58 protein-coding genes and 1 riboswitch (1 of these 59 running past the window's edge) are annotated in these 57671 nt (G+C 37.5%); of the genes, 22 read left to right on the forward strand and 36 right to left on the reverse strand.

Annotated elements, in window-relative coordinates:
* The 9 genes from tuf to fkpA form a co-directional block, all read right to left on the reverse strand.
* The coding region (gene tuf / locus P375_RS01065; protein WP_039133330.1) for an elongation factor Tu at window positions 1-932 on the reverse strand (932 nt) is incomplete at its 3' end.
* 58 nt (window positions 933-990) lie between these two features.
* Window positions 991-3096 (reverse strand): elongation factor G, encoded by a 2106-nt coding sequence (gene fusA, locus P375_RS01070; protein WP_039133333.1) that lies wholly within the window; start codon window positions 3094-3096, stop codon window positions 991-993.
* Window positions 3097-3172: 76 nt separating this feature from the next.
* Entirely contained in the window at window positions 3173-3643 is a 471-nt protein-coding gene (gene rpsG / locus P375_RS01075; RefSeq protein ID WP_039133337.1) for a 30S ribosomal protein S7, read from the reverse strand.
* Window positions 3644-3754: 111 nt separating this feature from the next.
* The gene (gene rpsL, locus P375_RS01080; RefSeq protein WP_013745731.1) at window positions 3755-4129 is read right to left on the reverse strand and encodes a 30S ribosomal protein S12; all 375 of its coding nucleotides are present in this window, start codon (window positions 4127-4129) and stop codon (window positions 3755-3757) included.
* Window positions 4130-4255: 126 nt separating this feature from the next.
* Window positions 4256-4543, reverse strand: coding sequence for a DsrH/TusB family sulfur relay protein (locus tag P375_RS01085; RefSeq protein WP_039133340.1), 288 nt, complete (start codon window positions 4541-4543; stop codon window positions 4256-4258).
* A gap of 8 nt (window positions 4544-4551) precedes the next feature.
* Window positions 4552-4911, reverse strand: a complete 360-nt coding sequence (tusC, locus tag P375_RS01090) for a sulfurtransferase complex subunit TusC (RefSeq protein ID WP_039133343.1) — start codon at window positions 4909-4911, stop codon at window positions 4552-4554.
* Window positions 4912-4923: 12 nt separating this feature from the next.
* Entirely contained in the window at window positions 4924-5304 is a 381-nt protein-coding gene (gene tusD, locus P375_RS01095; protein WP_039133346.1) for a sulfurtransferase complex subunit TusD, read from the reverse strand.
* On the reverse strand, window positions 5304-5993 hold the full coding sequence (locus P375_RS01100; protein ID WP_039133349.1) for a helix-turn-helix transcriptional regulator: 690 nt from the start codon (window positions 5991-5993) through the stop codon (window positions 5304-5306). Before P375_RS01100 ends, tusD begins: the two co-directional genes overlap by 1 nt.
* Before the next feature lie 107 nt (window positions 5994-6100).
* On the reverse strand, window positions 6101-6829 hold the full coding sequence (gene fkpA, locus P375_RS01105; RefSeq protein WP_039133352.1) for an FKBP-type peptidyl-prolyl cis-trans isomerase: 729 nt from the start codon (window positions 6827-6829) through the stop codon (window positions 6101-6103).
* A 198-nt stretch (window positions 6830-7027) separates the two neighbouring features.
* Here fkpA and P375_RS01110 point away from each other — a divergent pair, with 198 nt between their 5' ends.
* Window positions 7028-7249, forward strand: coding sequence for a SlyX family protein (locus P375_RS01110; RefSeq protein WP_039133355.1), 222 nt, complete (start codon window positions 7028-7030; stop codon window positions 7247-7249).
* A gap of 64 nt (window positions 7250-7313) precedes the next feature.
* Here P375_RS01110 and uspA read toward each other — a convergent pair whose 3' ends face one another.
* Complete coding sequence (uspA, locus tag P375_RS01115; RefSeq protein ID WP_039087649.1) at window positions 7314-7742, reverse strand: universal stress protein UspA; 429 nt, start codon at window positions 7740-7742, stop codon at window positions 7314-7316.
* A gap of 134 nt (window positions 7743-7876) precedes the next feature.
* Between uspA and mazG the strand changes: the two genes are divergently transcribed.
* Window positions 7877-8677 (forward strand): nucleoside triphosphate pyrophosphohydrolase, encoded by an 801-nt coding sequence (gene mazG / locus P375_RS01120; RefSeq protein WP_039133359.1) that lies wholly within the window; start codon window positions 7877-7879, stop codon window positions 8675-8677.
* Window positions 8678-8683: 6 nt separating this feature from the next.
* Window positions 8684-10525 carry an ABC transporter ATP-binding protein gene (locus P375_RS01125; protein ID WP_039133362.1) on the forward strand — a complete coding sequence of 614 codons (1842 nt, stop codon included), beginning with the start codon at window positions 8684-8686 and terminating at the stop codon, window positions 10523-10525.
* 87 nt (window positions 10526-10612) lie between these two features.
* Here P375_RS01125 and P375_RS01130 read toward each other — a convergent pair whose 3' ends face one another.
* From P375_RS01130 to P375_RS01150, 5 genes are all read right to left on the reverse strand, one after another.
* Window positions 10613-12238: a phosphoethanolamine transferase gene (locus P375_RS01130; RefSeq protein WP_039133364.1), complete on the reverse strand. Its 1626-nt coding sequence runs from the start codon at window positions 12236-12238 to the stop codon at window positions 10613-10615.
* 129 nt (window positions 12239-12367) lie between these two features.
* Complete coding sequence (locus P375_RS01135; protein ID WP_039133366.1) at window positions 12368-13816, reverse strand: sulfatase-like hydrolase/transferase; 1449 nt, start codon at window positions 13814-13816, stop codon at window positions 12368-12370.
* Entirely contained in the window at window positions 13809-15503 is a 1695-nt protein-coding gene (locus P375_RS01140) for a solute:sodium symporter family transporter (protein WP_039133370.1), read from the reverse strand. The genes P375_RS01135 and P375_RS01140 overlap by 8 nt, the downstream gene beginning before the upstream one ends.
* A 170-nt stretch (window positions 15504-15673) precedes the next feature.
* Window positions 15674-16873, reverse strand: a complete 1200-nt coding sequence (locus tag P375_RS01145) for an anaerobic sulfatase maturase (RefSeq protein ID WP_039133374.1) — start codon at window positions 16871-16873, stop codon at window positions 15674-15676.
* Window positions 16874-16904: 31 nt separating this feature from the next.
* Window positions 16905-17702, reverse strand: coding sequence for a sulfite exporter TauE/SafE family protein (locus tag P375_RS01150; RefSeq protein ID WP_039133377.1), 798 nt, complete (start codon window positions 17700-17702; stop codon window positions 16905-16907).
* Between the two features lie 226 nt (window positions 17703-17928).
* On the opposite strand from P375_RS01150, the gene P375_RS01155 reads away from it, so the two are divergent.
* Together P375_RS01155 and P375_RS01160 are read left to right on the forward strand one after the other, a co-directional pair.
* The gene (locus tag P375_RS01155; protein ID WP_245176406.1) at window positions 17929-18942 is read left to right on the forward strand and encodes an ROK family protein; all 1014 of its coding nucleotides are present in this window, start codon (window positions 17929-17931) and stop codon (window positions 18940-18942) included.
* Window positions 18917-19474 (forward strand): Crp/Fnr family transcriptional regulator, encoded by a 558-nt coding sequence (locus P375_RS01160; RefSeq protein ID WP_013745747.1) that lies wholly within the window; start codon window positions 18917-18919, stop codon window positions 19472-19474. The genes P375_RS01155 and P375_RS01160 overlap by 26 nt, the downstream gene beginning before the upstream one ends.
* 40 nt (window positions 19475-19514) lie before the next feature.
* Here the strand turns inward: P375_RS01160 and P375_RS01165 are convergent, their stop codons facing one another.
* Window positions 19515-20030, reverse strand: coding sequence for a hemerythrin domain-containing protein (locus P375_RS01165; RefSeq protein WP_039133382.1), 516 nt, complete (start codon window positions 20028-20030; stop codon window positions 19515-19517).
* Window positions 20031-20267: 237 nt separating this feature from the next.
* Between P375_RS01165 and P375_RS01170 the strand changes: the two genes are divergently transcribed.
* Window positions 20268-21593, forward strand: a complete 1326-nt coding sequence (locus P375_RS01170) for a hemolysin family protein (RefSeq protein ID WP_039133386.1) — start codon at window positions 20268-20270, stop codon at window positions 21591-21593.
* 27 nt (window positions 21594-21620) lie between these two features.
* On the opposite strand, the gene P375_RS01175 is transcribed toward P375_RS01170, so the two are convergent.
* From P375_RS01175 to P375_RS01195, 5 genes are all read right to left on the reverse strand, one after another.
* Window positions 21621-22016, reverse strand: coding sequence for a VOC family protein (locus P375_RS01175; protein WP_039133388.1), 396 nt, complete (start codon window positions 22014-22016; stop codon window positions 21621-21623).
* A 64-nt stretch (window positions 22017-22080) separates the two neighbouring features.
* The gene (locus P375_RS01180) at window positions 22081-24513 is read right to left on the reverse strand and encodes a molybdopterin guanine dinucleotide-containing S/N-oxide reductase (RefSeq protein WP_039133391.1); all 2433 of its coding nucleotides are present in this window, start codon (window positions 24511-24513) and stop codon (window positions 22081-22083) included.
* A gap of 69 nt (window positions 24514-24582) precedes the next feature.
* A riboswitch (molybdenum cofactor riboswitch) is annotated at window positions 24583-24715 on the reverse strand.
* A gap of 34 nt (window positions 24716-24749) precedes the next feature.
* Entirely contained in the window at window positions 24750-25871 is a 1122-nt protein-coding gene (locus tag P375_RS01185) for a NapC/NirT family cytochrome c (RefSeq protein ID WP_432430737.1), read from the reverse strand.
* A 324-nt stretch (window positions 25872-26195) separates the two neighbouring features.
* Window positions 26196-26690, reverse strand: a complete 495-nt coding sequence (gene rraA, locus P375_RS01190; protein ID WP_039133396.1) for a ribonuclease E activity regulator RraA — start codon at window positions 26688-26690, stop codon at window positions 26196-26198.
* Between the two features lie 31 nt (window positions 26691-26721).
* Window positions 26722-27627, reverse strand: coding sequence for a 1,4-dihydroxy-2-naphthoate polyprenyltransferase (locus P375_RS01195; RefSeq protein WP_039133398.1), 906 nt, complete (start codon window positions 27625-27627; stop codon window positions 26722-26724).
* Between the two features lie 107 nt (window positions 27628-27734).
* On the opposite strand from P375_RS01195, the gene tsaA reads away from it, so the two are divergent.
* Window positions 27735-28442 (forward strand): tRNA (N6-threonylcarbamoyladenosine(37)-N6)-methyltransferase TrmO, encoded by a 708-nt coding sequence (tsaA, locus tag P375_RS01200; protein WP_039133400.1) that lies wholly within the window; start codon window positions 27735-27737, stop codon window positions 28440-28442.
* 41 nt (window positions 28443-28483) lie between these two features.
* On the opposite strand, the gene P375_RS01205 is transcribed toward tsaA, so the two are convergent.
* The 6 genes from P375_RS01205 to coaBC are packed head-to-tail and all read right to left on the reverse strand — an operon-like array spanning window position 28484 to window position 32479.
* Window positions 28484-29239: a class I SAM-dependent methyltransferase gene (locus P375_RS01205; RefSeq protein WP_039133402.1), complete on the reverse strand. Its 756-nt coding sequence runs from the start codon at window positions 29237-29239 to the stop codon at window positions 28484-28486.
* A gap of 20 nt (window positions 29240-29259) precedes the next feature.
* Complete coding sequence (gene crp / locus P375_RS01210; RefSeq protein WP_156106928.1) at window positions 29260-29916, reverse strand: cAMP-activated global transcriptional regulator CRP; 657 nt, start codon at window positions 29914-29916, stop codon at window positions 29260-29262.
* A gap of 60 nt (window positions 29917-29976) precedes the next feature.
* Entirely contained in the window at window positions 29977-30204 is a 228-nt protein-coding gene (locus P375_RS01215) for a YheU family protein (RefSeq protein ID WP_039133405.1), read from the reverse strand.
* Window positions 30205-30206: 2 nt separating this feature from the next.
* Window positions 30207-30836 (reverse strand): nucleoid occlusion factor SlmA, encoded by a 630-nt coding sequence (gene slmA / locus P375_RS01220; RefSeq protein WP_039133408.1) that lies wholly within the window; start codon window positions 30834-30836, stop codon window positions 30207-30209.
* Window positions 30811-31263: a dUTP diphosphatase gene (gene dut, locus P375_RS01225; protein WP_039133411.1), complete on the reverse strand. Its 453-nt coding sequence runs from the start codon at window positions 31261-31263 to the stop codon at window positions 30811-30813. Before dut ends, slmA begins: the two co-directional genes overlap by 26 nt.
* Window positions 31250-32479 carry a bifunctional phosphopantothenoylcysteine decarboxylase/phosphopantothenate--cysteine ligase CoaBC gene (gene coaBC / locus P375_RS01230; RefSeq protein ID WP_039133414.1) on the reverse strand — a complete coding sequence of 410 codons (1230 nt, stop codon included), beginning with the start codon at window positions 32477-32479 and terminating at the stop codon, window positions 31250-31252. Before coaBC ends, dut begins: the two co-directional genes overlap by 14 nt.
* Before the next feature lie 200 nt (window positions 32480-32679).
* Here coaBC and radC point away from each other — a divergent pair, with 200 nt between their 5' ends.
* Entirely contained in the window at window positions 32680-33345 is a 666-nt protein-coding gene (gene radC, locus P375_RS01235) for a RadC family protein (protein WP_039133416.1), read from the forward strand.
* 87 nt (window positions 33346-33432) lie between these two features.
* Here radC and htpG read toward each other — a convergent pair whose 3' ends face one another.
* From htpG to P375_RS01250, 3 genes are all read right to left on the reverse strand, one after another.
* Window positions 33433-35319: a molecular chaperone HtpG gene (gene htpG / locus P375_RS01240; RefSeq protein WP_039133420.1), complete on the reverse strand. Its 1887-nt coding sequence runs from the start codon at window positions 35317-35319 to the stop codon at window positions 33433-33435.
* Between the two features lie 157 nt (window positions 35320-35476).
* On the reverse strand, window positions 35477-36073 hold the full coding sequence (locus P375_RS01245; protein WP_245176407.1) for an opacity family porin: 597 nt from the start codon (window positions 36071-36073) through the stop codon (window positions 35477-35479).
* A gap of 76 nt (window positions 36074-36149) precedes the next feature.
* Window positions 36150-36662, reverse strand: coding sequence for a SprT family zinc-dependent metalloprotease (locus P375_RS01250; RefSeq protein WP_039133425.1), 513 nt, complete (start codon window positions 36660-36662; stop codon window positions 36150-36152).
* Between the two features lie 186 nt (window positions 36663-36848).
* Here P375_RS01250 and clpB point away from each other — a divergent pair, with 186 nt between their 5' ends.
* The 6 genes from clpB to P375_RS01280 all read left to right on the forward strand — a co-directional run bounded on the left by clpB (window position 36849) and on the right by P375_RS01280 (window position 46390).
* Entirely contained in the window at window positions 36849-39422 is a 2574-nt protein-coding gene (gene clpB, locus P375_RS01255) for an ATP-dependent chaperone ClpB (RefSeq protein ID WP_039133428.1), read from the forward strand.
* A gap of 286 nt (window positions 39423-39708) precedes the next feature.
* Window positions 39709-40332 (forward strand): restriction endonuclease subunit S, encoded by a 624-nt coding sequence (locus P375_RS01260; protein ID WP_209434794.1) that lies wholly within the window; start codon window positions 39709-39711, stop codon window positions 40330-40332.
* Window positions 40323-41255 carry a site-specific integrase gene (locus P375_RS01265; RefSeq protein WP_039133430.1) on the forward strand — a complete coding sequence of 311 codons (933 nt, stop codon included), beginning with the start codon at window positions 40323-40325 and terminating at the stop codon, window positions 41253-41255. Before P375_RS01260 ends, P375_RS01265 begins: the two co-directional genes overlap by 10 nt.
* Window positions 41256-41401: 146 nt before the next feature.
* Window positions 41402-43696 carry a Tex family protein gene (locus P375_RS01270; protein ID WP_039133432.1) on the forward strand — a complete coding sequence of 765 codons (2295 nt, stop codon included), beginning with the start codon at window positions 41402-41404 and terminating at the stop codon, window positions 43694-43696.
* 243 nt (window positions 43697-43939) lie between these two features.
* Window positions 43940-45001 (forward strand): YedE family putative selenium transporter, encoded by a 1062-nt coding sequence (gene yedE / locus P375_RS01275; protein WP_039133434.1) that lies wholly within the window; start codon window positions 43940-43942, stop codon window positions 44999-45001.
* A gap of 177 nt (window positions 45002-45178) precedes the next feature.
* Entirely contained in the window at window positions 45179-46390 is a 1212-nt protein-coding gene (locus tag P375_RS01280; protein ID WP_039133436.1) for an MFS transporter, read from the forward strand.
* A gap of 78 nt (window positions 46391-46468) precedes the next feature.
* Here the strand turns inward: P375_RS01280 and P375_RS01285 are convergent, their stop codons facing one another.
* Both P375_RS01285 and asd read right to left on the reverse strand, forming a co-directional pair.
* Complete coding sequence (locus P375_RS01285; protein WP_039133438.1) at window positions 46469-47101, reverse strand: FKBP-type peptidyl-prolyl cis-trans isomerase; 633 nt, start codon at window positions 47099-47101, stop codon at window positions 46469-46471.
* Window positions 47102-47130: 29 nt separating this feature from the next.
* On the reverse strand, window positions 47131-48015 hold the full coding sequence (asd, locus tag P375_RS01290) for an archaetidylserine decarboxylase (RefSeq protein ID WP_039133441.1): 885 nt from the start codon (window positions 48013-48015) through the stop codon (window positions 47131-47133).
* A gap of 203 nt (window positions 48016-48218) precedes the next feature.
* Between asd and yceD the strand changes: the two genes are divergently transcribed.
* The 8 genes from yceD to rarD all read left to right on the forward strand — a co-directional run bounded on the left by yceD (window position 48219) and on the right by rarD (window position 54541).
* Entirely contained in the window at window positions 48219-48746 is a 528-nt protein-coding gene (gene yceD, locus P375_RS01295) for a 23S rRNA accumulation protein YceD (protein WP_039133444.1), read from the forward strand.
* 15 nt (window positions 48747-48761) lie between these two features.
* On the forward strand, window positions 48762-48926 hold the full coding sequence (gene rpmF, locus P375_RS01300) for a 50S ribosomal protein L32 (RefSeq protein WP_013745784.1): 165 nt from the start codon (window positions 48762-48764) through the stop codon (window positions 48924-48926).
* Window positions 48927-48971: 45 nt separating this feature from the next.
* Entirely contained in the window at window positions 48972-49964 is a 993-nt protein-coding gene (plsX, locus tag P375_RS01305) for a phosphate acyltransferase PlsX (RefSeq protein ID WP_039133630.1), read from the forward strand.
* Between the two features lie 316 nt (window positions 49965-50280).
* Window positions 50281-51231: a beta-ketoacyl-ACP synthase III gene (locus P375_RS01310; RefSeq protein ID WP_039133447.1), complete on the forward strand. Its 951-nt coding sequence runs from the start codon at window positions 50281-50283 to the stop codon at window positions 51229-51231.
* A 28-nt stretch (window positions 51232-51259) separates the two neighbouring features.
* The gene (gene fabD / locus P375_RS01315) at window positions 51260-52201 is read left to right on the forward strand and encodes an ACP S-malonyltransferase (RefSeq protein ID WP_039133450.1); all 942 of its coding nucleotides are present in this window, start codon (window positions 51260-51262) and stop codon (window positions 52199-52201) included.
* A 15-nt stretch (window positions 52202-52216) separates the two neighbouring features.
* Window positions 52217-52945 (forward strand): 3-oxoacyl-ACP reductase FabG, encoded by a 729-nt coding sequence (fabG, locus tag P375_RS01320; protein WP_156106929.1) that lies wholly within the window; start codon window positions 52217-52219, stop codon window positions 52943-52945.
* A gap of 252 nt (window positions 52946-53197) precedes the next feature.
* The gene (gene acpP / locus P375_RS01325; protein WP_013745789.1) at window positions 53198-53428 is read left to right on the forward strand and encodes an acyl carrier protein; all 231 of its coding nucleotides are present in this window, start codon (window positions 53198-53200) and stop codon (window positions 53426-53428) included.
* A gap of 210 nt (window positions 53429-53638) precedes the next feature.
* Window positions 53639-54541 (forward strand): EamA family transporter RarD, encoded by a 903-nt coding sequence (rarD, locus tag P375_RS01330; protein ID WP_039133456.1) that lies wholly within the window; start codon window positions 53639-53641, stop codon window positions 54539-54541.
* Window positions 54542-54543: 2 nt separating this feature from the next.
* Here rarD and P375_RS12515 read toward each other — a convergent pair whose 3' ends face one another.
* The 4 genes from P375_RS12515 to rpmA all read right to left on the reverse strand — a co-directional run.
* A complete protein-coding gene (locus P375_RS12515; RefSeq protein WP_021461129.1) occupies window positions 54544-54684 on the reverse strand; it encodes a hypothetical protein in 141 nt (46 codons plus the stop codon).
* 88 nt (window positions 54685-54772) lie between these two features.
* Complete coding sequence (gene pckA / locus P375_RS01335; protein ID WP_039133458.1) at window positions 54773-56386, reverse strand: phosphoenolpyruvate carboxykinase (ATP); 1614 nt, start codon at window positions 56384-56386, stop codon at window positions 54773-54775.
* Window positions 56387-56498: 112 nt separating this feature from the next.
* A complete protein-coding gene (gene mutM / locus P375_RS01340; protein ID WP_039133633.1) occupies window positions 56499-57356 on the reverse strand; it encodes a bifunctional DNA-formamidopyrimidine glycosylase/DNA-(apurinic or apyrimidinic site) lyase in 858 nt (285 codons plus the stop codon).
* A gap of 91 nt (window positions 57357-57447) precedes the next feature.
* Window positions 57448-57671: the 3' portion of a 50S ribosomal protein L27 gene (rpmA, locus tag P375_RS01345; RefSeq protein WP_013745795.1), read on the reverse strand. The gene runs 34 nt beyond the window's last position; 224 of the gene's 258 nt are visible here — the last part of the coding sequence; the start codon falls outside the window, past its right edge; it ends in the stop codon at window positions 57448-57450.

A 57671-nucleotide genomic window follows, 5' to 3' on the forward strand; every position in this document is an offset into this window, starting at 1 on the left:
ACGTAAACTTCTGATTCAAAATCTGTGTGTGGAGTGATTGAACCCGGTTTTGCTAATACTTGACCACGTTCGATTTCTTCACGTTTTGTACCACGTAATAATGCACCGATGTTTTCACCTGCACGACCTTCGTCAAGTAATTTACGGAACATTTCTACACCAGTTACAGTCGTTTTCGTAGTTTCTTTGATACCTACGATTTCTACTTCTTCACCTGTACGAATAACACCGCGTTCTACACGTCCTGTTACTACAGTACCACGACCTGAAATTGAGAATACGTCTTCAATTGGTAACAAGAACGGTTGGTCTACTGCACGTTCCGGTTCAGGAATGTATGTATCCAAGTAGTTTGCTAATTCAAGAATTTTTTCTTCCCACGCGGCATCACCTTCTAAGGCTTTTAATGCTGAACCACGTACGATTGGAGTATCATCACCTGGGAAATCATATTGTGATAGAAGTTCACGAACTTCCATTTCTACTAATTCTAATAACTCTTCGTCATCTACCATATCGCATTTGTTTAAGAATACGATGATGTATGGTACACCTACTTGGCGTCCTAATAAGATGTGTTCACGAGTTTGTGGCATTGGACCGTCTGTCGCTGCTACTACTAGAATCGCTCCGTCCATTTGCGCCGCACCGGTAATCATATTTTTTACATAGTCGGCGTGTCCCGGACAGTCAACGTGTGCATAGTGACGAGTTGGAGTATCGTATTCAACGTGTGAGGTGTTGATGGTGATACCACGCGCTTTTTCTTCTGGCGCATTATCGATTTGGTCAAATGCACGAGCTGCACCACCGTAGTGTTTTGCTAATACGGTTGTGATGGCTGCGGTTAAAGTTGTTTTACCATGGTCAACGTGGCCGATTGTACCCACGTTTACGTGCGGTTTTGTACGTTCAAATTTTTCTTTAGACACGATAATTTCCTTTTTAAATTAAAATCTGCACCCCATTAATAGGTTGCAGTTGTTACAATTATTTTGCTTTGCGAGCTTCAATTACTGCAGTTGCTACGCTAGCTGGTGCTTCAGCATATTTCAATGGTTCCATTGAGTAAGAAGCACGACCTTGAGTTTGTGAACGAAGATCTGTTGCATAACCAAACATTTCTGATAATGGTACTTCTGCATTAATCTTAGTAACAAATTCATTACTTTCTTGACCATTTACAAGAGCACGGCGACGGCTTAAGTCACCAATAACATCCCCTACATATTCCGCAGGAGTTTCTACTTCTACTTTCATAATTGGCTCAAGTAATACTGGATTTGCTTTAGCAAACGCTGCTTTAAACGCAATTGATGCTGCTAATTTAAATGCCAATTCTGATGAGTCCACATCATGGTAAGAACCGAAGTGTAAACGCACACCGATATCAACTACTGGATATCCTGCTAACGGACCAGCTTTAAGTTGTTCCTGAATACCTTTATCAACAGCTGGAATATATTCACCAGGAATAACACCACCTTTGATTTCGTTAACAAATTCGTATCCTGGCCCTTCTGGATCCAATGGATACAAGTCGATAACAACATGACCATATTGACCTCGACCACCAGATTGTTTTGCGTGTTTACCTTCAACATCGTTGACACGAGTACGAATAGTTTCACGATAAGCAACTTGTGGTTTACCGATATTTGCTTCCACTTTGAATTCACGACGCATACGGTCAACAATAATATCCAAGTGTAATTCACCCATACCGGAAATAATAGTTTGACCCGACTCTTCATCTGTATGAACACGGAATGATGGGTCTTCTTGTGCTAAACGACCTAACGCCAAGCCCATTTTCTCTTGGTCAGCTTTAGTTTTTGGTTCTACTGCAACAGAAATAACTGGCTCTGGGAATTCCATACGTTCAAGGATAATCGGATTATCTGGATCACATAATGTATCACCAGTTGTAACTTCCTTCAGACCAATTGCGGCTGCAATATCACCTGCACGGACTTCTTTGATTTCTTCACGTTTATTAGCGTGCATTTGAACAATACGACCAAAACGTTCACGCTTTTGTTTTACTGAGTTCATCACAGTATCGCCTGAATTTACTACACCTGAGTAAACACGGAAGAATGTTAAGTTACCTACAAATGGATCTGTTGCAATCTTGAATGCTAGTGCTGAAAATGGTTCATCATCACTCGCATGACGCTCACCTTCGGTATCATCAAGATTAATACCTTTAATTGCTGGTACATCAGTAGGAGCTGGTAAATAATCAATAACAGCATCCAACATTGCTTGTACACCTTTGTTCTTAAATGCAGAACCGCAAGTGATAAGAATGATTTCATTCGCTAATACACGTTGACGTAATGCTGCCCTAACTTCTTCTTCAGTTAGCTCTTCACCGCCAAGGTATTTTTCCATTAATTCTTCAGAAGCTTCTGCTGCTGATTCAATCAAGTTTTGGTGCCATTCATCCGCTAAGTCTTTTAAATCAGCTGGAATATCTTCATAGGTGAAAGTCATACCCTGATCAGCTTCATTCCAGTTGATCGCTTTCATTTTAAGAAGGTCAATAACACCTTTAAAGTTATCTTCCGCACCAATTGGTAATTGGATTGGCACAGCAGTTCCACCTAAACGGGTTTTGATTTGTTCAACAACACGTAAGAAGTTTGCACCTGTACGGTCCATTTTATTTACGAACGCAATACGAGGAACGCCGTACTTATTTGCTTGACGCCATACGGTTTCTGATTGAGGTTGAACACCACCTACCGCACAGTAAACCATTACCGCACCGTCAAGAACACGCATTGAACGTTCTACTTCGATAGTAAAGTCCACGTGTCCCGGAGTATCGATAATATTGATACGGTGTTGTGGGAATTGTTTTGACATACCTTGCCAGAAGCAAGTTGTTGCCGCAGAAGTAATTGTAATACCACGTTCTTGTTCTTGCTCCATCCAGTCCATGGTAGCCGCACCATCGTGCACCTCACCGATCTTATGACTTACACCGGTATAGAAAAGAATACGTTCTGTGGTAGTTGTTTTACCTGCGTCGATGTGAGCACTAATACCGATATTACGATAGCGCTCAATAGGAGTAGTACGTGCCACGATTATTTCCTCTCGCTAGGCTTAAAAAAAGTTAAACCAGCAAGCCTTAACAAGGCTTGCCGCATAATAAATGAAATTACCAACGGTAATGTGCAAATGCTTTATTGGCTTCTGCCATTCGATGAACGTCTTCACGTTTCTTCACTGCAGCGCCTTTATTTTCAACTGCATCTGACAACTCGTTAGCAAGGCGTAATGCCATAGATTTGTCACCACGTTTACGAGCTGCTTCTACAATCCAACGCATACCTAATGCATTACGACGAACCGGACGAACTTCTACTGGTACCTGATAAGTAGAACCACCAACACGGCGAGATTTAACCTCTACAGTAGGACGAACATTTTCCAATGCTGCTTCAAACGCTTCTAAATGTTCTTTACCAGTTCTTTGTGCTAATGTATCTAGAGCAGTATAAACAATTTTTTCAGCGATAGATTTTTTACCATCTACCATTAAAACATTAATAAATTTTGCAAGTAATTCTGATCCGAACTTTGGATCTGGAAGAATCTTGCGTTGACCAATCACACGACGACGTGGCATGGTTTTTTCTCCGTATATTAAATCTTCAGGTTATCCAAAACTCTATTTCTGGAGTCTTGTATGCTATCTATGTTCTAAATTAAACGTTTGGCCTTACTTAACGGAGAACCATTAAGCTTTAGGGCGTTTCACGCCGTATTTAGAACGACCTTGTTTACGATCTTTTACGCCTGCACAGTCTAATGCGCCGCGTACGGTGTGGTAACGCACACCTGGTAAGTCTTTAACACGACCGCCACGAATTAATACAACGGAGTGTTCTTGTAAGTTATGACCTTCACCACCAATGTAGGAAGTTACTTCATAACCATTAGTTAAACGAATACGGCATACTTTACGTAATGCTGAATTCGGTTTTTTAGGTGTAGTTGTGTACACACGAGTACACACGCCACGTTTCTGCGGGCAAGCCTCTAATGCAGGAACGTTGCTTTTTACAACCTTTTTCACACGCGGTTTGCGTACTAATTGGTTGATAGTTGCCATTAAAAAGCTCCAGTTTAAATAAAATTATTCACTATTGAATGTTAAATTAACCCCATTCCATAGAAGAATGGACGATGAATTCTATTCTTTAACGATAACTATGTCAAGATTTTGTACAATTAGAATTTAGAGATTAATTTGAGGGTAATAATCCTCAGTGATCTGCACAGTTTGAGATAAATCGATACATTTTGCATTTGTAGCTATTTTACTCAAAACAGAGGAAATACCTCGCGCCATTACATCATTTTCCAATAAGAAATACTGTGTTAATTGATTAAATAATATTGGATACTTCAATGGTAACAATACGCCATCCTGCCATAATAAAATCACATCACATGGGGTTAATTGTTGGAAAATTTGCTGTAACCATTGAATATCATATTCGCGATTGGCAAAGGTATAAAGCATAGCATTCCTTAAAATGTTAAAATTTTTTCTGCTTGATACAGTCGTTTAAAAAAATTTTCATTATCTAATACGACAACAGGTAAAGATAACGCTTCTTTTGAACATTGATAATGTTGCAAATCTTCTTCACAGACAAAGCATTGTTCAATTTCATATAACATTAATAATTTACTCATTGCTGCCGTGTCTTTTTGTAAAATAGCATCCGCTTGTTGCTGTTTTAATAAAGATAATATGCCATCACGCCAAAAAAACACTCCGATTTCTTTTTCATCACAATAAGCAGACATTGCCAATAGAGCATCAAGACCTTCTCTTACTTTACTGCTTCCATAAGGAGGATGGGTAAAAATAAATGCAACTTTCATATGTTAATTTTTTTAAAAAGTAATAACTCGATCAACGGTTAAAACTGCTTGGCTGAATTCCCCCAATCCGGTAAGAACAAACCCTTCTGCCAAATTATTTTGTGTTCCATCTGACGAACAGGCTTCATCAACAATACCTCGACGTTGTGATGCGGCGATACATAGATTTAATGCAAATTGATGTTTTTTCGATAACTGTTGCCACTGCTTGACTAAATTTATTTCGTCATTAGCTGGGTAAACAAACAAATTACCATTTGTTACTCCCGATTGAGAAAAAAAAACCTGATCAATAATATGTCCGGCATTAAGTAATGCTTGTGCAAACTGATAGGCAAGATAACTTGCTTGTGAACCATAAACTGGTTGTGTAACAGAGAGTAGATAACGCATTATTTTAATTCATCCTGCTTAATCTGACGAATGTATAAATAAACTGTATGGCGAGAAATTTCTAACCTTTCCGCCACCTGATTAATAGCGTCTTTTATATCAAAAATCCCTTTCTCAAATAATGAATGAACGATCTGTTTATTTTTATTATTGTTCGACACATTACGATCATTAGTAACATCTTCAATTGTCTGTTCAACCGTTTGCGCTACTAACTCTTCCACTGATGAAGCAAAATTAACTTCCGAAGAACTTTCTTCCTGTTCGTGTGTCGGCATAAATCCTTGTACAAATTCCGCTACCGGTACGCTCAAATTAATATTAATACACAATAAACCGATAATACGTTGCTGAGGGTTTCGAATAGCAATACTAATTGATTTCATCAAACCATTAGTTTTAGCTCGCGTAAAATAAGGTTTAGAGACACTATCCGTTTTCATTTGATGTAATGATCGCAGTGCCAAATCAGTTAACGGAGAACCAACTTTACGATTAGTATTGTGTCCATTAGCGATACAAATGGCCGAATGTTTCAAATTCTCTAAAGAGTGAAGCACTATCTCACAATGTCCGCCGATTAATGCCGCAATGCCTTCCACTACAGGAATATAAGATTGAATAATATTATGATCTTCTTTACTAAATGGTTGTTGTTCCTGTAAAAAAATATCATCATCTAAATTCATTGCTATTGCCTTCCATTCTGTACATTAATACTTCTGATCGCTGATTCTTAAACTAAGAACGGACATTACTGTCCGTTTCTTATTTACTTTGTTTTTAATCACTAAAATTACTTACTATTTGATTTCACATCTAATAATTCAATATCAAAAATCAATGTTGAATTTGGTGGAATCTGACCGGTTTGCTGATCACCATAAGCTAAATTCGGTGGCAATACCAATTGAATTTTACCGCCTTTTTTGATTAAACCAATTCCTTCAACCCAACCTGGAATAAGCTGTCCCAACTGGAACTCAATTGGTTGGTTACGTTTATATGAACTATCAAATTCAGTACCATCAATCAATTTTCCACGATAATTCACTTTCACGGTATCATTTTCCGTTGGTGAAACACCTTCACCCATTTTTTCTATACGATAAAGAATCCCGCTTTTAGTTTGTTTTACTCCATTTTCTTTCGCATATTTTTCGCGATAAACTTTGCCCTTTTCTTCATTCTCTTTTGCAACTTTTTCAAGCTCTACCTGAGTAGCTTTTGTTAATTGCGCATCCAATTCCTGTAACTGCTTTTGTAGAACTTCATCTGAAAGCGTTGTTTTTCCCATTAATGTATCGCGTACACCATCCAAAATTTTATTATTATCATATTCAATCAAAGATTTTTGCCCATCTAAAGATTGTTGAATATTTTTACCTAAAAATACGCCTATAGCATAAGAAGATTGTTCAATAAACTTTTTATCTTTTAATTGAGAATCTTCTGCAAAACTATGGCTGCTTATTGCTAACAACACAAAACCAGAAAGAAAAGCAAGTTTTTGAATAGATCGCATAATTATTTGTTCTCCATAAGAAAATAATAGATTTTTACTTCCATAAAAATTTTATTGAATAGATTAAAATGATTTAAGAAAATATACAATATATATTTAAAATTTAAACAAAATTATTAATTTTCCCTATACTTTATTCAGAATTTGGCATAACTATTCAATTCAACAATACAAAGTAGGTTACTCAAGAGGCAATTAATGAACCAATTTGATGATTTAATAGAAAGAATGGATGAACTAGAAACAAAAGTCGCTTTTCAAGAAAACACTATTGAACAACTTAACCAAGCATTGATTGAACAACAATTCATCATCGATAAAATGCAATTACAGCTTCGTTATCTCGCACAAAAACTAAAAGATGTGCAACCATCCAATATCGCAACTCAGACAGAAGAAACACCACCACCACACTATTAACTATCAAAAAGATAAAAAACCTCTGCAATCAACAGACGCAGAGGTTTTTTCAAGCTATAATTCACTATTCGTCATCTTTCAAAGGAACAACCAACATATCAACATTGATATTGTTCATTACTTGACGAGTTGAGGACATTAATTTACTCCAGAAATCCTGGTGATGTCCGACAATAAGAATATCAACATCATATTTGCTTACGGCATCAGCCAACACTGTACCAAGATCGCCATTACCACATAATGTTTCGGTAACCGGATAACCTGCTTGTTTTGCCAATTCAACAAGGGCATCGTGAGTCTCATCGGAAATACGATCTTGCATAGAAGACATATTTACATCGATTAACCCGGTATAGAGGTCGGAAAAATTAACATCTACGTGAATAATAGAAAGTTTAGCTCCATTGTTTTTAGCTACTTGAACAGCTTTAGCTAGTAAAACATTACTTTCTTCAGAAAGGTCTACTGCGACAAGAACGTGCTTATACATAATGATTCCTCCATTTATAATCAGCTAATCGAATAAGCTATGATGTTATACTAACATTAAAATTAAGTGAAAAATTTGCGGTTGATCACGCTATTAAAAATTCAATACAAATTAATTCTAAAATGGAGTATTAAATGACAACAAAATTAGAAAAATTTGCCAAGATTATCGCTAAATTACGCGATCCGAACGGAGGTTGCCCTTGGGATCTAGAACAAACCTATCAAACAATGCCTCCTCACATCCTTGAAGAGGCATATGAGGTTGTCGAAGCCATTAATCAAGATGATCGAAAAGAATTAAAAGAAGAACTTGGCGATTTATTGATGCAAGTCGTATTTTTAAGCCAATTAGCTCAAGAAGAGGGAACATTTACGCTCAATGATGTGATTGACGGCATTACCGATAAAATTATCCGGCGTCATCCACACGTTTTCGGTGAAATAAAAGCAGATAATAGCGAGGAAGTGCTGAAAAATTGGGAGAATATCAAACAGCAGGAACGTTATAAAAAAGCACAATATTCCATTTTGGATAATGTACCGATAGCTCTCCCTTCTTTGCTACGTGCTGCTAAATTACAAAAGCGTTGTGCAAAAGTAGGTTTTGATTGGTCAGAATTGGAACCAACAATACAAAAAGTTGAAGAAGAGTTACAGGAAGTTAGAGATGAGATCTTAAAACAACCTCAAAATCCTCAGGCAATAGAAGAGGAGATAGGTGATCTACTCTTTGCTACCGTCAATGTTGCTAGACATTTAAAACTTAATCCAGAAGAGGCTTTACGCAAAGCAAATTTGAAATTTGAACGCCGTTTCCGTCAAGTTGAACAACGTATTCTTGACTCTGGTCGCCAACTGGAACAAGTATCTTTAGCAGAAATGGATTTAATTTGGGATCAAATAAAACGACAAGAAAAACAAGAGGATCATTAACGTACTATGTTATTAAATCGTATTTATAGCTGGTTTGAACATCGGCTTAATCCTTATCCGGATGAAATGCCTGAAGTACCGAAACACGGATTAATTAAATTTATTTGGTCCTGTACCGAAGGAATGCGCGGTTGGATTTTATTACTCACCATTATGGTCATCGGTATCGGTGCAATGGAAGCCATTTTATTTCAGTTTATGGGGGTATTAGTGGATTGGTTATCACAATATTCACCACAACAATTATGGCACCAAAAACAGTGGCAATTAATCGCAATGGCGGCTTTAATGCTGTTCAGTATTCTTTGGTCATTCATTGCCGCCAATATCCATCTGCAAACTTTACAAGGCGTTTTTCCAATGCGGTTACGTTGGAATTTTCACCGTTTAATGCTAGGACAAAGTTTAGGTTTTTATCAGGATGAATTTGCTGGACGTGTTTCAGCGAAAGTAATGCAAACAGCACTGGCTGTACGAGATACGGTTTTGACGATTTCTGATGTGATGACCTATGTTATCGTCTATTTCATTACTTCCGGTGCAGTACTAATCGCATTGGACGGTTGGTTTGTACTACCATTTATTATCTGGTTAGTACTGTTTATCATAATTCTGAAAATTTTTATCCCAAAATTGGCATACACAGCAGAACGTCAAGCCGATGCCCGTTCTTTAATGACCGGTCGTATAACTGATGCTTACGCCAATATTACTACTGTCAAACTCTTTTCTCACGGTTTACGAGAAGCTAGTTATGCTAAACGCTCAATGCAAGAATTTATGGTAACTGTTCACGCACAAATGCGATTAGCAACCTCTTTAGAAACGCTCACCTATTTAACCAATATTCTATTAACTCTCAGCACTGGTTTTTTAGGTTTATGGCTATGGAGCAGAGGCAGCACTGGGGTCGGTGCTATTGCTACTGCTATCGCAATGGCATTGAGAGTGAACAATCTTTCTCGTTGGATTATGTGGGAAGCAGCTCGTCTTTTTGAAAACATCGGTACTGTGAATGACGGTATGCACACACTATCCAAACCGCATACGATAGTTGATAAAATCAATGCGACTGATCTAGTCGTACATAAAGGAGAAATTAAATTTGAACACATTAACTTCTCTTATGAAGCAGATAAACCGTTGCTAACAGATTTTAATCTCACCATTAAACCGGGAGAAAAAGTAGGTTTAATTGGTCGTTCCGGTGCTGGTAAATCCACTATCGTAAACTTGTTATTACGTTTTTATGAAGCAGGTCAAGGCAATATCACTATTGATGGGCAGAATATTTGCAATGTCCGCCAAGAAAGTTTACGTAGTCAGATCGGCTTAGTAACACAAGACACCTCATTGTTACACCGTTCCGTGCGTGAAAATATTATCTATGGAAGACCTGATGCCAGTGAAGAAGAAATGATCTCAGCGGCGGAACGTGCCGAAGCAGCTGGGTTTATTCCAATTTTAAGTGATGCACAAGGTCGCCACGGTTATGACGCTCACGTTGGTGAACGAGGTGTTAAGCTTTCCGGAGGGCAACGTCAACGCATTGCCATCGCTCGTGTAATGTTAAAAGATGCACCAATTTTATTATTGGATGAAGCAACTAGCGCATTGGATTCCGAAGTTGAAGCCGCCATTCAAGAAAGTTTAGATAAAATGATGGAAAATAAAACCGTTATTGCTATTGCACACCGTCTTTCCACGATTGCAGCAATGGATCGTCTCATTGTGTTGGATAAAGGTCATATTGTTGAACAGGGAACTCACAGTGAGTTATTGGCTCAAAATGGACTTTACGCTAAATTATGGAAACATCAAAGTGGTGGTTTTCTTAGCGAAAATTAACTCATTTTCAATCAGCAAAAATAAACAGAGGGCTTTGTATCGCCCTCTGTTTTCTCTTACTCTATTATTCACATCCATCTATTGAAGTTACTGTTTTTTACACTGTGTAATAATATCCAATTCCTTTTTATATACCGAAGTATTCGGGTTCATATCCATTAAACCAAATAAGGTACTGTATAAATTATCGTGTGAATAAGATCGTTGCTGAGCATTTTGCTCTAAACAATCAAAATCAATATTTTCATTCTGTCTAAAGCGATCTGAGAACCACATTATCATTGGAATTCGGGTTTGCTGTTCTGGTGCAATAGCATAAGGAGTGCCGTGTAAATAAACACCATTTTCACCTAATGATTCTCCGTGATCTGATAAATAATAAACAGCAGCTTCCAGTTCTGGATGAGATTCCATTTTCTTAATTACATTATCTAAAAACTGATCAATATATAAAATGCCATTATTATAAGTATTCACTAATTGTTCATTGCTACACTTCTGAATTTCATTAGTATCGCAAGTCGGTGTAAAACGGCGGTACTGTTCGGAATAACGCTCATAATAAGTTGGTCCGTGACTACCAATTGTATGCAAAACTAGCACTGTGTCTTTATGCGTTTTTTTAATTACATCATCAATATACGATAATAAAATATTGTCCAAACATTCACCATCCTTACAATACTGAGGATCATTGGTTGCCGTAATATCTTTATTCAGAACACGTTCACATACTCCCTTACAACCGCTGTCATTATCTAACCAGATCACTTCTACACCAGCACGCTGCAACACATCCAAAATATTATCTTGATGAGATGCCTTAACTGCATCATAACCATCTCTTCCCATACCCGAAAACATACAAGGCACTGAAAGTGCAGTCGCTGTACCACAACTGGAAACATTTTTAAAATTAATTATCTGTTTTCCTCGAGCTGCCAACAATGGTGTAGTTTGTGGTTGATAGCCATTTAACCCCCAATTTTGTGCTCGAGTAGTTTCACCAACAACCAATACCGTAAAGTGACGATAGTCATCCGGTTTTTCCTGTGCTGCATCCAAACCTAATTGTGTATACGGCATATTAGCTTCACGAATTCGTTTAATCTCATTAATACCAGCACTAATAAAATTAGAAGGTACAATTAATGCCGGCACACTCTTGTTATTTCGCACAAATCCGGCGTAATCCTGATAGAAGACTTTTGCAATACCAACAATCACAACCACCGAAAGCAGAATTAAACCAATGCGATAAGCAATTTCTTTATACCAAACACGATAATCAACTTTCACCAATAAATATAATAATGCCGGCACAACGCCAAAGCCGATAATCCAAGCAATATAAGGCAATGTCATCATTCGAGAACTTTCGGCAAAGTTGGTCTGCAAAACATTTTCCAACATATCGGTTGTAAAATAGACATCTAGAAAAACTTCGCTATAACCAATCGCTGCACTGATGATCAACAACGCTGGTATAAGCACTTTATGCAATAATGGTAGTGCCAAAATTTGAAATACCGCATTCAACACAAAAAAGACAAAGAAAGGTACAGTTAATAAGAAGTAATCCCCTGCCGCACCGGTAAAAGGATGGATTGAAAGCACTTTTGCATAAAATGCATAATTTAAGATCAGTGTAAAATAGAGTGCAACCAAAGCCATTAAGGTGGACGATCGCATTGACAATGCTATTTTCTGCATAAAATAAAAATTCCCTAATCTAAATAAATCTGCCACGCTTTGACAATGGTTTTAATCCAATAGTTCTATTGCATAATAAAAAACTGCACACGATGGTGCAGTTTTTTCTAACTATAACTAAAAGAGAGCTTAAATTTCCTGAATAATGCGATAAACCCAATTTTCTAGTGGATCGTTGATTTTTTTCATCTCAAGCCACATTTCTTCCAGCATCTCTTTCTTCACTGAAGTATAACGCTTGTCATAAAAGAGATTTTCCATTTCCTCAGGATCTCTGACGATATCATATAGTTCACAAACATCGCTGGCATTAAAAACTAATTTATAATCTTTACGCCGCCACATTCGCTGTTCAAAATAAACAAAATGTCCGGCTAACTGTGCTAATAAGCCTTTCCGATTATTATTTTTATGTTGCCTTATTATTGGTAATAAACTGGCACCTTCAAATTCGGTAGGTATAGGCTGATTGGCAACATCATATACCGTCGAAGTTAAATCATGCAGGTAGACTAAATTATCATCTCGTTGATTAATTCGATCGGATAATGGGTCTTTAATAATTAAAGGAATATTATAAGTACTATCAAACATAAACTCCCCTTTCTCAATCATTCGATGATGTCCCATTGCATCACCATGGTCTGCCGTTATTACAATAAAGCTTTCTTCATATAATCCTTTTTCTTTTAAAAATTTAAACAATTCGCCTATTGCATCATCAATCAATGTAATATAACCCCAGAATTTTGTGATGACCTCTTTCCAATGTGCTTCACTTGCTTCCCACATTCCCCACATTTTAGAAATAGTTCTATAATGCCCAGGCTTCCCTTCTAGCGGCTTAAAAAAACTTTTATCCAATATCACATCTTTTGGATCATACATAGAATAATAGGGTTCAGGAACAATGCAAGGCGTGTGAGGCCCCCAGAAATTTATCCAAGTAAAGAATGGCTTTCCCTCATCCAAAGACTCTTGAATATAACGCTTTGTTTCATCAAGCAGAAAATATGGAATAGTTTGTTCTTTAGAACCCGATAATAAACCACATAATTCTTGAACTCGTAAATGTGGATTATCACCAAAATAGGCCCGACTAACTTCTGGAATATCAAATCCTTTTTCCATTAGCCATGATTGATAACGATTAGAATGAGTAGGTGGCTGATCAAAAACAAGATTTTTGTAAACTCGACTACCTGGGTATCCATAACCATCAAAATTATGCCCTTTAATACCATAATCAGCAGGTACTGATTTTGTGCCTACATGCCATTTCCCAACCACATAACTATTGTACCCTTCAAGATGAGTAATATTAGGTTGATTAACATCCACTTCACCGCTACCACCTTTTTCACCATTTCTAATAATGCCGTGAGAAGAAGGCATTAATCCTGTGAATAAAGAGGTTCTTGCTGGTCCACATACAGATGCAGGCGTAAAAGCATTATCAAAACAAATTCCCTCTTTCGCCAATTTATCTATATTAGGCGTTTTAACAATGCTATGCCCATAAGGACCTAGCATATCCTTTCTTACTTGATCTAATAAAATATAAATTATATTACGCATATTTAGCCTTCTGTTTATTTTTTCCTACCACCATAAATAAGACAACTTGAAGAATCAAATATCCTCCAATAATCCATAATGGTTTACCATTCATAGAAGCTAGTCCAATAGGAGATAATAGTGCATAAAGTGTTATCAATCCTAAAATAAGCGATGCCACGGTAACATTGACATATTCCCAATTACTTAGGTCAACATTACTTTTATTTTCAGAATTATCTTGATAAGGTGTTTTTCTTCTTAAGAATATACCTAAAAACAACATCACAGCAACATCAAAGACAAATAGTGCAGCCATCACATAGACGAAATTAATTTTTACATTAAATACCCATACGATTAAGAAATATAAAATAACATGGAGAAGCAACGCAATTCTTGCTGCCAAGCCTGAAACAGTTTTATTAAATAATCCTACTGCAAATAAAGCAACAATAGGAATATTCACAAAACCAGCAAAACGTTTAGTAATTAAGAAAATACCATCTGTGCCAAACATTAATAATGGACCAATAATAATTGTAATAATCGCCATAAATGCTGAAACTTTTTTCGCATATGTAATCAATTCTGAATCACTAAATGTTTTTTTGCTAATTGAAGGTAATAAATCCTTACAATAAATTGTTGCTGCTGAATTTAAGAATGAATTAAATGTACTTAAAATAGCACCGAATAATGCTGCAACAAAGAAACCTTGTAATACAGTTGGCAATACTCGGTTGACTAATTCCGGGTAAGATAAATCAATTGGATTCAAACCTTCACCAATAATGTGGAAACTAAGCAGTCCTGGTAAATTTAAAATTATTGGTAACAGTAATAAAAATAAGGCTGCAATTAATATTCCTTTCTGCCCTGCTTTTAAATCTTTAGCCCCTAATGCTCTTTGTACTATTGCTTGATTGGTTGTCCAATAAAAGAAGTGAACTAACATAATACCGGTAAAAATTGTCGGCCAAGGTACGGCATCTGTCGCACTGCCTATTGCATTAAACTTCTCTACATGAGTGGTGCCAATAATATGCACCCCTTCCATAAAACTACCATTTCCTAAATAAATCAAGGCAAAAATAGGAACCAAAATAGCACCAATCACAAGAATAATAGCATTAATTGTGTCTGAAACTGCCACAGCTTTTAATCCACCAAATATCGCATATGCAGCTCCAACAACCCCAATAGCAATTATGGTATAAACAATAGATTCTCCATAACTAATATTAAAAGCCGCTTCCAAATTAAATATTTTATTAAATGCAATGGCTCCAGTATAAAGAGCTGTTGGAATAACAATAAAAAGATAGAAAACTAAAAAAAGACCAGACATAATTAAACGTGTCTGTCTATCAAAACGGTTTTCAAAAAACTCCGGAATAGTAGTATATCCGTTTCTAATATACTTCGGTAACAAATATACTGCTAAAAAGCATAATGGAATTACTGTAGGTACTGTCCAAGCTATAATTGAGAAATTACCAATATAGGAATTGGCATTCACACCTATAATTTGTTCTGTAGATAATGAAGTTAATATCATAGAACAGCCAATGATAAAGCCACTTAATCTCCTTCCAGCAAGGAAATAACCTTTAGAGGTTGACAAATCATCGTGTCTAGTTTTTAACCAAGAAATAAGTGCCACTCCCCCTGTCACTAATAAAAAACTCAATATTGTTAATAACATATTGCCTCCTATCCTTTCCAAAATATACATATTCATATACAAGAATAGAAGTTTTTATTTTTATTAGTTATGATAATAATCATAGTTAATATGTGAGAAAGATCACAAATTCTAAAAGTAAATTTTATAAGTAATATATTTATGTAACAATTTTCTGTTTTTTATTTCGGTTAACGAGATAACATACTCATTATCTCTCTTGTACTTCTACCTTGTCGAATAATATCCCGAATACGTGACATTATTGGAGCACTATGACGGAAAAAGAAGTGGTATGAAGGACATAAATAATTTTGTTTAAATTGTTCTCCTTTCAAAGAAACAATACGATGTTTCGGACATCCACCATAACAAAAATGCCGCACCTCACATTTCTGACATTGTTTTGTTAACGTTTCCAATTTAGCGTTACCAAATCTTATCTGTTTAGGTGAATTAACGATATGAGTTAATGATTGATGATTCACATTGCCTATTTTATAGGCGGGGTAAACAAAATGATCACAACTATAAACATCACCATTTGACTCTAATATCATCGCTCTACCACAGGTTTCCTGATGAACACAACTTCTTGATGGAAATCCTAACCATTGACCTAATAAATCATCAAACATATTAATAAAAATATGACCTATATCCTCTTTGATCCATTCATTAAATACATCCAATAAAAATTGCCCATATCCTTCTGCAGGAACAGAAAATGGTGTCATTCGATAGTTTTTACCTGGATTAAAATCTTGTCGTTGTGCTGAATAATTAGCAACTTCCACAATAGGAATAAATTGCATAAAAGTCGAGCCCAATGCTTTTAATGCTTGATAGGTTTCCTTTCCTTTATTCCAATTCCGATCATTTACAACAGTTAACGTATTAAAATCAACTTGATATGCTTTTAATAATTCAATAGCGTGCTTTACGCGAGCAAAAGTAGGTTGCCCATTGATAGAAATGCGATATTTATTATGCACCTCCTCTAGTCCATCAACCGAGATCCCAATTAAAAATTTATTATCTTTAAAGAATTCGCACCATTGCCGATTTAAAGCCATCCCGTTAGTTTGAAAACTATTGCTAATTTGTTTAGTTCCAGCAAATTTTGATTGTAGGCTAACCACTTTCCTAAAAAAATCTAATCCCAATAAAGTTGGCTCACCGCCTTGCCACATAAAATCAATTCGTTCACCTGGAAATGAATCAATATAATTTTTAATGTAATTTTCCAATGTCTGTTCCGTCATTGAATTGATATGACGCGTAAACACCTGTTCTTTTTGTAAATAAAAGCAATATTCACATTTAATATTGCAATGAAAACTACTGGGTTTCGCCATCATATGGAAATAAATTTTTTTCTGTTTCGACATAAAATTAAAGCTCTCAAATAACATAATAAATTTAAATGAGTTGTAACAATAACATATATGATGCGATAAGAAGTAGAGTTAAACCTAATAACTTTTGGGATAATTCAGGCTTCAATTTACCTCGAATTTTCATAGAGAAGAAACTCATTACAAATGAGCTAAGCACAACAATTACAACAATACTAAAATTCACATAACCAACTTGCCATGAATGAGGGATAATAATACCTGGCGATTTAGATAAATAGCCATACAAATTACCAATACCTCCAATTACCATCATATAATTTGTATATACTGCGATTTGTCTAATATTGATACTTGGCAATTGAGCAATCAAAGGCGACATAATAGATCCACCGCCAATACCTGTGATACCTGCTATTCCCCCACCTAAAAAGCAAGCTAAAATACCTGGCAATGTATCGTTACTTTGCTCACGTTTTTTTCTGTCTCCTTTTATATCCAACAGGGTTTTAAGTGCTAATAACACTAAAGTTACAACAAAAATAGTCACAATGACGAAATCTGACACATCAAAACTAAGGTAGAAGCCAAGCTGCACCCCTACAATCATAGCCAATGACCAAAAAATCATCTTTTTTTTATCAATCTGAATTTTTTGTTTAATAAAATAGATTAAATTGATCACTGAAGTTCCCATTACAATCGTTAAAGAAGTCGCCGCAACCATCTGCAAAGGCATCTCTGGGAACATCGTATGCAACACTGGTACCATCAAAACGCCGCCGCCAATTCCAAATAAGGCAGACATCAGATTAGACAAAAATCCACATACGACTAATGTAATAATAATCGGTAAAGTCATATTCCATCCTAATAATTTTTCTTTATTATGAATGAGCTTTACACAATAACTTTATGATCATCATCATATTGATAAGTTATAAATATATAACCATTCACAATATAATACCCTATAAAAATTTGTGAAGTATCTCACAATAAGTTTATGATAATTATCATAATTATTTGGCTCCATTGCTTTTTATACTCAAATCATTATTAACTTTCTCACATAGTAGAAAAACTTTATGAAACAGAATCATCTTATGGAATATTATGTTGGTATTGATATTGGAGGCACTAATACTAAAATCGGTATTGTGGATAATCATTGTAATATCCTCATTGAACGCGCTATCAAAACACTATCCATACAAGGTGCACAACAAACATTTGCTCGTATTTGGCAGACAGTACAAGATATGGCAAATGCATTGAATATCTCTACTGATCAGCTACTCGGTATAGGTTTAGGCATTCCCGGTTTAGTCGTAAATCAGGCAATTATCTCGCGCGCCTCAAACTTCTCTTGGGGAGATAACTTTAACGCTAAACAATTAATGGAAGATATTTCTCAAAAATTCGTGAAAGTCGAAAAAGACGTGAATAATATCGCTTTAGGAGAATTATTATTCGGTAGTGGTCGGGGCTTTAATAATATTATTGTCATATCTATTGGTACGGGGTTGTCCGCCGGTATCATTATTGATCAAAAAATCTTATCTGGAGTAAATGGTTGTGCCGGTGAGTTTGGTCATATTGTGGTTAATGAAAAAGGATTAAAATGTGGTTGTGGTTTAACCGGATGTCTTGAAACTTATGCCTCTGCCACTGGAATTCTTAGAGAAACTAAAAGACTGATACTTGAAAAGAAAGTAGGAATGTTGAGTGAACAATTCTATCATCACTTATCTGACTTAGAAGTCAGCCATATATTTGATTTTTACAATAAAAATGATGAAATTGCGATTGAAGTAATAGAGAATTTCTGCAAATATTTAGCCTATGGATTGGGAGTATTGTTAAATACAGTTGATCCAGAACTCGTGATTTTAGCTGGAGGCGTTTCTAAATCAGCAGATTTGATCATACAAAAAGTAAAAATATATCTAACTCGTTATGCATTATCTGCATCTTTAGAGAAAATCCAAATGAAACGCTGTCAATTACTTGATTCTGCCGGCATAAAAGGCGCTGCATCACTCGTTATTAATGACTATAGGCATAGAACACACAATGAATCAAATATTATCTCCTTATGACTTGAAGTGTTGTCAATGTACCCCTTTACATACAGTACCAAAAGGCACAGTACTTTATCTTCAAGGCGATTCATCACACGAATTTTATTTTGTTGAAAAAGGGTTAGTTGGTCTATATCACATGCTAGAGAACGGCAAAGAAAGCTTAGTTAGAATTTATAAACAAGGCGATTATTTCGGTTTTAGAACGCTCTTTGGCGATGGTACATACCACTGTAGTGCAAGGATCTTAAAAAAATCTGAAATTATTAGGATTACACCTCAAGATTTAGATAACTTTTTTTTAGAAAATCCCCATACTGTCCATATGCTATTTCAAATACTGGCAAATGAACTAAGAGATGCTGAGAGTAGGCTAGCAAAAAGTGCTTATCTAAAAAGTTTAGATAGAATTATTGATAGCATCTGTTTTCTTAATGAAAACTTCCCTGAATATAATTGGACAAACCGTGAAATTGCAGAGTACACAGGTTGTGAAACCGAAACTGCAATCCGAATTACTAAAGAATTACGGCGTAAAAATCTACTCTAAATCATAAAAAACCTGTTTCTTTATAGAAACAGGTTTCTTTTTATTTTTCACTACATACTCTTGGGAAGAAAATCTCATTTTCGAAATAAATATGCTCGTGAAGATCGGCAATAAATTTCTCAATACCGCTGTAAAGCGCTTGCCAAGTGCCACAAGCTCCCTTAGGAAGCGTTAAATTACGCGTTAAAGTTAATAATGTTCTCACATCTTCTTCCGCTTCATCGTGTTCCGCCAACATTACTTGAATCGGCATTCTTGCCATTGCATATTGACCGGCTTTAATCATTTGGAACAGAATCTGCTCCTCTTTCCGCATATGCATATCAAGATCTTGATAAATTTTATCTAAAATAGACGAACTGCCTGCCGGGCAATTCGGACTGTCGGCGTGAACCTGTTCAACGGTTTGCGCCAATTTAATTAACTCCGGCAACTGTTGACGATGACGTTGGTGATAACCGTTTTCCACAAAAGAAATCACTTCGTGATAATCTGCCGTACGCCATTTTTGCACATCTGAATCAGAAAAATAATTTTGTTGAGACGCTGCTGTCATAAATCTCTCCTCAGAGGTTATAAGGGCAATATCTGACTAAAATAGTAAGGTTTACTGCTCACAAAAACAATTACCCAATATGGTGTATTTCTTTTACTGCTTAAAATAACCACTTTGCTTAACGATATTCTTTATTCTTTTGATAAATAAAATTGATGAAATTAGCCGATCTCTATCTTTTTCTAGTACAATAGCTTGGTTTTGGTAAGTAAATATTTAAATGTTGATAGGTGTTTTGTGACTATTTTTCAAAATCTTATTGTTATTGTTGCTTTAATTGCCGCTTCAAGTTTTCTTTCCATTTCAGAAATTTCGATTGCAGGTGCACGCAAAATCAAATTAAAGCTTATTGCGGAAAGTGGCGATGAACGAGCAAATAAAGTATTGTTTTTACAAGAAAATTCAGCTGATTTTTTTGCCGCCTCACAAATTGGTTTAAATGCGGTTGCTATTTTAGGAGGTATCTTAGGGGAGTCTGCATTTCGCCCCTATTTTGTCAGCTTAGTTGAAGAGTTTTATCAGGGAGAATGGGCGGAAACAATCGGATTTACCTTATCATTTTCATTGGTAACTTCTCTCTTTATCATCTTTGCCGATTTAATGCCTAAACGTATGGCAATGATTGCACCAGAAAAAATTGCAGTAACATTGATTCACCCAATCAATATTTTTATTCTGATCTGTAAGCCTTTTACTTGGATCATCAATTCTATTGCTAATACTATTTTTCGTCTTTTCAAAATGAATATTAACCGTGAAGATAACATCACTTTCGATGATATTTCTGCGGTTGTAGATGCAGGAGCACAGGCAGGAGTATTACAACAGCAGGAACATCATTTCATTGAAAATGTGTTTGAGTTGGAAGAGCGTACCGTGCCGTCCAGTATGACCACTCGAGAAAATGTGGTCTATTTCACCTTAAAAGAATCTGAACAAAGTATTCGTCAAAAAATTGCTGATTATCCATATTCCAAATTTTTGGTTTGTAACGAAAATATTGATCAAGTCATTGGTTATGTCGATACCAAAGATATTTTGGTAAAAATTTTAAATAATCAATCAATGATCCAACTTAATGAATCAACTATTCGCAATGTTTTGATTATTCCAGATACCTTAACTTTATCAGAACTATTAGACCGTTTCCGTGCAACTAAAGAGAAATTTGCTGTAGTAATGAACGAATATGCATTAGTCGTCGGGGTTATTACATTATCAGATATTATGATGACGGTAATGGGAGACTGGGTTGCTCCTATTGAGCAGGATCAACAAATCATTAAACGTGATGAAAACTCGTGGTTAATTGAAGGATCAACGCCAATTGAGAATGTAAAACACGCTTTATCCATTAATATCGATTTTCCTGAATGGGAAAATTACGAAACCATCGCTGGATTTATGATGTATCGTTTAAGAAAAATTCCTCGTCCGGCGGATGCAGTCGAATTTGAAGGATTTAAATTTGAAGTTGTCGATATTGACCACTATAAAATAGACCAGTTACTAGTAACTCGTATCACACATCCACCATTGAAGATTAAAGAAGTTAGCGAATAATCTCAAAATGCCTACTTTCCGTAGGCATTATTTCTCTATATTCTCTTGATAATTTGACAACTCAATTAAATTACCATCAGGATCACGCAAATAAACAGAATGAATTTTTCCAACCGCACCTGTACGCTCCACAATACCAGCTTCGATGCTTAAATTCTGCTCTTTTAAATAACTCAGCACTTGTTCTAACGGTTCAGATACAATAAAACAAAGATCCGCACTTCCAGCTTGCACGAGCTTAGCCTTTGGCTCAAATTCTTTTCCTAATTGATGTAAATTAATTTTTTGTTGTCCAAATTGTAATGCTACCCTTCCTCCTAAAAATATCTGCTTTTTCATTCCCAATTTTTGATAAAACGCCACTGAGATATCAATATCTTTAACAGTTAATACCAAATGATCCAAATGAGTTATTTTGAGCATATATTCTCCTAATATCTATATAAATAATCCGCACATTTTTGTGCGGATTATTTACTTCTAGGTCTTAACCAACCATTTTAGGCTGTTGAAACACCGTAACCGCAGGGGCTTCACCGATGAATTTTTCTACCTGAACAATACAAGTATTTGGCGAGTTACCCTGAGCGAGTTTTGACGTACCTTCATCACGAGTTAGCACATTCGGACAACCGTTTTTACATAATGGTTTATCAGATTGTCCAAGGTCTGCTGGATCGTACCAAGCCCCTTCGTGCAAGGCTACTGTGCCTTTGATAATTCCATCAGTAACCACTGCCCCAGCAAGCACTTGTCCACGTGAATTGAAAATTCGCACAATATCACCATCAACAATACCACGTGCCGCCGCATCATCTTTGTGAATTAATACGGGTTCACGATCATTAACGGCATATTTTTGACGCAATGAAGTGTGTGCAAGCTGGCTGTGCAAGCGGTAATATGGGTGTGGCGTAACTAAAGCTAAAGGTGCTTCTGCGGTGGTGTTGCCAGCAAATTCTGCCGGTTCCATCCAGCTTGGATAGCCTTTGCAATCATCATAATTCATTTTGGCTACCACATCAGAATAAATTTCAATTTTACCTGATGGTGTACCCAATGGATTCAACAATGGATCATTGCGGAACTCTTCATAACGCACCCATTTTTTCGCTTTTTCATTGGCTTTGAAAGTAATCGGTTTATTTTCTTGCCAGAATTTCTCAAATTTAGGCATTAATACACGGTTTTTGCGTGCCGCATCAAATGCGGTTTGGTAGAAACCTTTTAGCCAATCCATCTCTGATTTATTTTCGGTGAAGATGTCATAATCACTTTTTGCTTCAAATTGCGGTGGCACAACTTGTTTCATTGGGTAGATATTCATCATTGAATAATCGCCTGACATTGTTAAGTCGTTACGCTCATAACTTGTGGTTACAGGCAATACAATATCTGCCATTCGTGCCGTTGGCGTCCAGTTTACTTCATTCACAATAAAGGTATCTGGCTTATGGAAGGCTTTCACTAAGGTATTGGTATCTTGATGATGCACAAATGGATTACCACCTGCCCAATAAACTAATTTAATATCAGGATAGGTAATTTCCGTGCCATTATATTGAATCGTTTTGCCGGGGTTAAGTAAAGCATCTGCAACCCGTGCCACAGGAAATGCCATTTTTGAGGTTTCATCAAGCCACGTTTTTTCCCCTGCTTGTACGGCTGGATTTGCGGTGATCGAACCTAAAATTCCGCCTGTTGCGGTTGGTACGCCACCATTGGCATAGTGATAACTAAAGCCGAAACCACCGCCTGGTAAACCAATTTGCCCGAGCATAGAAGCTAGCGTTACCATCATCCAGTGGCTTTGCTCACCATGGCGTTGACGTTGCATTCCCCAACCGCCCATTAACATTGTGCGTTTAGTCACAAAATCATTGGCAAGTTGTTTAATCATCTCCACTGGTACGCCAGTTAATTTACTCGCCCAGGTGGCATCTTTTGGCTGCCCATCTGTTTTGCCTAATAAATATTCTTCAAATTTATCATAGCCTGAAGTGTATTTTTTCAAGAAGGTTTTGTCGTGCTTGTCTTCAGTCACCAAGGTATGTGCAATCCCTAGCATTAGTGGCACGTCAGTTGCCGTATTAATCGGGATCCAGTCTGCGCCTAAAAATTCGCAACTTTCGCTACGCACAGGATCAATGCAAATAATGCGTTTGCCGCTCTCTTTTAATTTTTTGAAATAGGCTAAGCCTTCTTGATCCGTAGATGTCCACGCAATGCGTAAGGTTGTGAGTGGATTTGCCGACCATAACACCACAATCTCAGAACTTTCTAAAATGGTTTCCCAGCTGGTTTGTTGCTCATAAACTTCAATTGTGCCTAAAATGTGCGGCATAATCACTTGTGCTGCCCCAGTTGAATAATCCCCTTTTGAGCCAACAAAACCACCCGTTACATTAAGGTAACGATGTAGCAAGGTGCGTGCTGCGTGTAGTGAGCCTGAGCTATACCAACCATAAGATCCAGCATAAATCCCTGTTGCACCGTAGCTATCTCTCACCCGTTTCATCTCTTTTGCCACAAGATCAAACGCCTGTTCCCAAGATACGCGTACCCATTCATCACGTCCACGCAAGGTGGTATCTTTGTTGCCTTCTAAATAGCCCTTACGCACCATTGGATATTTAACACGGGTTTCGCTATAAAGCTGATCGGCAACCACAGATTGCAATTCATTGGTTAGCGGTGCAGGAATCGCAGGGCCTGACTTCACCACTTTCCCCTCTTCCACAACCACGCCTAAAGGCCCCCAGTGTGCCGCTGTTACTACTGTAGATTGTTCTGCAGCCAATGCTGAATTGGAAAAAAGTGTCCCTACTGTACTACCGGTTAATGATACTCCAGCCATCCCTAAAGAAGAATTTTTAATAAAATCACGACGGCTTACATTGATTTTGTTTTGTTTTCTCATATTGAACCTCGTCAAATGATTTTTCACGTTCCATATACAATAAAAATTTTAACTTGGAAATATAACGTGAATATTAAAGTTGCGACACCTTTCTAAAACGAGTGGCATAATCATTTCTAACCATACCATTGTGCAATCAAGTTGCAGGCATTGCTTCCATATCTTTCGACTTAGGATCACAAGCTCGGAGTCAAACCTGTGCTAAATAATTTTAGCCATATTCCAAATGGAAACTGTTAATGTGATGCGCCCACTTTATCCTTACTATTACGTTGTAAATAAATCGTGAGTGTGCGGACATCATCTGCTGACATTGATGTGCGATTTTTCATTGAATTCACCACACCAATCCATTGATTTGCGGTGTAATGATCTGCTCCAATTGCAGCGTGACAACCACTACAATAGGTTTCATTTAGATTTTTACCAAATTGATTAAGTGCGGTTAAATTTGCCGTTAAAATAGATTTCGGTGCATTAATTTGCAAACGGACTTCCTTCCAATCTGAAGCGGTAACTTCATCATAAACGGTCCGTAATACCTGCATTTTATCTTGAGGCACATCTTCCAATAACGCCACCATAATGCGTTTACCTAAATCCATATAAAGAATGCTTTCTGCCCCGGCTTGTTGCCAGCCTGTGAGCGTTACTGAAACTTGATCAGCCGTGGCTTTCCAATCGGTTAATTCCGCATAAGGCATTAGGCGAATACTGCCTCCGTCAACAATATTAGCATTACTCATCGCAAGGCTATATAAAGTTTTATCCTGCGGACTAAATTCACCACCGTGTTTACTTAATTCACCACTGGCTTCTTGATTATCAATTTCCATCTCAGGCATAAAATGTACTATCCCTTTATGGCAATCAATGCACGTTTGGTTGGTTTCCTGTGCTATTTTATGCATTTTCTGTGCTGCTTCTGATTGCTCTGAAAGCTCCATTGCTTCCATACTATGACAGCTTTTACAGGTTGCCGAATCACTAGCTTTCATATCTTCCCAAACCGATTTAGCCATCGCGAGGCGGTGTGCTTCATAGGATTCCTGGTCTGGTAATTTATCGACCACAAGGGTATTCCACACATCTTTTAATGCCATCACCTTAGTTTTCACATAATGAAATGCGGAATCTTGCGGAATATGACAATCTGAACATTCCGCCCTAATACCTTTACGGTTGGAAAAATGTACACTGCCCTCCCATTCTTCCTTTGGAATTTCCATAGAATGGCAACTCACACAAAATTCTGTTGTGCTTGTTTGTTTCATCACATATTGTGTAACAGCTAAAATTACACCACCTAATATCACACCTATTAAACCGACGAAAAAAAGTTTTTTATTGAGTTTCACTTCAATCTCCCACATTTAATTAAATACTTATTATAAATATGGGTAATTATATTTATCATTATGATCAACTCAATAAAGTAAAATATGCCCTTCTAACAAATAATATAAGATATTGATTCAACTCAAAATTAATGAAATGAAATGTAGACTGGTTAAAGAAAGACTTTTGTCGTGTTGAAAGTAGAAATCTACAACTTGTTGTTTAAAGTTTTAGTTATATTTGGTCATAAAAAATCTGCACCTCTATTGTTGGATAATAAGTCCAACTTTAGGGGTGCAGATCATAGATAAGGCTTTTTTGACAAAATAAAAATCGAAATTGGATTATTCTGCTTCAGAAAGATCTAATTGCTCCGGAGAAAGAATAATTCCGGTTAAATCCGCATATACAAAATCTTCCGGTAAGAAAGAAACGCCACCAAAGTTAACAGGAACATCCACTTCACCACTAGTCTGTTCATCTGCAGAAACCGGAATAGGAGCCAATGCCTGAATACCGATATTGATGTTTTCCAACTGGTCAATTTGACGTACTGCACCATAAACAATAATACCTTCCCAGCCGTTATCTGCGGCTAATTGAGCCAATTCAGCATCAATCAACGCTCGACGTACCGCACCACCACCATCGATTAATAACACTCGTCCCTGCCCTTCTTCTTCCAACATCTCAGAGATTAAACCATTACTTTCAAAGCATTTAATGGTTGTAATTTTTCCTGAAAAAGCTGAAACGCCTCCAAAGCTAGAAAAAATCGGGTCTACAACATCAACTTGATCCAAGTAAATATCGCAAAGTTCTGATGTGTCAATTCTCATCGCATTTTCCTTTTTTCAAAATGAACCGGGATTATCCCAAACAAAGTCCTAAACTAAAAATAATATTAAATAATAGTGCTAATTTAGCCATTTGTGCAAGCATTGGACGTAATTGCAGAGCATCTTGATGATTCATCACAAAAACAGCGTGTTTAGCTAATAGTGGGAACACTAAAATAAAAATAAAACTATACCAGTGTTGAAAATGATAAAGTGCAAACAGCAATGCAAACAATGCAGCCAAAAAAATCAGACTAATATGATAATAACGCCCCGCAACAGCACCGATTCTCACAATTAGGGTATTTTTCCCAGATTTTCTATCTTGCTCAATATCTCGTAAGTTATTGATATTTAAAACAGCAACAGCTAAAAGTCCAGACATCATTGCCGGCAATATCATTGCCCAATTTAAAAGATGTGATTGCAAATAAAAAGTACCGCACACACCGAGCAATCCAAAGAAGATGAAGACAGATACATCACCTAATCCCATATAACCATAAGGTTTTTTACCAACGGTGTAAGTAATGGAAGCAATAATCGCCAAAATACCCAACACTATAAATGCCAACACATCATTCCACGTTTGGCAAGCTACTGCAATCAATGCCACACCGGAAATCATACTGGCAAATGTGACTAGAATTAATCCTAACCGCAATTGGGAAAATGTAATTGCTCCTTGTTGAATCCCACGTAATGGTCCAATTCGTTCTATGGTATCTGAACCTTTTATATGATCGCCATAATCATTGGCAAAATTGGACACAATCTGCAATAAAGTTGCAGTAATCAATGCCAATAAAGCAATAGTAGCATCAAATTGATGATAGTAATATGCCAATGCCGATCCAGTAACAATTGAAGCGATTGCCAATGGCAACGTTTTCGGTCTTGCGGTTTCAAACCACATTTTGCATTTATTTGATTCCATTATTTCTCTAAATTTATTTTATAATCATCTCTTATTTCTTAAACAAGTTGATAATTTTACCTGAATTCCTTTAATTGTAACTACTTATTTATTGGCATAACACAAATATGAGTATTACCTTACAACCAATTGCTACTATTTATACGCCCTATAGTGAAAAATTTTCTGTTCCAAGACAACCTGAACTAGCACCACACGGTAAAGGTATTTTGCAATTACTTCCTCCTTATAATGTGCCGGAAGCTGTTCGTGGCATTGAGCAATTTTCACATTTATGGTTGATTTTCCAATTTGATCGCATTACCACTGATAAATGGTCACCAACTGTACGTCCACCTCGCTTAGGTGGTAATGAACGCATTGGTGTTTTTGCTTCTCGATCAACACATCGCCCAAATTCGCTTGGTTTATCCAAAGTAAAATTGGAGCGAGTTGAGATTCACGCACAACACATTTTATTACATTTAGGCAGTGTTGATTTAGTTAATGGCACACCGATTTTTGATATTAAGCCTTATATTGCCTATGCTGATAGCCAACCTGATGCTGATTCTGGCTTTGCCCAACAAAAGCCAACTCCCCAATTACAAGTTGAATTTACTTCTTTAGCTCAACAGCAATTAACTGTATTTAGTGTCATTTACCCCGATTTATTGCCATTAATCCAAGAGGTTTTACAACAAGATCCACGTCCGGCATATCAACGCAAACAACTTTCCGAACGGATATATGGAATGACGCTTTGGGACATTAATGTGCAATGGCGAATGAAAAGTAAAAATCTGGTTGAAGTGTTAAACTTAAATAAAAAATAACTACATAAAAATGGGGAGATTTTGATCTACCCATTACTTTGTTATTTTTGACTACAAACTGCAATAAAGTGCATTTTGTTTTGTGGATCATTAAAAAAACTGAACATTTTCTTAAAAGTTTCTCGATTTTCAGAACGCAACGCATTCCGCACAAGTTTTAATGTTCCCAGTACACCTTCGTCATAGAGCATTCCTTTAGGTGATAACAATGTCATCTCGCCAGAATAGGTATCAACATTACTGAAACCTACCTGTTTAAACAAATCTTTCCACCCTTCTTTGGTTAATGGTGTGATACTAATATTAATCACCTCACGTAAAGTTGCTAAAATTTGCTCTTCATTATGTTCCAACAACATTACATCGTGAGTTAATAAAAAACCACCCGGTTTTAATACTCGGAAATATTCCGTTACCGCTTTACGTTTTGCTTCTAACGGCAACATTGTTAACATTGCTTCATTAATTACAATATCGAATGAATTATCTGCAAACGGCAATTTCATTGCATTGGCACGCTGTACGTGAATTAAATCATCCAATTTTGCTTCACTAATATTCTTCTGTGCCTTTGCTAACGCCTGCTCATCCAAATCCACACCTTCAATATGACAACCGAACCGCTCAGCTATACCTATTGCTGTCGTCCCCATATTGCAGGCGACCTCCAACACTTTTTTATCTTTATTGAAATCACCGTTTGCAATTAGCCAATCTGTCCCTTTTTTACCACCCGGACGTAAACGCGTTTTGCCTAAACGAGCTAAAAAATTATGCCCAATTTCATCTTTTTTCATTTTCTTTCGCCTTATAAAACTTATCTAGTTCCATAAACAACAATAGTTTTACCATGTGCAGAAATCAAGCCTTGGTCTTCCAGCATTTTTAAAATTCTACCTACCGTTTCACGAGAACAACCAACCATTTGTCCAATTTCCTGGCGAGTAATTTTAATCTGCATCCCTTCCGGATGTGTCATTGCATCCGGCATTCTCGCTAAATGCAATAATGTTTGTGCGATACGACCAGTAACATCAAGAAAAGCCAAATTACTCACCTGCTTTGAAGTGTTTTGCAAGCGACGTGCTAATTGCGAGGTCAAATACATCAAAATTTCAGGATTAACCTGAATCAGTTGACGAAACTTTTTATAAGAAATTTCAGCCACTTCGCAGGTTGTTTTCGCTTTAACCCACGCACTGCGCACTTTTACATCTTCAAATAGACCAAGCTCACCAAAAAAATCTCCTTGGCTCAAATAAGACAAAATCATCTCTTTGCCTTCATCATCTTTGACTGAAACCGCAATAGAACCTTTAATTAAATAATAGAGCGTTTCAGCTTTTTCACCAGCATTAATTAAGGTGCTTTTCGCTGGATATTTATGAATATGACAATGTGATAAAAACCACTCCAACGTAGGATCCGTTGTTGTTTCTTCTTGTTGTACTTCTATTTCTTCTTTCATATCCATACTGCCACCAACACCTATACAAATTACTAAAATGACAAAATTATAATGTTATAGCATATTTCATTTATGCTGTGTTAAAAATTCCCGTTTCAATTTCAAATCAAGCGTTTGATGCAGTTCAGACCAAACAATCACCACTTCCCCCGACTTAATCTGTTTTAGCAAACGAGCTTCTTTTTCTGCTAGCGTCAACTCTCTTGCGCCATAATCCGTACCTTCACGTAAAATAAAACTCTGCGTAATATTATGCAGTGCCGTTTCACTTAATTGTTGCCAAGGAATAATCATAATTAATCAAAAATCGATTCAACTAACTTCCACTGCGTTTCAAAATCCTGACTTGACAAATGCCTAAAGTTAGAACGCACATAACGCATAAATTGCCCCTCACATAATAATACCAAATAACCGGCAATAGCACGTTCATCCATTTTAAAACCTCTGCCCTCACGCAATTTTCGCATTTGTAATACATTAACTAATTGCAATTCTAAACGATCAAAAAAAGTCGCCACTCGCATTTGCAACGATTTATCTTCAAACATCAATGCATGCCCAGTTAAAATCCGAGTTAATCCCGGATTTTTCTGAGCAAAGGTCAACACCATTTGCAAAATATCGTGTACTCGTAATTTAGTATCCGTCTGCATTTTCATTGATTGTGTAATTCTCTGTAACAGTACTGTTTCAATCTGTTCAATCAATGCTTCAAAAATTTTTGTTTTGCTCGGAAAATAACGATATAACGCCGCTTCCGATACACCAACCGCTTCTGCTAATTTTGCCGTAGTAATCCGTTCCATTCCTTGATCTGAATGCAGTAAATGCGTCACAATCGCTAATACTTGCTGGCGACGTGCTTCTATAGAACGTTTTTCAACCTTTTTCTTCGGTTTATTTTCCTGTATGACCAAATCCACCGCTGCCTCTTTCTGTCTGCTCAAAATCAATCACAATGTTAAATTCAGCTTGTACAACAGGCACAAACACAAGCTGTGCAATACGATCTCCAACTTCTATCGTAAAAGGTTGTTGACTCCGATTCCACGCAGAGATCATTAACGGCCCTTGGTAATCTGAGTCAATTAACCCAACCAAATTCCCCAATACAATGCCGTGCTTATGTCCTAATCCGGAACGAGGTAAAATCACCGCCGCTAAATTTGGATCTCCGATATAAATGGACAATCCGGTCGGAATTAACTGTGTTTCACCAGGTTGTAACACAATTTTTTCTTGAGCCAAAGCTCGTAAATCAAGACCAGCAGCTCCTTCAGTAGCATAAGTCGGTAACGGAAATTCATTGCCCAAACGGCTATCAAGAATCTTAACATCAATTTTCTTCATTATTTTTCTTCTCTGCTTGATAAAGTTGCATAATATGTTGTACTAGCTGTTGTGCCAATTCGCTTTTATGGGCTAGCGACAACGATAAACTACCTTGTCGCCAGAAAAGTTGCAATGCATTATTATCACTGCTAAAACCTTGCCCAGCGATTGAAACATCATTAGCACAAATTAAATCTAAATTTTTACGCACCAATTTATCTTTTGCATAATTTTCAACATCTTGCGTTTCTGCGGCAAAACCAACCGTAAATGGACGTTGCTGTTTAAGATGACCAACATCAGCAATAATATCTGGATTTTTCACCAATTTTAGTGTCAATTCTTCGCACGATTTTTTAATTTTTTGCGTAGCAATTTCAGCTACACGATAATCCGCAACAGCTGCACAACCGATAAAAATATCATTCAACACTGCTGCCTGCATTGATTTCTGCCACATTTCTACCGCTGTTTTTATCCAAACTACATTCACGCCATTCGGTGCAGCCAAATTCACTGGCCCACTGATTAATGTCACTTCTGCACCTTGTTTGGCAAAAGCTTCAGCAATCGCATACCCCATTTTCCCAGAACTATAATTGGAAATATAACGCACCGGATCAATCGGCTCTTGAGTTGGGCCGGCAGTAATCACTACTTTGATCCATTGCAACGGTTGCTCAGTGAAAAACTGCTGTGCTAATACTTCAACAATTTTCTGTGGTTCAGACATCCTGCCTGCTCCAACGTCACCACACGCCTGCACACCACTGTCCGGTCCAATAATCAACACACCACGCTGCCGTAAACTATGCAAATGTTGTTGAAGAACTGCTTGTGCATACATCTGTTGATTCATTGCAGGTGCAATCGCAATTGGTACTGCGGTCGCTAAACAGAGCGTTGTTAACAGATCATTTGCTAACCCCAAATTAAAACGGGCAATAAAATCCGCCGTTGCTGGAGCAATCACAACATAATCTGCCCATTTTGCCAGTTCAATATGCCCCATCGCTAATTCTGCTTGCGGATCAAACAATGAATGTGACACTGGATTAGTAGAAATCGCTTGTAATGTCAGTGGAGAAACAAAATGAGTAGCAGCATCGGTCAATACTACACGAACTTCCGCCCCCTGTTTACGCAATAAACGAATCAACTCAATAGCTTTATATGCTGCAATACCTCCGGTAATGCCAAGTAAAATTCGTTTATGTTGAAGAGATGAATTCATTAATTGAACGCCTTAGAACATCAAAATGAAAGATACATCATTTTACTGAATATTTGTCACCCTGCCAAATTAAGCACCGCCTATTTTCACTGAAAAAATTTTATATTTTCCGATCCTGATCGTAAAAATGGAATCTTGTCACAATTATCAATATACGAATGATTAAAATAACACTATTTGCAATAAATGAGATACAAGCAATGACAAGGTTAATGCCACGTGAAAAACTTTTACAACAAGGCGCCGATAAATTAAGCGATCAAGAATTATTAGCTATTTTTTTACGCACCGGTTTTAAAAACTGTTCAGTTATGACATTGGCTGAAAACAGCCTACATCATTTCGGATCTCTACGAGAATTATTAGCTGCTTCAAAAGAAAATTTCTGTGAAGTCAAAGGGCTAGGTATAACACAATACATTCAGTTACAAGCTTGTATTGAAATGACGAAACGCTATCTGACACAAGAAATAAAACAACAACCCCTATTCAATAATATCGAGTTTGCCAAACTTTATATGCAGACAGAATTATCCAATCAACAAAGGGAGCTTTTTATGGTTCTTTTTCTAGACAATCAACATTATTTAATTGAACAGGAAACCTTATTCCAAGGAACCATTAACAGTACACAAGTACATCCACGAGAAATTATTAAATCAGCCTTAAAATATAATGCTGCTGCCATTATTTTGGCTCATAATCATCCTTCTGGCATTACTACGCCCAGTAAAGAAGATATTGCTGTTACCGAACAGATCCAACAGGCGTGCAAACTGATTGATGTCAGAGTATTGGATCATTTAATTATTGGCAAAAACCAGGTTTTCTCTTTTTGTGAAAAAGGCTTAATTGATTTTCGATAAAAGAATCATTCTATGAACAAAATCCAACATTCCGAGCAAGAAAAAATCCGGCAAATGCCGGATTTTGTGGTAATAAATGACTCATCTTTAGCTTAAAAGATGATTAATACGTTTAATAAATGCGGTTGGATTATCCAACGTACCGCGTTCCGCTAACATAGCTTGCTCCAACAATAACTCAATCCACTCAGCAAATTGCTGCTCATCTGCAATATCTGCCACTTTTTTCACTAAATGATGTTCCGGATTAAGCTCAAATGTATATTTCACTTCCGGCATTTTTTGCCCAGCAGCGGCAAATAATTTCGCCATTTGTGTAGTCATTTGATCGTTATCAGTCGATACAATCGCCGGAGTTTCGCTCAAACGATGAGTTAAACGTACGTCTTTTACTCGATCACCTAACAACTTTTTCACGCGTTCAATAAAAGAAGCAAAAGTTTGTTCTTCTTCTTTTTGCTTACTTTCTTCTTCTTTATCCGCTAAATCACCTAAATCTAAATCTGATTTAGTAATGGTTTGTAGCGGTTTACCATCAAATTCAGTTAAATAGCTTAACATCCATTCATCAATGCGATCGGAAAGCAACAACACTTCAATGCCTTTCTTATTAAAGATCTCCAAGTGTGGACTGTTTTTCGCTGCGGTATAGCTGTCAGCCGTAATGTAATAAATTGCTTTTTGCCCCTCTTTCATTCGTGCAACATAGTCAGTTAACGACACTGTCTGTTCACTGCTATCATTATGTGTTGAAGCAAAACGTAACAACTTCGCAATCTCTTCTTTATTTGCCGGATCTTCTGCCGGACCTTCTTTCAAGACTAAACCAAATTCTTGCCAAAACTGTTGATATTTGCTTTTATCCTCATCTTTCGCCAATTTTTCCAACATTCCTAACGCACGTTTGGTTAATGCTTTACGCAATGCTGCGGTTACTTTATTATCTTGCAAAATTTCTCGCGATACATTTAACGGCAAATCATTGGAATCAATTAACCCTTTGATAAAACGCAAATAATTCGGCATAAACTGTTCCGCATCATCCATAATAAAGACACGTTGTACATACAGTTTCAAGCCGTGTTTTTGCTCACGATTAAAGAGATCCCAAGGCGCTTTCGCCGGCAAATAAAGCAAGCTGGTATATTCCTGTTTTCCTTCAACTTTATTATGTGCCCATAGCATCGGATCAGCAAAATCGTGACTTAAATGTTTATAAAATTCTTTATATTCATCATCACTGATTTCAGATTTTGAACGTGTCCAAAGTGCTTGGGCTTTATTGATTTTTTCCCATTTAACACCTGTTTCTTTACCTTCATCATCATATTCTTTTGTTAAAATTTCTACTGGTAAACCAATATGATCAGAATATTTTCCAATGATTTCGCGTAAACGCCACTCATTCAAAAACTCTTTTTCATCTTCACGCAAATGTAAGGTGATTTCTGTACCGCGATCTTTTTTCTCAATGTCGGCAACTGTAAACTCACCTTCACCAGCCGATTCCCAAAGTACACCTTTGTCTGCACTTTCACCAGCTGCACGTGTTTTCACGGTTACTTTATCAGCAACAATAAATGCAGAATAAAAACCAACCCCAAACTGTCCAATTAATTGACTGTCTTTCGCTTGTTCCGCCCCTAATGCGGATAAAAACTCTTTTGTACCTGATTTAGCAATTGTACCCAAATGTTCAATTGCTTGTTCACGCGTCATTCCGATGCCGTTATCACTGATGGTTAACGTACCTTTATCAGCATCCACGCTGATACGCACTTTTAGATCACCATCACCTTCATAAAGCTCTGGAGCAGAAAGTGCTTTAAAACGTAATTTATCCGCCGCATCCGATGCATTAGAAATTAATTCACGCAAAAAAATCTCTTTATTGGAATAAAGTGAATGGATCATTAATTGCAGAAGTTGTTTTACTTCTGATTGGAAACCTCTCGTTTCTTGATTAGTACTCATATTTTTTTCCTCATTAATCAAAAAAGACAAAAATATCTTTTCATTAAAATTGCTTACGATGGCAAAAAATAGGTATAAAAACCGATTTTTCAAGGTTTGGAGGTATAAAAAATGCAATCTATCAAGATCGCATTTGGGAGAAATTAAAAAAGCTCAATTAGAAAGTATATCTTAAACCAGCTTTCATTCCGTATTGTTTAAGTTTTACATCATCTTCCTTACCAAGGATATTATATTCTGCCGCAACATCCACTGCTAAATTCGGCATTAAATCATAAGAGGCACCAACTACTGCACCATAACCCAATTTTGTAGAGCTTTCACTTGCATCTTTTTCTACTTGATTATAAGTCCCACCATTATTCTGTTTGTATACAGAACTACTTGACGATTTCACTTTATTACTTGCTACGCGAACACCAACATATGGCTTGATATTAGATTGTAAATCGATGTCATACAACGCAGAAAAACCGACACCATGAATTTTAAACTCATCCTTACCCTCAGTATATCCATCCGCGTCGTACAATCTATAATGATCATTAATATTGCCATAATGGGAATAGTCCAATGCCAAACGAATATCACCTAATTTATAACCTATCGCCACACTAGGTGTAGCTTTACTTTTATTAAGATTTCCATCTTCTAAACCGGATGTCTTAATCTTGGAATAACCCAAATTACCTTGTACATACCATTCTGCTTGAGCTGTTGAAGCTAAAACTAACGTACCAAGTGCTACAACCAATAATTTTTTCATTTTTGCCTCCATTTGATGTTTCAGTTGCCCTCTCTTTCACTGCCACGACAACCAATAATAACAGTTAAGAAAGAGTAACGAAGTGTAACTGCTTTTTGCACTTTTTACAAAAATATTGTATGCCTTGCTGCTGAATTTTTTGATGACGGCGTGCCGTCAAATGGTGCGTTTGACAAGCACATTGATAAGGAAAAGTTTGCCCCTGAACACTTTTTATCTCAAATTGATGTCTGGTTTCTGCTGGTACACCAAACACATTTTGCATCACATCCTGCCACTCCCTACCGTGCGGTTTCACTCTTCCAAATTGTTGATAAACCAATAAATGCGCCAATTCGTGTGGCACAACTTGCTCAATAAAACGTTGGCCATTTTCCAATAATAAAATCGGATTTAAACGGATTTCCCACTGCTGTAAATAAGCCACTCCTGCTTTTACACCACGCAATTTATAACTAATATTCGGTCGCACAAAGCTACAATTAAAGTGGCTTTCAGCCAATAACAAACATTGTGTTAATTTACAGTTTACTTGAAGATTAAGGTGTCGAAGTTGTTGTTTTTGTTGCTGTTCCATTATCACCTTTTCATTCTTGTTAAAAAGTGAATGATATTAATCTATCCCCTATCTTTTTCAACAATAATAATGTGCTTTCTTTTATATTCAATTTTTTGCATATATTTTTTATTTTCCTCTTGAAACAATTTAAAACGTACCCATTTTATCTCCCGTGAATGACGAAACATCGTCTAGGAGGATTATATGAATTTTGAAAAATTAACAACCAAATTCCAACAGGCATTGGCTGAAGCACAATCTTTAGCGTTAGGCAAAGATCAGCAATATATTGAGCCGGTGCATTTAATGAGCGCATTATTGAATCAAGAAGGTGGTTCCGTTGCGCCGTTGCTTACTGCTTCCGGTGTTAATGTTGCTCAATTACGCCAAGCAATTAGCCAAGAGATCGATCGTTTACCTCAAGTTTCGGGTAACGGTGGTGATGTCCAGCTTTCGCCGGCATTAGCCAGAATGTTGAATTTATGTGATAAATTTGCGCAACAACGCAATGATAAATTTATCTCATCTGAACTTTTCGTATTAGCCGCTTTGGAAAGTTCCGACAAACTAAGTGATGTATTGAAGAAAAGCGGTTTAACCAGACAAAATTTATTAGCGAGTATTGATAAAATGCGTGGTGGCGAAAACGTCAATGATGCCGGTGCGGAAGAAACCCGTCAGGCATTACAAAAATATACTATTGATTTAACCGCAAGGGCAGAAAGCGGTAAATTGGATCCGGTTATCGGTCGTGATGATGAAATCCGCCGTACCATCCAGGTGTTGCAACGTCGTACCAAAAATAATCCGGTGTTAATCGGTGAACCAGGGGTTGGTAAGACTGCTATCGTTGAAGGTTTGGCACAACGTATCGTTAATGGGGAAGTACCTGAAGGATTACGACATAAACGTGTACTCTCTTTGGATATGGGAGCATTAATTGCTGGTGCAAAATATCGTGGTGAATTTGAGGAACGCTTAAAAGCAGTACTAAATGAAATCGCAAAAGAAGAAGGTCGAATTATCCTATTTATTGATGAAATTCACACTATGGTCGGTGCTGGTAAAACAGACGGTGCAATGGATGCCGGTAACTTGTTGAAACCATCATTGGCACGTGGTGAATTACACTGCGTCGGTGCGACAACATTGGATGAATATCGTCAATATATTGAAAAAGATGCAGCATTAGAACGCCGTTTCCAAAAAGTGTTGGTTGATGAACCAAGCGTGGAAGATACCATCGCCATCTTGCGTGGTTTGAAAGAGCGTTATGAAATTCACCACCACGTACAAATTACCGACCCGGCGATTGTAGCGGCAGCAACACTTTCTCATCGTTATATTTCGGATCGTCAGCTTCCGGATAAAGCGATTGACTTAATTGATGAAGCGGCTTCAAGCATTCGTATGGAAATCGATTCAAAACCACAACCATTAGATAAATTGGAACGCCGTATTATTCAATTAAAACTTGAACAACAAGCGTTACAAAAAGAAGAAGACGATGCTAGCCGTAAACGCCTTGAAATGTTAGAAAAAGAGTTGGCAGAAAAAGAGAAAGAGTATTCTGAACTTGAAGAAGTTTGGAAGAGCGAAAAAGCTGCACTTTCCGGCGCACAACATATCAAAGCTGAATTAGATAATGCCAAAACTAAAATGGAACAGGCTTATCGTGCCGGTGATATTGCGAAAATGTCTGAATTGAAATACAGCACCATTCCAGCGTTGGAAAAACAATTAGAACAGGCTGAAAATGCAGAAGGCAAAGAAATGAGTCTATTGCGTTATCGTGTTACCGATGAAGAAATCGCTGAAGTGCTTTCTCGTGCGACCGGTATTCCTGTTGCTAAAATGATGGAAGGTGAAAAAGAAAAATTATTGAGAATGGAAGATGAGTTACATAAACGCGTTATTGGACAGAACGAAGCAGTTGAGGCAGTAGCAAACGCTATTCGTCGTAGTCGTGCTGGATTATCCGATCCAAATCGTCCAATTGGTTCATTCCTATTCTTAGGACCAACTGGTGTTGGTAAAACCGAATTGTGTAAAACATTGGCAAATTTCCTATTCGACAGTGAAGATGCAATGATCAGAATCGATATGTCAGAATTTATGGAAAAACATTCCGTTTCTCGTTTGGTCGGTGCACCTCCAGGATATGTTGGTTACGAAGAAGGTGGTTATTTAACCGAAGCTGTTCGCCGTCGTCCATATTCTGTCGTTTTACTTGATGAAGTAGAAAAAGCACACCGTGACGTCTTCAATATTTTATTGCAGGTACTTGATGACGGACGTTTAACTGATGGTCAAGGTCGTACAGTTGATTTTCGCAACACTGTGGTAATTATGACTTCCAACTTGGGTTCAGATTTAATTCAATCTCAGGCTGGTGATCTTAGTTATGGCGAAATGAAAGAATTGGTAATGTCTGTGGTTGGACAACACTTCCGCCCAGAATTTATTAATCGTATTGATGAAACTGTGGTCTTCCACCCACTTGCTAAAGAAAATATTCGTGCGATTGCATCAATTCAGTTGCAACGTTTAATCAACCGTATGAAAGAACGTGGTTATTTATTACATTTTAGTGAACAGGCACTAGATTACTTAGGTCAAGTTGGTTATGACCCAATATATGGCGCAAGACCATTAAAACGGGCAATCCAAAATCTTGTAGAAAATCCACTTGCCCAACAAATCTTATCAGGTGAACTATTGCCAGATAAGACTATTGAAATCAACTTTGTTGATGGAAAAATGGAAGCTAAACAATAATACATAAATCCCTCCTTTTAACCGCTATCCGCAAGATAGCGGTCTGAGTCCGATCAAAGATCGGACTTTTATTTTCTATGAATCGTGTCAAAGTTGCCCAGACTCACTTACTGAAATCACTATATCCTACTCACCCACAAAGTTGTCTTGATATTTGCAAATACCAGCGTGTTGCTAGCTAGCATCTTCGTAACATATGAAGCTGAAGACCACTTCGATCATTTACGATTGGTTGAATACGTTAAGATACGCCAGCAGTTGGAAATTTTTTTGAATTAAGTCTGTTATGCTAAAAAAAGTGCAAGCTGGGGCGGTGGCGGAAATTTATGATGGAACACACCAAACACCTAATTATAAAAAGTCAGGGATAATGTTTTTAAGTGTTGAAAATATTGAAACTATGATTTCTGATAAGTTTATATCAGAAGATGACTTTAAGAGAGAGTTTAAAACATATCCTACTCGCGGTGATGTTTTAATGACAAGAATAGGTGATATAGGAACAATTAATATAGTCAATACAAATCAAAGACTTGCTTATTATGTAAGTCTAGCTTTACTAAAGTCTAAATTAGTTTTATCTGAATATCTAAAGCCATTAATAGAAAGCGATCTAATTCAAAAAGAACTTTGGAAAAGAACGCTACACGTTGCACTTCCTAAAAAAACCAATAAAGGTGAAATTGAAGAAATTCCTATTATTCATCCCACCCTCCCCGAACAACAAAAAATCGGTGCACTTTTCAGACGGCTAGATCGGCTCATTACTCTTCATAAGCGTAAGTTATTAGAAAAATATAATAAAAATAATACAAAATTCTTGCAAAATGTAACTCATCAACAAAGTGTTCTTAAATTGTGTTGTATAACTTTTAACCCAATAATAGAGAGGACATCATTATGCAATTAACTAATCAAGAACTTTTTCACCGCTATTTCAAACGTTGGATCAGTATTTATAAAGAAGGTGCGATCCGTCCCGTAACCCTCGCTAAATACCAAATGAGCCACACTTGGTTGATTCGCCTCGCTCCCAAATTACGGCTGTGCGATCTCAACCGCATTAGCTATCAACAACTGCTCAATGACTACGCCAACAACCACGAGCGGCAAACTGTGATGGATTTTCATCATCAAATTAAAGGGGCAATTTTAGATGCGGTTGATGAAGGATTAGTTATTCGTGATCCTACACGTAAAGCAATTATTAAAGGCAAAATTCCACGCGAGAAAAAACCGAAATATCTCAGCCAATATGAATTACAAACCCTTATTCATCAGCTTAATTTAAGTGAAAAATTAAGTTTTGACTGGCTGATTTTATTGATTGCCAAAACAGGATTGCGTTTTTCAGAAGCCCTTGCGGTTACGCCAAAAGATTTTGATTTTGCACGGCAAACACTGACAATAAATAAAACTTGGGACTACAAAAACGAAGGCGGTTTTTTGCCCACTAAAAATCGCTCTTCCATTCGCAAGGTTCAGTTGGATTGGCAAACCATCATTCAATTTGCACAATTAATTCGCCATTGTCCGGAAAATATTCCGATTTTTCTGCCTAACTACGAAAAAGTTTATAACTCTACAATTAATGATCTCATTGAACGTTATTGTAAAAAAGCAGCGATTCCGATTATTACGGTACACGGATTACGCCACACCCACGCTTCACTACTGCTTTTTGCCGGCGTTTCTATCGCCAGTGTGGCAAGACGATTAGGACACGCCAGCATCACTACCACACAAAAAACCTATCTGCACATTATTCACGAACTAGAAAATAAAGATGTGGATTTGGTGATGCGATCGCTGTCGAGTTTGAATATAGGATAAATACAAAGTTAATCAAAATAACTCATAGAACAATACATTATGTATTCTTCTGTGAATTGCAACATAAATATGCTTATCCTCTTCCCATTTCCAACCATCACCGCCTATAATTGGGCGGTGATTTTTTACTAAAGAATGAAAAAGTGATGTTAAACCAAACTATTAGCCAAATTATTGCGGATGAGCTAAATGTTCAAAGCAGACAAATTCTTGCCGCCATCAATTTATTGGATGAGGGCAACACCATTCCTTTTATTGCGCGTTATCGTAAAGAGGTAACCGGTGGCTTGGATGACACCCAATTACGCCATTTTGAAAGCCGTTTAACTTATTTACGTGAGCTGGACGACCGTCGTCAAACTATTCTTAAATCTATTGAAGAACAGGGGAAATTAACTGATGACTTACGCCAAGCTATCGAACAGACGCAAAGTAAAACTGAATTAGAAGATCTTTATCTTCCTTATAAACCTAAACGCCGCACTCGTGGGCAAATTGCAATTGAAGCAGGGCTTGAACCCTTGGCAGAATTATTATGGAATGAACCGCAATATCATCCTGAAAACGAGGCGGAAAAATATATTGATGACACTAAAGGCATTACTGATGTGAAATCAGCTTTGGACGGGGCTAGATATATTTTAATGGAACGTTTTGCAGAGGATGCACAACTGTTAGCAAAAGTACGTCATTATCTCAGTAATAATGCAGAGTTGGTATCAACAGTTATTACTGGAAAAGAAAAAGAAGGTGAGAAATTCCAAGATTATTTTGATCATCGTGAATTATTGAAAAATGTGCCTTCTCATCGTGCATTGGCTATGTTGCGTGGTCGTAACGAAGGCATTCTAACTTTATCGTTGAATGCTGACCCGATGCAGGAAGAGGGTAATTATAGTTATTGCGAAGACATTATTCGTACCCATTTAAATGTTCAGTTTAACGGACAGCCTGCTGATAGTTGGCGACAACAGGTTATTGCTTGGACGTGGAAAATTAAAGTTGCACTTCATTTGGAAACTGAATTAATGTCCGCTCTACGTGAGCGTGCTGAAGAAGAAGCAATTAATGTTTTTGCAAAGAACTTATCCGCTCTATTAATGGCTGCTCCCGCAGGTGCGAAAACTACAATGGGGTTGGATCCCGGTTTACGAACCGGTGTAAAAGTGGCTGTAATTGATAATACCGGGAAATTGTTAGATACCACTGCGATTTATCCACATACAGGACAAGAGAGCCAAGCAGCAGCATCGCTTTATCAGCTTGGTAAAAAATATAATGTTGAATTGATTGCTATAGGTAATGGAACTGCTTCTCGAGAAACAGAACGTTTTGTTGAAACATTATTAAAAGCAAAACCAGATTGGAAAGCACAAAAAGTGATTGTCAGTGAAGCCGGTGCTTCTGTCTATTCCGCCTCTGAATTCGCTGCACAAGAATTTCCTCAACTTGATGTCTCTTTACGCGGAGCAGTTTCAATCGCTCGCCGTTTACAAGATCCGTTAGCTGAATTAGTAAAAATTGAACCAAAAGCGATTGGTGTCGGTCAATATCAACACGATGTTAATCAAACACAATTGGCCCGTAAACTTGATGCTGTTGTAGAGGATTGTGTGAATGCTGTTGGTGTTGATCTCAATACTGCTTCTTCCCCACTACTAGCTCGAGTTGCGGGAATGAGCAAAACATTAGCACAAAATATTATTAATTATCGTAATGAAAACGGACGTTTTTCCAATCGAGAACAATTAAAGAACGTGCCTCGTCTAGGGCCGAAAGCCTTTGAGCAATGTGCTGGATTTATGCGCATTATCGATGGGAATAATCCGCTTGATGCTTCTAGCGTTCATCCAGAAGCCTACCCTATCGTTGAGAAAATTTTGCAAGCAACAAATTCATCTTTAGGAGAATTAATGGGTAACTCCTCTGTATTACATCAATTAAGTGCGACACAATTCACTGATGAGCTCTTTGGTTTACCAACTGTAACCGATATTTTAAAAGAATTGGAAAAGCCGGGACGTGATCCTCGTGGTGAATTTAAAACCGCAACTTTCTTAGAAGGAGTAGAACAAATTAGCGATCTCAAACCGGGAATGGTCTTAGAAGGAACCGTTACCAATGTTACCAACTTTGGGGCATTCGTAGATATTGGTGTCCATCAAGATGGCTTAGTGCATATTTCTTCTTTAAGCGATAAATTCGTTGAAGATCCGCATAATGTAGTAAAAACTGGCGATATTGTTAAAGTTAAAGTATTGGAGATTGACGTAGATCGCAAACGTATTGCTTTGACAATGCGTTTAGATGAGCAAACAAACCGTTCTCATACAACGCATAAAAGCAGTATACCCCAATCAACTGCAAAACGCCGTCATTCACCATCTGTTTCAACAATGGGCAACGCCTTTGCTAATGCCTTGAAAAATTGGAAGAAATAATCATCTGGAACATAACCTTGTCCGAAAAGATAAGGTTATGTTTCTCCTAGCTAGTTAAATTTTCTTTGACGCACTTCAAATTTTTAAATTCCCTCGCTTTACCCATTACCCAATTCCCTTATAATTCTTGCGTCTTTAACCTTGGTTAAGACAATTAAAATTTAATTTTAGTTATTTTGATCTCGACAACTGTTGTCCTCCCCAAAATAACGTCCATTTTTCTGATATCACAAGGGTCTAATTATGAAAATTTTCACTTGGCCTGTGGTTGCAGGTGCTGCACTTGGTATCATTGCTCCACTTCTAACCTATGAAGGCAATCCCGGCAATATGGGGTTCTGCGCTGCTTGTTTCTTACGAGATACATCCGGTGCTTTAGGGCTTCATCGTTCCGCTCCTCTTCAATATATCCGTCCGGAACTTATCGGCTTGATTTTCGGTGCGCTAATCAGTGCATTTTTTGCCAAAGAGTTCAAACCTCGAGCTAGCTCCGCACCAATCACTCGAATTTTGCTCGGTTTTTTCGCTATGCTTGGTGCATTGATTTTCCTAGGCTGTCCGTGGCGAGCATTTCTACGTTTAGGCGGCGGCGATTTAACCGCAGTTGCCGGCATTGCCGGACTTATTGCAGGTATTGTTGGTGGGATTTTCTTTGCTAATCGAGGATTCTCTTTAGGCAAAGTTAGCGAACAAAGCAAATCTTCTGCTATTATTCCAATCCTATTTGTTGTCGCCTTGTTTATTTTCTTAATCACTGAATTTAAATTTGGCGAGAATCTTCCTATTTTCTTCTCTGAAAAAGGTCCAGCCGCCCAACACGCCAATCTTTGGCTATCACTTGGTGGTGGTGTAATTATCGGCATTGTAATGCAAAAATCCCGTTTCTGTTCTGTCGGCGCATTCCGTAATTTTATTCTGTTCCGCGACAGTCATTTATTAAACGGCGTTTTGGCACTTATTCTCTTCACGGTTATTACCAATGTGATTTTGGGGCAATTCCATCTCGGTTTTGATAAACAACCGATAGCGCATAATGATGTTATTTGGAATTTCCTTGCAATGGCATTATGTGGTCTCTGTTTCTCCTTAGGCGGCGGTTGCCCGGGTAAACAGTTGATACATATCGGCGAAGGTGATAATGATTCAGCTCTGTTCATTCTCGGAATGTTACTCGGTGCTGCAGCTGCTCACAATTTCTCCCTTGCAGCTTCCGGTGCCGGTGTCAGCCAATTTACACCGTATGTGGTGATCATCGGGTTTATCTTCTGCATTTATGTCGGTTTAAGTAACCGCATTAAAGTCTAATTAAAAAAGTACGATGTTTCTAAAAACATCGTACTCTATTTTTCACTATATTATTTAGCACTAACCATTGAATCGCACCTCAAATAATCCTAAAATTAGGCAATTTTTGCCCTGTGAGGCAGGAAGCTATTATTCTAGTTTTAATGATGTTGCCAGTGAGCAACAAAAGGACGATTTATGATACAAAAAGTTAATGCCTATGGCTGGAAAGCCTTGCTTGGTTCTGCCGTCGGTTATGCTATGGACGGTTTTGATCTTCTTATTTTGGGCTTTATGCTCACCGCTATTTCCTCCGATCTACTTCTCACTCCAGCACAAGCCGGTTCATTAGTCACTTGGACACTTATTGGCGCTGTCGCTGGTGGTATTATTTTCGGCGCATTGAGTGACCGCTATGGACGTATTCGAGTTTTAACGTGGACAATCGTGTTATTTGCAGTTTTTACCGGTCTATGTGCCTTTGCTCAAGGTTATTGGGATTTATTGATTTATCGTACTATTGCCGGCATTGGTTTAGGTGGTGAGTTTGGTATCGGGATGGCATTGGCAGCAGAAGCGTGGCCGGCTCGTCATCGAGCTAAAGCCTCAGCTTACGTGGCACTAGGCTGGCAAGTTGGCGTATTAGCAGCCGCCCTGCTAACTCCGCTATTATTACCCTATATAGGTTGGCGCGGAATGTTTTTAGTCGGTATCATCCCTGCTTTTGTGGCGTGGTATTTACGTTCACACCTGCACGAACCGGAAATTTTTGTACAAAAACAAAACCCACAAACACAAACCTCTTTATTCACATCGTTCAAGCAATTAATTAAAGACAAAGCAACCACTAAGGTAAGTTTAGGCGTGGTTGTACTGACTTCCGTACAGAATTTCGGCTATTACGGCATAATGATTTGGCTACCGAATTACCTTTCCAAACAGCTAGGTTTCAGTTTAACAAAATCCGGTTTATGGACAGCTGCTACTATTATCGGAATGATGTTCGGCATTTGGTTATTCGGACAATTAGCGGATCGTATCGGACGCAAGCCAAGCTTTCTATTATTCCAGCTTGGTGCCATTATCAGCGTTGTACTTTATTCCCAACTCACCACACCGGAATTAATGTTAATCGTCGGTGCATTTTTAGGAATGTTCGTGAACGGAATGATGGGCGGATACGGCGCATTGATGTCTGAAGCCTACCCGACAAAAGCGCGTGCAACCGCACAAAATGTGCTGTTCAATTTAGGTCGTGCCGTCGGCGGCTTCGGTCCGGTGGTAGTCGGTGCCTTGGTTGCCGCCTACTCATTTAAATTCGCTATCGCTTTCTTAGCATTAATCTATTTTATCGATATGCTCGCCACGTTATTCCTTATTCCGGAATTGAAAGGGAAAGTGTTGGAATAAAATATGAATAACGAAATAGATTAATAGAATAGAAAAGCTACACCCTCAAGTGTAGCTTTTTTGATAGAACTAAATTAATTAAAGCACATCCAATAACTCAACTTCAAACACCAAGGTACTAAATGGTGGAATTGATGCGCCTGCGCCACGTTCGCCGTAAGCAAGGTGGTGAGGAATCACTAAACGCCATTTTGAACCGACAGGCATCATACTTAATGCTTCGATCCAGCCTGCGATAACACCGTTTACCGGGAATTCTGCCGGTTGTCCACGTTGTACTGAGCTATCGAAAACGGTGCCGTCAATTAAAGAACCGGTGTAGTGAACACGCACTTTATCGGTTTTTGCCGGGATTTTACCTTCGCCTTTGGTTAAAATTTGATATTGCAAACCGCTTTCCGTTTCAACAACATCCGGATGTTGGCGATTTTCAGCAAGGAATGCTTTACCTGCTTCTTCAATTTCTTTGAATAACACTTTTTGTTTTTCTTCAACACGTTGATGAAGTTCTTGCAATGCAGAGCTGATTTGTTGTTGATCTAATGCTGCTTCATTTTGATTTAATGCATCAAAAATCCCTTTCGCTACAGCAACTTCATCAATATCTAACTGACTTGAAATTAATTGTTGTCCGATTTGCAAACCGATACCGTAGCTGCCTTTTGCCTCTACGCTTTCTAAACTGACTTGATCAAAAAATTGTTTCGACATAATGTTTCCTTTATTGTTGTGGTAAATGATTATTCTACTTTTCGTGCAAGCAACTCACCGACTTTTACGGCAGTATCTTGATGTAAATATTGCGCTAATTCTACTTGATCCGGCGCGAACAAATTAATAACAGTTGATCCCAAGCGAAATGCCCCCATCTCTGCGCCTTTTTCCAAAGTAACGGCGCCGCTTTCCCCTTTTTCCGGATAAGACCAAGATTTAATCTCTCCCGGACGCGGTGGATTGATAACACCTGCCCAAACCGTGCTGATACTTGCGGTAATGGTTGCACCGACTAAAATTTGCACCATCGGACCGAATTCAGTATCAAAAAGGCAAATAACGCGTTCATTGCGTGAAAACAGATGCGGAATATGTTCCGCTAAAAATGGATTCACAGAATAAAGCTCACCCGGCACATAAATCATTTGGCGTAATGTGCCTGTACACGGCATATGCACGCGGTGATAATCTCGTGGTGAAAGATAGGTAGTGATAAATTGTCCATTTTTGAACAATTCACTCATTTTGTCATCACCTGCCAATAGATCGGTTAAGCTAAAATAGTGCCCTTTCGCTTGAATAAGACGATCCTGCTCGATCTTGCCAAGTTGGCTCACTCTTCCGTCCGCCGGCAAACATAACGCTTTCGGATCTTGATTGATCGGTCTTGCACCTTCTTTTAGCGGTCGAATAAAAAATTGATTAAATGAAGCATAATCTTTAGCATCGGAAAACTGCGCTTCATCCATATTAATACGATATTTTTTAGCAAAAAGACGAATTATCGTATGTGTCACCGCTCCCCATTGTTTTTCTGCTAACCAGCCGGCAGCACGTGTTATCGCCAACTGCGGCAATAAATAATGAAAGGCGACTTTTAATTTATCAAAGTAGGTGATCGTCTTGTTCAATTTGCTTCCCTCTTAAATAGAAAATAAATATAACTCCGTTATTCGGTAAATAGCGGATTATAACAAGTTGGGTCTATTCTGCAATTTTCAAGCAAAGATGTTTATTTTTTCAACTTGAATATATAGCTTTTAATCACAAAAACTAAGAAAAAATCTGTATTTCCTTTGACTATTGTTGTATCTAACGTTAATATTTGCACCCTATGAAAAAGGTAAAACTACCCTTAACCGTTGATCCGGTTAAATCTGCACAAAGACGTTTGAATTATGAGGGTTATTATTCTCGTAATCAGCTCGTGCGTTTGGCGGAAGCGGTTAATCAAGTGCTGAGTGATGTTGAGGCGGAGTTAAGCTTTACAATTGATCCGCAAAAATTAGTTGTAATGCAGGGCAAAGCGGAGGTTGATGTAATGTTGATATGTCAACGCTGCGGACAACCGTTTCCTTATCATCTATCTTGCACTTTTAGTTACAGTCCAGTGTCTAATTTGGATCAGGCTGATGTGTTACCTGAAATTTATGAACCAATCGAACTAAACGATTTTGGGGAAATAGATTTATTGGCAGTGATTGAGGATGAACTTCTCCTTTCACTTCCGTTGGTTCCAATGCATGAACCAGAACACTGTGAAGTGTCCGAGGACGAACAGGTTTTTGGTGAATTGCCTGAAGAGTTGGCAAAGAAACCGAACCCGTTCGCTGTGTTAGCTAGTTTAAAGAAGCAAAAATAGTTAGGAGTATAGCCAATGGCTGTTCAACAGAATAAAAAATCTCGTTCAAGACGTGATATGCGTCGATCTCACGATGCGTTAACTACTGCTGCGGTTTCTATCGATAAAGAAACTGGTGCGACTCATTTACGCCATCACGTTACTGCTGATGGTTATTACCGTGGTCGTAAAATCAAATAATTTTCGTCTAAAGGTAATACATTGAGTCTAACCATTGCGTTAGATATGATGGGCGGGGACTTTGGTCCCCGTATCACTGTCCCAGCCGCAATTCAAGTGTTGGAAGAACATCCAACGCTTCGTTTTTTGTTTTTTGGTGATCATAACGCCATCCAACAATATCTTCCTCAAATTGATAAATCGCTTTCACAACGTATTATTGTTCATCATTGCGATCGTCAAATTTTTTCAGACACCTCCATTACTCAAGCATTACGCTATAGCAAAGGCACTTCACTGCGGTTGGCAATCGAAGCCGTGCAAAAAAATAGTGCTGCTGCTTGCGTTAGTGCCGGTAATACCGGTGCATTAATGGGGTTATCAAAGATTTTGATTCAACCTATTCCGGGAATCCAACGTCCGGCATTAGTTTCATTATTACCAACAATGAACGGTCGCCATACTGTGATGTTGGATTTAGGTGCTAATATTGAAACCAATGCTGAACAGCTATATCAATTTGCTAGAATGGGGGCAATTTTTGCAGAAAATATGTTGGATCTGGTTTATCCACGCGTTTCATTGCTAAATATAGGCATTGAGGCAATCAAAGGCTTGCCTGCAATTCGTGAAGCAGCTACTTTGCTTGAGAAAGACATTAACATTAATTACATCGGTTTTATTGAGGGTGATCAGCTGCTTAACCACTATGCTGATGTGATCGTATCAGATGGGTTTAACGGTAACATTGCCTTGAAAACACTGGAAGGTACGGCTAAAAATATTATTCAGCTATTGAAACAGAATCAATCCACTCATCCAATATGGTGTGCAAGTTGGTTTAAACAGATTCTTCGCCATATGCTGAAAGAAAAATATCAGCAATTACAATCTTTCAACCCAGATAAACATAGCGGTGCGTCATTATTAGGCTTACAGTCTGTTATTGTAAAAAGCCACGGAAGTTCAAACAGTAATGCTTTTGCTACAGCAATTAAACACGCTATTACCCAAGTAAACAAAAATATTCCGGAAAAAATACTCAACGAATTACATTAAACGTTAACAAAACTTTTGATTATCTATAAAAGTGCGATAATATTTCCAACGATTTTAATCAGATAGTTTAAGTGCAGGAACAGCGAGGATAGCAGATAAACAGCATCATTATCAAGCAAGGTTTCGTTGGGGCAAAAATCGCAGCTATAGCGTATTAACTTATACTGATAAGTAATTATATTATCAAGATCACGAAGCCTGTTTATTACTAATTCACTCAATTTTCTTGTAAATTGTGAACCGGTTTTTGATTAAAAATATATTGGTGTAACACATTATGATTATGCCACTTTTCAAACAATAAAATGAGATAACTATGTATAGCAGAATATTAGCGACAGGTAGTTACCTTCCGCAAAAAATTAGAACAAATGCTGATTTAGAAAAAATGGTTGACACTTCTGATGAATGGATCACAACTCGTTCCGGTATCAAAGAACGCCGTATTGCAGCAGAAGACGAAACCGTTGCTACTATGGGGGCAAATGCAGCAAAGCAGGCATTACAAACAGCAAATATTGATCCACAAGAGATTGATCTGATCGTAGTAGGAACAACTACAAACTCACACTCATACCCAAGTGCGGCTTGTCAGATCCAAGGTATTCTCGGCATTAAAGATGCTATTGCTTTCGATGTTGCGGCAGCTTGCACTGGTTTTATTTACTCATTAAGCATAGCAGATCAGTTTGTGCGTAATAATCAGGTAAAAAAAGCTTTAGTTATCGGTGCAGATTTAAATTCTCGTCATCTCGATGAAACTGATCGCAGCACTGTCGTCCTGTTTGGTGATGGTGCTGGTGCCGTTATTTTGGAAGCAAGTGAAAATGAAGGCGTTATCTCAACTCATCTACACGCTTCCTCTGATATGGATGGAATGTTAACCTTATCACAGACTCAACATCACGATGAAAAATCCGGCTATATCTCTATGCAAGGTAATGCCACATTCAAATTAGCAGTAAGCCAACTATCCAATGTAGTTGAAGAAACACTAAGTTCTCATCATCTTGATAAGAAAGATATTGATTGGTTGGTTCCTCATCAAGCCAATTTACGCATTATTAGCGCTACCGCAAAAAAATTAGATATGGATATGTCTCAAGTTGTGATAACGCTTGATCGCTATGCTAATACTAGTGCCGCAACTGTGCCAACAGCACTAGACGAAGCGATTCGCGATGGTCGTATCAAGCGAGGACAACTATTATTATTAGAAGCATTCGGTGGTGGCTGGACTTGGGGTTCTGCATTAGTCCGTTATTAAGTTTTTATAATTACAAAAAGGTTATTAAATGAAAAAATTTGCAATGGTTTTCCCTGGACAGGGTTCTCAATCTGTAGGAATGTTAGCCGAATTGGCTACACAATATCCGGTAGTGGAAGAAACATTTAAACAAGCTTCAGAGGTGTTAGATTACGATCTTTGGGAATTAGTACAGCAAGGCCCAGCTGAAGAACTGAATAAAACTTGGCAGACTCAGCCGGCACTATTAGCTGCCTCAGTCGCTATTTTCCGTGTATGGCAACAACAATATCCGGATTTACAACCCACAGTAATGGCAGGACACAGTTTAGGAGAATATTCTGCTTTAGTTTGCGCTGGAGTGATTGATTTTCAAGATGCGATCAAATTAGTGCAATTACGCGGTAAATTGATGCAACAAGCTGTGCCTGAAGGAACTGGAGCAATGTATGCCATTATCGGTTTAGATAATGAAAAAATTATTTCTGCTTGCCAACAAGCCGCTGAGGGAGAAGTAGTTTCCGCTGTAAACTTTAATTCTCCGGGACAAGTAGTGATTGCAGGCAATAAAGCTGCTGTTGAACGTGCAGCAACTTTATGCAAAGAAACTGGAGCTAAACGAGCATTACCGTTAGCGGTAAGCGTACCTTCACACTGTGCATTAATGAAGCCAGCAGCAGATCAATTAGCTGTAGCATTGGAATCTATCTCATTTAAGCAGCCTCAAATTGCCGTGATTAATAATGTTGATGTAAAAGCAGAAAATGATCCTAATGCAATTCGTCACGCATTGGTACGCCAACTTTATAATCCTGTGCGTTGGACTGAAACCGTAGAAAAAATGGATCAGCAAGGTATTGAAATTGCATTTGAAATCGGACCAAATAAAGTTCTTACTGGATTAAATAAACGTATTAGTGCCAATATTCAATCCTATGCCGTCAATGATACTACTTCCCTTACCGAAGTGGAAAACTTAAAAAATGCATAAAAAATGAAAGGAGAAATTATGCAGAAAATAGCTTTAGTAACAGGCGCTAGCCGAGGAATCGGGAAAGCAATAGCTGAAGAGTTAGTCAGCAAAGGGTTTACCGTTATTGGTACCGCAACCAGTGAAAAAGGTGCTGACGCTATTTCCGACTATTTAGGAAAGAATGGGAAAGGATTGGTATTAAATGTTACCTCTTTAGAATCTATCAACGCATTATTAGATCAAGTTAAGCAACAGTTCGGTGAAATAGATGTTCTCGTCAATAATGCTGGCATTACCCGTGATAATCTAATGATGCGAATGAAAGAAGAAGATTGGGATATTATTTTGCAAACTAATTTAAGTTCCGTTTTCCATCTCTCAAAAGCTGTTTTACGCAGTATGATGAAAAAACGCTTCGGTCGTATTATTAGTATCGGTTCTGTTGTCGGCTCAATGGGAAATCCTGGGCAAGCCAACTATTGTGCGGCTAAAGCCGGTATCATCGGCTTCTCTAAAGCCTTATCAAAAGAAGTTGCTTCTCGTGGCATTACAGTGAATGTTGTAGCACCAGGTTTTATTGCTACCGATATGACGGATGCACTTACCGAAGAACAAAAAGCAGCAACGTTAGCACAAGTGCCAGCAGGTCGTTTAGGTGATCCGAAGGATATTGCTAAAGCAGTTGCTTTCTTAGCTTCTGATGATGCGAGTTATATTACCGGCGAAACATTACATGTAAACGGTGGTATGTATATGAATTAACCTGCTGTTATACTTTTGTAACAGCAAAACATATTCCGGCAATACGATATATTAGGTTAAACAAAAAGCATAGCAATCAAGTTCGCTTAATGTTAGAATTGCCATTGAGTATGTAACTTTGGTCAATGTATGCATACAGATTTTGACCTTCTTGTTAGAGGTAAAGTTAGACCTTTAATTTAGCAGTTGCAACTTAATTTATTATGCATACAATTTCTCCTTTTGCAGAACAAATAAATAGGGAATTAACAAATGAGTATTGAAGAACGCGTAAAAAAAATTATTGTTGAACAATTAGGCGTTAAAGAAGAAGAAGTGAAACCAGAAGCATCTTTTGTTGAAGATTTAGGTGCTGATTCTTTAGATACTGTTGAATTAGTAATGGCTTTAGAAGAAGAATTTGATATCGAAATTCCTGATGAAGAAGCTGAAAAAATTACTACGGTTCAATCTGCTATCGATTACGTTCAAAGCAACCAATAATTTCAGTAGAGTTTTTGATGAAAAAGGATTATCTCTTTGAGGTAATCCTTTTTGTTATATTAAGATTTTTAGTTTGATTTAAAGAAGAATTGATAATAACACATACAAATCGTATCAGTCTTTCCAACTCTTTCATCTTTAAATTTGCTTGATAAATTGCTAAATTTGAGAACAGTTGTCGTATAACAACTAATCACTAAGGAGATGTTAATGAACCCATTAATTATCGGAATTATGCTTTGCATTTTATCTCAAATCCTATTTAGCTCCTTGTTTTTATTCAGCTATGCAATGCAGCCACTTTCCGGTGTCTCTATCTTTGCCTTGCGTATTGTTGTTACTTTTTTCGGATTCTGGTTATTAACACTTTTAAGTTCAAATCGGAAAGAAATCTTACCATTTATTTTGCAAAAACTTGGTTCCTCATTCAAAAACTGGGTAATTATGTTAATAGGTACTGCTATTTTGGCAAGCCAGCTATGCTTATTTATGTGGGCTCCGATTAACGGGGAAGGATTAAATGTTGCAATAGGTTACTTCTTATTTCCATTAATGATGGTTTTTTTCGGGAAATTAATTTGGAAAGAACAACTGACGAAATTGCAACTACTTGCCTTAATACTTGCTGTCTGCGGAATTTTAAATCAGCTTTACCATACTCACGCCTTTTCTTGGACAACATTATGGGTAGTTTTGCTTTATCCTCCTTATTATCTCTCAAGAAGAATTCTTAATATTCCTGCGTTGCTTGGGCTGACTTTTGATTTAACCTTAATTGCACCTTTTGCGTTGTTCTATCTATTGCCACAACAAGAGATTTGGCAATTAATATCTTCCGAATCTCGTTATTGGTTATTGCTGCCATTATTAGGTGCTGTAAGCGCCTTATCTATGACATTTAATATTCGTTCCAGTGCTATTTTGCCAATGAAGTTATTCGGCTTGTTGAGTTATATTGAGCCTTCACTTTTATTTATTCTTTCGATAACAATCTTAGGAACCGTAATGCCGACAGAAGCCTATATTAGTTATGGACTTATCTGGAGCGCATTATTAGTATTGGCTATTAATGGCTTTATCGCTCCAGTTAAGACTAAACTAAAAACAGTATAAAATTACTCTTGTTCCTTCAAGAAACGAATTCTATGACGAGCTTGAATATATTGTTTACGTTTTTGAATTCGCTTTAATAACATCAAGCGACGAATTCTTAATGTTTTGAAATTTTTAAGTGAACTTCTTCTAACTCGGCGCATTTTATCTCCTCCTGTACTAAAATACTTTCATAAAAAAACACCTTACCATTATGGCAAGGTGTTTTCCTTATTTCATCATTTAATTAAATTATTTTTTTGGACCTGCTGCAACAAGTGCTTTACCTGCTTCATTACCAGTATATTTCACAAAGTTCTTAGTGAAACGATCTGCTAAATCATCAGCACGTTTTTCCCATTCACCTTTTTCTGCATAAGTATCACGAGGATCTAAGATTGCAGGGTTTACGCCAGGTAATTCAGTTGGAACTTCAAAGTTGAACACTGGAATTGTTTTTGTTGGTGCTTTATCAATAGAACCATCAAGAATCGCATTGATAATACCACGAGTATCTTTAATAGAGATACGTTTACCAGAACCGTTCCAACCTGTGTTAACCAAGTATGCTTTCGCACCATTAGCTTCCATTTTCTTCACTAACTCTTCTGCATATTTAGTTGGGTGTAAACTTAAGAATGCAGCACCGAAACAAGCAGAGAATGTAGGAGTTGGTTCTGTAACACCACGTTCTGTACCAGCTAATTTTGCAGTAAAGCCTGACAAGAAGTAGTATTTAGTTTGTTCAGGAGTCAAGATAGATACTGGCGGCAATACACCGAATGCATCAGCTGACAAGAAGATTACTTTATTTGCCGGGCCAGCTTTTGAAACTGGTTTAACAATATTTTCAATGTGATAAATTGGATAAGAAACACGAGTATTTTCTGTTACGCTCTTATCTGCGAAATCAATTTTACCGTTTGCATCAACAGTGACGTTTTCTAACAATGCATCGCGACGGATTGCATTATAAATATCAGGCTCATTTTCTTTAGAAAGGTTGATAACTTTAGCATAGCAACCACCTTCAAAGTTAAAGATACCATCATCATCCCAACCGTGTTCATCATCACCGATTAATAAGCGGTTCGGATCAGTTGATAATGTAGTTTTACCTGTTCCTGATAAACCGAAGAAGATAGCCGTTTCTTTACCATCTTTGCTGGTGTTTGCGGAACAGTGCATTGACGCCATTCCTCTTAATGGAAGCAAGTAGTTCATATAAGAGAACATACCTTTCTTCATTTCACCGCCATACCAAGTATTCAAAATAACTTGTACTTTTTCAGTCAAGTTGAATACAACTGCAGTTTCAGAATTTAAACCTAATTCTTTGTAGTTTTCTACTTTCGCTTTAGATGCGTTCATAATAACAAAATCAGGTTCACCGAAGTTTGCTAACTCTTCTTTAGTTGGACGAATGAACATATTGGTTACAAAGTGAGCCTGCCATGCAACTTCCATTACAAAACGTAATTTTAAGCGTGAGCTTTCATTTGCACCACAGAACGCATCAACAACAAATAGACGTTTACCACTTAATTCATCTGTTGCCAATTTTTTGATAGTTTTCCAAGCTTCAGGAGTAACAGGCTTGTTATCATTTTTGTATTCGTCTGATGTCCACCAAATAGTGTCTTTTGTTGTATCATCTTTTACGAAGAATTTGTCTTTTGGAGAACGACCGGTGTAAACACCTGTCATTACATTAACTGCGCCAAGCTCAGTCACTTGACCTTTTTCATAACCTTGTAAATCTGCTTTGGTTTCTTCTGCAAATAATTGTTCATAACTTGGGTTATGAATAATTTCAGCAACATTGTGAATACCAATTGAATCTAGATAGGCTTTTAAGTCTGACATAATATTTTCCTTCAAATTGAATATAAAAAAATCATACTTTGTATTCTAATCCTTTTTCGAAAAAAAAAACGTTATCTAGATCAAATTTCCGTGATTCACTCCCTCAAGATAGTTATTTTTTTTTGATTTTTTCAATTTTTGTTGAGTTTTTAGAGATTCGGACTGGCTGACAAATAGGGCAATAAAAACTACTGCGTTGTCCGATAGTTACCATTTCAATCAAATGTCCGCAGGTTGGGCAATTTTCCCCCTTTCTGCCATAAACATTGAGTGATTGTTGGAAATATCCAGGGCGACCATCTGGCTGGATAAAATCTTGCAATGTTGTGCCACCCTGTTTAATCGCTTGCTGTAATGTCTGTTTAATATTAGCTACTAAGCGTTCACAATCTTCTTTACTCAAAGAACTAACCGGATCATTAGGATAAATTCCACAATTAAACAACACTTCATTGGCATAAATATTACCAACACCGACAACCACGGCATTATTCATCAACCAAGATTTCACTGCCGTATGCCGGTTACGACTCTTCTGATAAAGATACTCGCCATTAAACTCTTCACTCAACGGTTCAGGTGCCAATTTTGAAAATAAAGAGAAATGCTGTATTGAATCCACCCATAGCCAAGCACCAAATTTACGTGGATCGTTATAACGCAGAATTTTTCCATTCGACAGAATCATATCAATATGATCGTGTTTATCTATCTCATCTTTTGCTGTTACAATTCTTAACGATCCTGACATTCCTAAATGCACAATGATATATCCACACTCCAATTGAAAAATTAGGTATTTTGCACGACGTTGCACATCCAAAATTTCTTCATTCTCAATTTGATAAAGCTCTTTACTGACAATCCAACGTAATTTTTCTGTTCTAATAATCAACTTAACAATTCGTTGATGTTTGGTATAAGGCTGAATCCCCTTTCTCGTAGTTTCAACTTCCGGTAATTCAGGCATCTTTAGCACTCCAATATCAAAATCTACAAATAAAAAAACTGCACCCTTTTTAGGGTGCAGTTTATAAACTCTCATTAAACTGATAAGCAAATTATTCAGTGACAATACTTACGTATTTGCGACCCTTGTCACCTTTCACTTCAAACTTCACTTTACCATCAGCTGTTGCAAATAAAGTGTGGTCACGTCCCATACCAACGTTATTACCTGCGTGGAATTTAGTACCACGTTGACGAACAATGATATTGCCTGCTAATACAGACTCGCCACCGAAGCGTTTAACACCAAGGCGTTTAGCTTCAGAATCACGACCGT

The organism is Gallibacterium genomosp. 2 (assembly GCF_000771895.1).
Classification (GTDB): domain Bacteria; phylum Pseudomonadota; class Gammaproteobacteria; order Enterobacterales; family Pasteurellaceae; genus Gallibacterium.

Excerpts from the sequence above, each read along its gene's own strand:
- rpsG (WP_039133337.1), bottom strand. The coding sequence starts at position 3,643 with ATGCCACGTCGTCGTGTGATTGGTCAACGCAAGATTCTTCCAGATCCA.
- rpsL (WP_013745731.1), bottom strand. The coding sequence starts at position 4,129 with ATGGCAACTATCAACCAATTAGTACGCAAACCGCGTGTGAAAAAGGTT.
- P375_RS01085 (WP_039133340.1), bottom strand. The coding sequence starts at position 4,543 with ATGCTTTATACCTTTGCCAATCGCGAATATGATATTCAATGGTTACAG.
- tusC (WP_039133343.1), bottom strand. The coding sequence starts at position 4,911 with ATGAAAGTTGCATTTATTTTTACCCATCCTCCTTATGGAAGCAGTAAA.
- tusD (WP_039133346.1), bottom strand. The coding sequence starts at position 5,304 with ATGCGTTATCTACTCTCTGTTACACAACCAGTTTATGGTTCACAAGCA.
- P375_RS01100 (WP_039133349.1), bottom strand. The coding sequence starts at position 5,993 with ATGAATTTAGATGATGATATTTTTTTACAGGAACAACAACCATTTAGT.
- fkpA (WP_039133352.1), bottom strand. The coding sequence starts at position 6,829 with ATGCGATCTATTCAAAAACTTGCTTTTCTTTCTGGTTTTGTGTTGTTA.
- P375_RS01110 (WP_039133355.1), top strand. The coding sequence starts at position 7,028 with ATGAACCAATTTGATGATTTAATAGAAAGAATGGATGAACTAGAAACA.
- uspA (WP_039087649.1), bottom strand. The coding sequence starts at position 7,742 with ATGTATAAGCACGTTCTTGTCGCAGTAGACCTTTCTGAAGAAAGTAAT.
- mazG (WP_039133359.1), top strand. The coding sequence starts at position 7,877 with ATGACAACAAAATTAGAAAAATTTGCCAAGATTATCGCTAAATTACGC.
- P375_RS01125 (WP_039133362.1), top strand. The coding sequence starts at position 8,684 with ATGTTATTAAATCGTATTTATAGCTGGTTTGAACATCGGCTTAATCCT.
- P375_RS01130 (WP_039133364.1), bottom strand. The coding sequence starts at position 12,238 with ATGCAGAAAATAGCATTGTCAATGCGATCGTCCACCTTAATGGCTTTG.
- P375_RS01135 (WP_039133366.1), bottom strand. The coding sequence starts at position 13,816 with ATGCGTAATATAATTTATATTTTATTAGATCAAGTAAGAAAGGATATG.
- P375_RS01140 (WP_039133370.1), bottom strand. The coding sequence starts at position 15,503 with ATGTTATTAACAATATTGAGTTTTTTATTAGTGACAGGGGGAGTGGCA.
- P375_RS01145 (WP_039133374.1), bottom strand. The coding sequence starts at position 16,873 with ATGTCGAAACAGAAAAAAATTTATTTCCATATGATGGCGAAACCCAGT.
- P375_RS01150 (WP_039133377.1), bottom strand. The coding sequence starts at position 17,702 with ATGACTTTACCGATTATTATTACATTAGTCGTATGTGGATTTTTGTCT.
- P375_RS01155 (WP_245176406.1), top strand. The coding sequence starts at position 17,929 with ATGAAACAGAATCATCTTATGGAATATTATGTTGGTATTGATATTGGA.
- P375_RS01160 (WP_013745747.1), top strand. The coding sequence starts at position 18,917 with ATGAATCAAATATTATCTCCTTATGACTTGAAGTGTTGTCAATGTACC.
- P375_RS01165 (WP_039133382.1), bottom strand. The coding sequence starts at position 20,030 with ATGACAGCAGCGTCTCAACAAAATTATTTTTCTGATTCAGATGTGCAA.
- P375_RS01175 (WP_039133388.1), bottom strand. The coding sequence starts at position 22,016 with ATGCTCAAAATAACTCATTTGGATCATTTGGTATTAACTGTTAAAGAT.
- P375_RS01180 (WP_039133391.1), bottom strand. The coding sequence starts at position 24,513 with ATGAGAAAACAAAACAAAATCAATGTAAGCCGTCGTGATTTTATTAAA.
- rraA (WP_039133396.1), bottom strand. The coding sequence starts at position 26,690 with ATGAGAATTGACACATCAGAACTTTGCGATATTTACTTGGATCAAGTT.
- P375_RS01195 (WP_039133398.1), bottom strand. The coding sequence starts at position 27,627 with ATGGAATCAAATAAATGCAAAATGTGGTTTGAAACCGCAAGACCGAAA.
- tsaA (WP_039133400.1), top strand. The coding sequence starts at position 27,735 with ATGAGTATTACCTTACAACCAATTGCTACTATTTATACGCCCTATAGT.
- P375_RS01205 (WP_039133402.1), bottom strand. The coding sequence starts at position 29,239 with ATGAAAAAAGATGAAATTGGGCATAATTTTTTAGCTCGTTTAGGCAAA.
- crp (WP_156106928.1), bottom strand. The coding sequence starts at position 29,916 with ATGGATATGAAAGAAGAAATAGAAGTACAACAAGAAGAAACAACAACG.
- P375_RS01215 (WP_039133405.1), bottom strand. The coding sequence starts at position 30,204 with ATGATTATTCCTTGGCAACAATTAAGTGAAACGGCACTGCATAATATT.
- dut (WP_039133411.1), bottom strand. The coding sequence starts at position 31,263 with ATGAAGAAAATTGATGTTAAGATTCTTGATAGCCGTTTGGGCAATGAA.
- coaBC (WP_039133414.1), bottom strand. The coding sequence starts at position 32,479 with ATGAATTCATCTCTTCAACATAAACGAATTTTACTTGGCATTACCGGA.
- radC (WP_039133416.1), top strand. The coding sequence starts at position 32,680 with ATGACAAGGTTAATGCCACGTGAAAAACTTTTACAACAAGGCGCCGAT.
- htpG (WP_039133420.1), bottom strand. The coding sequence starts at position 35,319 with ATGAGTACTAATCAAGAAACGAGAGGTTTCCAATCAGAAGTAAAACAA.
- P375_RS01250 (WP_039133425.1), bottom strand. The coding sequence starts at position 36,662 with ATGGAACAGCAACAAAAACAACAACTTCGACACCTTAATCTTCAAGTA.
- clpB (WP_039133428.1), top strand. The coding sequence starts at position 36,849 with ATGAATTTTGAAAAATTAACAACCAAATTCCAACAGGCATTGGCTGAA.
- P375_RS01260 (WP_209434794.1), top strand. The coding sequence starts at position 39,709 with ATGCTAAAAAAAGTGCAAGCTGGGGCGGTGGCGGAAATTTATGATGGA.
- P375_RS01265 (WP_039133430.1), top strand. The coding sequence starts at position 40,323 with ATGCAATTAACTAATCAAGAACTTTTTCACCGCTATTTCAAACGTTGG.
- P375_RS01270 (WP_039133432.1), top strand. The coding sequence starts at position 41,402 with ATGTTAAACCAAACTATTAGCCAAATTATTGCGGATGAGCTAAATGTT.
- yedE (WP_039133434.1), top strand. The coding sequence starts at position 43,940 with ATGAAAATTTTCACTTGGCCTGTGGTTGCAGGTGCTGCACTTGGTATC.
- P375_RS01280 (WP_039133436.1), top strand. The coding sequence starts at position 45,179 with ATGATACAAAAAGTTAATGCCTATGGCTGGAAAGCCTTGCTTGGTTCT.
- P375_RS01285 (WP_039133438.1), bottom strand. The coding sequence starts at position 47,101 with ATGTCGAAACAATTTTTTGATCAAGTCAGTTTAGAAAGCGTAGAGGCA.
- yceD (WP_039133444.1), top strand. The coding sequence starts at position 48,219 with ATGAAAAAGGTAAAACTACCCTTAACCGTTGATCCGGTTAAATCTGCA.
- rpmF (WP_013745784.1), top strand. The coding sequence starts at position 48,762 with ATGGCTGTTCAACAGAATAAAAAATCTCGTTCAAGACGTGATATGCGT.
- plsX (WP_039133630.1), top strand. The coding sequence starts at position 48,972 with ATGATGGGCGGGGACTTTGGTCCCCGTATCACTGTCCCAGCCGCAATT.
- P375_RS01310 (WP_039133447.1), top strand. The coding sequence starts at position 50,281 with ATGTATAGCAGAATATTAGCGACAGGTAGTTACCTTCCGCAAAAAATT.
- fabD (WP_039133450.1), top strand. The coding sequence starts at position 51,260 with ATGAAAAAATTTGCAATGGTTTTCCCTGGACAGGGTTCTCAATCTGTA.
- acpP (WP_013745789.1), top strand. The coding sequence starts at position 53,198 with ATGAGTATTGAAGAACGCGTAAAAAAAATTATTGTTGAACAATTAGGC.
- rarD (WP_039133456.1), top strand. The coding sequence starts at position 53,639 with ATGAACCCATTAATTATCGGAATTATGCTTTGCATTTTATCTCAAATC.
- P375_RS12515 (WP_021461129.1), bottom strand. The coding sequence starts at position 54,684 with ATGCGCCGAGTTAGAAGAAGTTCACTTAAAAATTTCAAAACATTAAGA.
- pckA (WP_039133458.1), bottom strand. The coding sequence starts at position 56,386 with ATGTCAGACTTAAAAGCCTATCTAGATTCAATTGGTATTCACAATGTT.
- mutM (WP_039133633.1), bottom strand. The coding sequence starts at position 57,356 with ATGCCTGAATTACCGGAAGTTGAAACTACGAGAAAGGGGATTCAGCCT.